Origin of the sequence: Actinoplanes sp. NPDC048967 (genome assembly GCF_040649415.1) — a bacterium.
Taxonomy (GTDB): Bacteria; Actinomycetota; Actinomycetes; order Mycobacteriales; family Micromonosporaceae; genus Actinoplanes.
Genome location: NZ_JBEZFL010000004.1, coordinates 1 through 55,205, shown reverse-complemented (window position 1 = coordinate 55,205; position 55,205 = coordinate 1). Strand labels below are relative to the sequence as shown.

The 55,205-nt window shown below is 71.7% G+C and carries 55 protein-coding genes and 12 tRNA genes (1 of these 67 running past the window's edge); 37 read left to right on the top strand and 30 right to left on the bottom strand.

Annotation, left to right across the window (positions count from 1 at the left end):
• Positions 1-405, top strand: partial view of a hypothetical protein gene (locus AB0C12_RS17905; RefSeq protein ID WP_360549182.1) — the final stretch only. Its footprint begins 591 nt before the window's first position; only the last 405 of its 996 coding nucleotides appear in the window; the start codon falls outside the window, past its left edge; it ends in the stop codon at positions 403-405.
• Here AB0C12_RS17905 and AB0C12_RS17900 read toward each other — a convergent pair.
• Positions 351-1,394: an alcohol dehydrogenase catalytic domain-containing protein gene (locus tag AB0C12_RS17900; RefSeq protein WP_360549180.1), complete on the bottom strand. Its 1,044-nt coding sequence runs from the start codon at positions 1,392-1,394 to the stop codon at positions 351-353. The two genes, AB0C12_RS17905 and AB0C12_RS17900, sit on opposite strands and share 55 nt — an antisense overlap.
• An 89-nt stretch (positions 1,395-1,483) precedes the next feature.
• Between AB0C12_RS17900 and AB0C12_RS17895 the strand changes: the two genes are divergently transcribed.
• The 14 genes from AB0C12_RS17895 to AB0C12_RS17830 all read left to right on the top strand — a co-directional run bounded on the left by AB0C12_RS17895 (position 1,484) and on the right by AB0C12_RS17830 (position 5,252).
• On the top strand, positions 1,484-2,353 hold the full coding sequence (locus AB0C12_RS17895) for an isocitrate lyase/PEP mutase family protein (RefSeq protein ID WP_360549178.1): 870 nt from the start codon (positions 1,484-1,486) through the stop codon (positions 2,351-2,353).
• 279 nt (positions 2,354-2,632) lie between these two features.
• A tRNA-Trp gene (locus tag AB0C12_RS17890) sits at positions 2,633-2,705 on the top strand.
• A 96-nt stretch (positions 2,706-2,801) separates the two neighbouring features.
• Positions 2,802-2,875 (top strand) — tRNA-Glu (locus tag AB0C12_RS17885).
• A 213-nt stretch (positions 2,876-3,088) separates the two neighbouring features.
• Positions 3,089-3,160, top strand: a tRNA-Gly gene (locus AB0C12_RS17880).
• Between the two features lie 71 nt (positions 3,161-3,231).
• A tRNA-Gln gene (locus tag AB0C12_RS17875) sits at positions 3,232-3,305 on the top strand.
• A 5-nt stretch (positions 3,306-3,310) separates the two neighbouring features.
• Positions 3,311-3,383: transfer RNA gene (locus AB0C12_RS17870), tRNA-Leu, on the top strand.
• A 10-nt stretch (positions 3,384-3,393) separates the two neighbouring features.
• Positions 3,394-3,466, top strand: a tRNA-Thr gene (locus AB0C12_RS17865).
• A gap of 9 nt (positions 3,467-3,475) precedes the next feature.
• A tRNA-Ala gene (locus tag AB0C12_RS17860) sits at positions 3,476-3,548 on the top strand.
• Between the two features lie 21 nt (positions 3,549-3,569).
• Positions 3,570-3,659 (top strand) — tRNA-Ser (locus AB0C12_RS17855).
• Positions 3,660-3,710: 51 nt separating this feature from the next.
• Positions 3,711-3,785, top strand: a tRNA-Glu gene (locus AB0C12_RS17850).
• Between the two features lie 5 nt (positions 3,786-3,790).
• Positions 3,791-3,864, top strand: a tRNA-Asn gene (locus tag AB0C12_RS17845).
• Positions 3,865-3,871: 7 nt separating this feature from the next.
• A tRNA-Val gene (locus AB0C12_RS17840) sits at positions 3,872-3,943 on the top strand.
• Between the two features lie 21 nt (positions 3,944-3,964).
• A tRNA-His gene (locus tag AB0C12_RS17835) sits at positions 3,965-4,039 on the top strand.
• Positions 4,040-4,076: 37 nt separating this feature from the next.
• Positions 4,077-5,252, top strand: coding sequence for an MFS transporter (locus AB0C12_RS17830; RefSeq protein ID WP_360549176.1), 1,176 nt, complete (start codon positions 4,077-4,079; stop codon positions 5,250-5,252).
• Here the strand turns inward: AB0C12_RS17830 and AB0C12_RS17825 are convergent.
• A complete protein-coding gene (locus AB0C12_RS17825; protein WP_360549174.1) occupies positions 5,249-5,734 on the bottom strand; it encodes a permease-like cell division protein FtsX in 486 nt (161 codons plus the stop codon). The two genes, AB0C12_RS17830 and AB0C12_RS17825, sit on opposite strands and share 4 nt — an antisense overlap.
• Positions 5,735-5,833: 99 nt before the next feature.
• Positions 5,834-8,260, bottom strand: coding sequence for an immune inhibitor A domain-containing protein (locus tag AB0C12_RS17820; protein ID WP_360550517.1), 2,427 nt, complete (start codon positions 8,258-8,260; stop codon positions 5,834-5,836).
• Positions 8,261-8,702: 442 nt separating this feature from the next.
• Here AB0C12_RS17820 and AB0C12_RS17815 point away from each other — a divergent pair, with 442 nt between their 5' ends.
• A complete protein-coding gene (locus AB0C12_RS17815) occupies positions 8,703-11,690 on the top strand; it encodes a BTAD domain-containing putative transcriptional regulator (protein WP_360549172.1) in 2,988 nt (995 codons plus the stop codon).
• Here AB0C12_RS17815 and AB0C12_RS17810 read toward each other — a convergent pair whose 3' ends face one another.
• Entirely contained in the window at positions 11,691-12,164 is a 474-nt protein-coding gene (locus AB0C12_RS17810; RefSeq protein WP_360549170.1) for a hypothetical protein, read from the bottom strand. It lies immediately after the preceding gene.
• A 131-nt stretch (positions 12,165-12,295) separates the two neighbouring features.
• Here AB0C12_RS17810 and AB0C12_RS17805 point away from each other — a divergent pair, with 131 nt between their 5' ends.
• Complete coding sequence (locus AB0C12_RS17805; protein WP_360549168.1) at positions 12,296-15,574, top strand: TIR domain-containing protein; 3,279 nt, start codon at positions 12,296-12,298, stop codon at positions 15,572-15,574.
• Here AB0C12_RS17805 and AB0C12_RS17800 read toward each other — a convergent pair.
• The 4 genes from AB0C12_RS17800 to AB0C12_RS17785 all read right to left on the bottom strand — a co-directional run bounded on the left by AB0C12_RS17800 (position 15,571) and on the right by AB0C12_RS17785 (position 18,392).
• Complete coding sequence (locus AB0C12_RS17800) at positions 15,571-16,755, bottom strand: RNA polymerase sigma factor (protein WP_360549166.1); 1,185 nt, start codon at positions 16,753-16,755, stop codon at positions 15,571-15,573. The genes AB0C12_RS17805 and AB0C12_RS17800 overlap by 4 nt on opposite strands.
• 17 nt (positions 16,756-16,772) lie before the next feature.
• Positions 16,773-17,129: a YciI family protein gene (locus AB0C12_RS17795; protein WP_360549164.1), complete on the bottom strand. Its 357-nt coding sequence runs from the start codon at positions 17,127-17,129 to the stop codon at positions 16,773-16,775.
• A 65-nt stretch (positions 17,130-17,194) separates the two neighbouring features.
• Positions 17,195-17,611, bottom strand: coding sequence for a DUF6069 family protein (locus AB0C12_RS17790; RefSeq protein ID WP_360549162.1), 417 nt, complete (start codon positions 17,609-17,611; stop codon positions 17,195-17,197).
• A 97-nt stretch (positions 17,612-17,708) separates the two neighbouring features.
• A complete protein-coding gene (locus AB0C12_RS17785; RefSeq protein WP_360549160.1) occupies positions 17,709-18,392 on the bottom strand; it encodes a DNA alkylation repair protein in 684 nt (227 codons plus the stop codon).
• A gap of 123 nt (positions 18,393-18,515) precedes the next feature.
• Between AB0C12_RS17785 and AB0C12_RS17780 the strand changes: the two genes are divergently transcribed.
• A complete protein-coding gene (locus tag AB0C12_RS17780) occupies positions 18,516-19,385 on the top strand; it encodes an AraC family transcriptional regulator (RefSeq protein WP_360549158.1) in 870 nt (289 codons plus the stop codon).
• A 3-nt stretch (positions 19,386-19,388) separates the two neighbouring features.
• Here the strand turns inward: AB0C12_RS17780 and AB0C12_RS17775 are convergent, their stop codons facing one another.
• Complete coding sequence (locus AB0C12_RS17775) at positions 19,389-20,234, bottom strand: alpha/beta hydrolase (protein WP_360549156.1); 846 nt, start codon at positions 20,232-20,234, stop codon at positions 19,389-19,391.
• Positions 20,235-20,255: 21 nt separating this feature from the next.
• Positions 20,256-20,543 carry a hypothetical protein gene (locus tag AB0C12_RS17770; protein WP_360549154.1) on the bottom strand — a complete coding sequence of 96 codons (288 nt, stop codon included), beginning with the start codon at positions 20,541-20,543 and terminating at the stop codon, positions 20,256-20,258.
• A gap of 157 nt (positions 20,544-20,700) precedes the next feature.
• On the opposite strand from AB0C12_RS17770, the gene AB0C12_RS17765 reads away from it, so the two are divergent.
• From AB0C12_RS17765 to AB0C12_RS17755, 3 genes are all read left to right on the top strand, one after another.
• Complete coding sequence (locus AB0C12_RS17765; RefSeq protein ID WP_360549152.1) at positions 20,701-22,410, top strand: alpha/beta hydrolase; 1,710 nt, start codon at positions 20,701-20,703, stop codon at positions 22,408-22,410.
• 82 nt (positions 22,411-22,492) lie between these two features.
• On the top strand, positions 22,493-23,134 hold the full coding sequence (locus AB0C12_RS17760; protein WP_360549150.1) for a DUF1152 domain-containing protein: 642 nt from the start codon (positions 22,493-22,495) through the stop codon (positions 23,132-23,134).
• Positions 23,134-23,292 carry a hypothetical protein gene (locus tag AB0C12_RS17755; protein ID WP_360549148.1) on the top strand — a complete coding sequence of 53 codons (159 nt, stop codon included), beginning with the start codon at positions 23,134-23,136 and terminating at the stop codon, positions 23,290-23,292. The genes AB0C12_RS17760 and AB0C12_RS17755 overlap by 1 nt, the downstream gene beginning before the upstream one ends.
• A 9-nt stretch (positions 23,293-23,301) precedes the next feature.
• On the opposite strand, the gene AB0C12_RS17750 is transcribed toward AB0C12_RS17755, so the two are convergent.
• From AB0C12_RS17750 to AB0C12_RS17735, 4 genes are all read right to left on the bottom strand, one after another.
• On the bottom strand, positions 23,302-26,067 hold the full coding sequence (locus AB0C12_RS17750; protein ID WP_360549146.1) for an AAA family ATPase: 2,766 nt from the start codon (positions 26,065-26,067) through the stop codon (positions 23,302-23,304).
• Positions 26,034-26,228 carry a hypothetical protein gene (locus AB0C12_RS17745; protein ID WP_360549144.1) on the bottom strand — a complete coding sequence of 65 codons (195 nt, stop codon included), beginning with the start codon at positions 26,226-26,228 and terminating at the stop codon, positions 26,034-26,036. The genes AB0C12_RS17750 and AB0C12_RS17745 overlap by 34 nt, the downstream gene beginning before the upstream one ends.
• A gap of 141 nt (positions 26,229-26,369) precedes the next feature.
• Positions 26,370-26,984: an NAD(P)H-binding protein gene (locus AB0C12_RS17740; protein WP_360549142.1), complete on the bottom strand. Its 615-nt coding sequence runs from the start codon at positions 26,982-26,984 to the stop codon at positions 26,370-26,372.
• 28 nt (positions 26,985-27,012) lie between these two features.
• Positions 27,013-27,798: an inositol monophosphatase family protein gene (locus tag AB0C12_RS17735; protein ID WP_360549141.1), complete on the bottom strand. Its 786-nt coding sequence runs from the start codon at positions 27,796-27,798 to the stop codon at positions 27,013-27,015.
• Between the two features lie 66 nt (positions 27,799-27,864).
• Here AB0C12_RS17735 and AB0C12_RS17730 point away from each other — a divergent pair, with 66 nt between their 5' ends.
• Complete coding sequence (locus AB0C12_RS17730; RefSeq protein ID WP_360549139.1) at positions 27,865-28,773, top strand: LysR family transcriptional regulator; 909 nt, start codon at positions 27,865-27,867, stop codon at positions 28,771-28,773.
• Here the strand turns inward: AB0C12_RS17730 and AB0C12_RS17725 are convergent.
• Positions 28,770-29,210, bottom strand: a complete 441-nt coding sequence (locus AB0C12_RS17725) for a VOC family protein (protein WP_360549137.1) — start codon at positions 29,208-29,210, stop codon at positions 28,770-28,772. The genes AB0C12_RS17730 and AB0C12_RS17725 overlap by 4 nt on opposite strands.
• Positions 29,211-29,303: 93 nt before the next feature.
• Positions 29,304-30,173, bottom strand: a complete 870-nt coding sequence (locus AB0C12_RS17720) for a helix-turn-helix transcriptional regulator (protein WP_360549135.1) — start codon at positions 30,171-30,173, stop codon at positions 29,304-29,306.
• 130 nt (positions 30,174-30,303) lie between these two features.
• On the opposite strand from AB0C12_RS17720, the gene AB0C12_RS17715 reads away from it, so the two are divergent.
• On the top strand, positions 30,304-31,209 hold the full coding sequence (locus tag AB0C12_RS17715; RefSeq protein WP_360549133.1) for an oxidoreductase: 906 nt from the start codon (positions 30,304-30,306) through the stop codon (positions 31,207-31,209).
• Here the strand turns inward: AB0C12_RS17715 and AB0C12_RS17710 are convergent.
• From AB0C12_RS17710 to AB0C12_RS17690, 5 genes are all read right to left on the bottom strand, one after another.
• Complete coding sequence (locus tag AB0C12_RS17710) at positions 31,196-31,594, bottom strand: ester cyclase (RefSeq protein ID WP_360549131.1); 399 nt, start codon at positions 31,592-31,594, stop codon at positions 31,196-31,198. The genes AB0C12_RS17715 and AB0C12_RS17710 overlap by 14 nt on opposite strands.
• Complete coding sequence (locus AB0C12_RS17705; RefSeq protein WP_360549129.1) at positions 31,591-32,091, bottom strand: SMI1/KNR4 family protein; 501 nt, start codon at positions 32,089-32,091, stop codon at positions 31,591-31,593. Before AB0C12_RS17705 ends, AB0C12_RS17710 begins: the two co-directional genes overlap by 4 nt.
• Positions 32,092-32,162: 71 nt before the next feature.
• Positions 32,163-32,357: a ferredoxin gene (locus AB0C12_RS17700; RefSeq protein ID WP_360549127.1), complete on the bottom strand. Its 195-nt coding sequence runs from the start codon at positions 32,355-32,357 to the stop codon at positions 32,163-32,165.
• Positions 32,354-33,553, bottom strand: a complete 1,200-nt coding sequence (locus AB0C12_RS17695) for a cytochrome P450 (protein ID WP_360549125.1) — start codon at positions 33,551-33,553, stop codon at positions 32,354-32,356. Before AB0C12_RS17695 ends, AB0C12_RS17700 begins: the two co-directional genes overlap by 4 nt.
• A gap of 70 nt (positions 33,554-33,623) precedes the next feature.
• Positions 33,624-34,787 (bottom strand): DUF1996 domain-containing protein, encoded by a 1,164-nt coding sequence (locus tag AB0C12_RS17690; RefSeq protein WP_360549123.1) that lies wholly within the window; start codon positions 34,785-34,787, stop codon positions 33,624-33,626.
• A gap of 304 nt (positions 34,788-35,091) precedes the next feature.
• On the opposite strand from AB0C12_RS17690, the gene AB0C12_RS17685 reads away from it, so the two are divergent.
• Genes AB0C12_RS17685 through AB0C12_RS17670 form a run of 4 tightly spaced genes read left to right on the top strand, consistent with a single transcriptional unit; the run spans position 35,092 to position 37,165 of the window.
• On the top strand, positions 35,092-35,325 hold the full coding sequence (locus AB0C12_RS17685; RefSeq protein ID WP_360549121.1) for an RHS repeat-associated core domain-containing protein: 234 nt from the start codon (positions 35,092-35,094) through the stop codon (positions 35,323-35,325).
• Positions 35,283-36,101 carry a hypothetical protein gene (locus tag AB0C12_RS17680; RefSeq protein WP_360549119.1) on the top strand — a complete coding sequence of 273 codons (819 nt, stop codon included), beginning with the start codon at positions 35,283-35,285 and terminating at the stop codon, positions 36,099-36,101. The genes AB0C12_RS17685 and AB0C12_RS17680 overlap by 43 nt, the downstream gene beginning before the upstream one ends.
• A gap of 21 nt (positions 36,102-36,122) precedes the next feature.
• Entirely contained in the window at positions 36,123-36,419 is a 297-nt protein-coding gene (locus AB0C12_RS17675) for a hypothetical protein (RefSeq protein ID WP_360549117.1), read from the top strand.
• Positions 36,401-37,165, top strand: a complete 765-nt coding sequence (locus AB0C12_RS17670; protein WP_360549115.1) for a hypothetical protein — start codon at positions 36,401-36,403, stop codon at positions 37,163-37,165. Before AB0C12_RS17675 ends, AB0C12_RS17670 begins: the two co-directional genes overlap by 19 nt.
• 21 nt (positions 37,166-37,186) lie before the next feature.
• On the opposite strand, the gene AB0C12_RS17665 is transcribed toward AB0C12_RS17670, so the two are convergent.
• Positions 37,187-40,276, bottom strand: a complete 3,090-nt coding sequence (locus tag AB0C12_RS17665) for a M4 family metallopeptidase (protein ID WP_360549113.1) — start codon at positions 40,274-40,276, stop codon at positions 37,187-37,189.
• Between the two features lie 94 nt (positions 40,277-40,370).
• Between AB0C12_RS17665 and AB0C12_RS17660 the strand changes: the two genes are divergently transcribed.
• Positions 40,371-40,811, top strand: coding sequence for a hypothetical protein (locus AB0C12_RS17660; RefSeq protein ID WP_360549111.1), 441 nt, complete (start codon positions 40,371-40,373; stop codon positions 40,809-40,811).
• A gap of 4 nt (positions 40,812-40,815) precedes the next feature.
• Here the strand turns inward: AB0C12_RS17660 and AB0C12_RS17655 are convergent, their stop codons facing one another.
• Genes AB0C12_RS17655 through AB0C12_RS17645 form a run of 3 tightly spaced genes read right to left on the bottom strand, consistent with a single transcriptional unit; the run spans position 40,816 to position 43,912 of the window.
• The gene (locus AB0C12_RS17655) at positions 40,816-42,819 is read right to left on the bottom strand and encodes a tetratricopeptide repeat protein (protein ID WP_360549109.1); all 2,004 of its coding nucleotides are present in this window, start codon (positions 42,817-42,819) and stop codon (positions 40,816-40,818) included.
• Positions 42,820-42,851: 32 nt separating this feature from the next.
• Complete coding sequence (locus tag AB0C12_RS17650; RefSeq protein WP_360549107.1) at positions 42,852-43,277, bottom strand: RIP homotypic interaction motif-containing protein; 426 nt, start codon at positions 43,275-43,277, stop codon at positions 42,852-42,854.
• Positions 43,278-43,321: 44 nt separating this feature from the next.
• Positions 43,322-43,912, bottom strand: coding sequence for an ABATE domain-containing protein (locus tag AB0C12_RS17645; protein ID WP_360549105.1), 591 nt, complete (start codon positions 43,910-43,912; stop codon positions 43,322-43,324).
• 83 nt (positions 43,913-43,995) lie between these two features.
• Here AB0C12_RS17645 and AB0C12_RS17640 point away from each other — a divergent pair, with 83 nt between their 5' ends.
• The gene (locus tag AB0C12_RS17640) at positions 43,996-44,922 is read left to right on the top strand and encodes a pyridoxamine 5'-phosphate oxidase family protein (RefSeq protein WP_360549103.1); all 927 of its coding nucleotides are present in this window, start codon (positions 43,996-43,998) and stop codon (positions 44,920-44,922) included.
• Positions 44,919-45,380, top strand: coding sequence for a nuclear transport factor 2 family protein (locus tag AB0C12_RS17635; protein ID WP_360549101.1), 462 nt, complete (start codon positions 44,919-44,921; stop codon positions 45,378-45,380). The genes AB0C12_RS17640 and AB0C12_RS17635 overlap by 4 nt, the downstream gene beginning before the upstream one ends.
• A gap of 6 nt (positions 45,381-45,386) precedes the next feature.
• Here AB0C12_RS17635 and AB0C12_RS17630 read toward each other — a convergent pair whose 3' ends face one another.
• On the bottom strand, positions 45,387-46,283 hold the full coding sequence (locus tag AB0C12_RS17630) for a LysR family transcriptional regulator (protein ID WP_360549099.1): 897 nt from the start codon (positions 46,281-46,283) through the stop codon (positions 45,387-45,389).
• 90 nt (positions 46,284-46,373) lie between these two features.
• Between AB0C12_RS17630 and AB0C12_RS17625 the strand changes: the two genes are divergently transcribed.
• Together AB0C12_RS17625 and AB0C12_RS17620 are read left to right on the top strand one after the other, a co-directional pair.
• A complete protein-coding gene (locus AB0C12_RS17625; RefSeq protein WP_360549097.1) occupies positions 46,374-47,195 on the top strand; it encodes an SDR family NAD(P)-dependent oxidoreductase in 822 nt (273 codons plus the stop codon).
• An 81-nt stretch (positions 47,196-47,276) separates the two neighbouring features.
• Positions 47,277-48,095 (top strand): ThuA domain-containing protein, encoded by an 819-nt coding sequence (locus AB0C12_RS17620; protein WP_360549095.1) that lies wholly within the window; start codon positions 47,277-47,279, stop codon positions 48,093-48,095.
• A 22-nt stretch (positions 48,096-48,117) separates the two neighbouring features.
• On the opposite strand, the gene AB0C12_RS17615 is transcribed toward AB0C12_RS17620, so the two are convergent.
• Entirely contained in the window at positions 48,118-48,543 is a 426-nt protein-coding gene (locus tag AB0C12_RS17615) for an MmcQ/YjbR family DNA-binding protein (protein WP_360549093.1), read from the bottom strand.
• A gap of 9 nt (positions 48,544-48,552) precedes the next feature.
• The gene (locus tag AB0C12_RS17610) at positions 48,553-49,188 is read right to left on the bottom strand and encodes a helix-turn-helix domain-containing protein (protein WP_360549091.1); all 636 of its coding nucleotides are present in this window, start codon (positions 49,186-49,188) and stop codon (positions 48,553-48,555) included.
• A gap of 56 nt (positions 49,189-49,244) precedes the next feature.
• On the opposite strand from AB0C12_RS17610, the gene AB0C12_RS17605 reads away from it, so the two are divergent.
• The gene (locus AB0C12_RS17605; protein ID WP_360549089.1) at positions 49,245-49,628 is read left to right on the top strand and encodes a VOC family protein; all 384 of its coding nucleotides are present in this window, start codon (positions 49,245-49,247) and stop codon (positions 49,626-49,628) included.
• Positions 49,629-49,643: 15 nt separating this feature from the next.
• Entirely contained in the window at positions 49,644-50,471 is an 828-nt protein-coding gene (locus tag AB0C12_RS17600; protein WP_360549087.1) for an alpha/beta hydrolase, read from the top strand.
• Here the strand turns inward: AB0C12_RS17600 and AB0C12_RS17595 are convergent, their stop codons facing one another.
• Positions 50,472-50,669: a hypothetical protein gene (locus AB0C12_RS17595; RefSeq protein WP_360549085.1), complete on the bottom strand. Its 198-nt coding sequence runs from the start codon at positions 50,667-50,669 to the stop codon at positions 50,472-50,474.
• 64 nt (positions 50,670-50,733) lie between these two features.
• On the bottom strand, positions 50,734-51,354 hold the full coding sequence (locus AB0C12_RS17590) for a helix-turn-helix domain-containing protein (protein WP_360549083.1): 621 nt from the start codon (positions 51,352-51,354) through the stop codon (positions 50,734-50,736).
• A 114-nt stretch (positions 51,355-51,468) separates the two neighbouring features.
• Here AB0C12_RS17590 and AB0C12_RS17585 point away from each other — a divergent pair, with 114 nt between their 5' ends.
• From AB0C12_RS17585 to AB0C12_RS17575, 3 genes are all read left to right on the top strand, one after another.
• Positions 51,469-52,596 carry an NAD(P)/FAD-dependent oxidoreductase gene (locus AB0C12_RS17585; RefSeq protein WP_360549081.1) on the top strand — a complete coding sequence of 376 codons (1,128 nt, stop codon included), beginning with the start codon at positions 51,469-51,471 and terminating at the stop codon, positions 52,594-52,596.
• 238 nt (positions 52,597-52,834) lie between these two features.
• Positions 52,835-54,559 (top strand): cellulose binding domain-containing protein, encoded by a 1,725-nt coding sequence (locus AB0C12_RS17580; protein WP_360549080.1) that lies wholly within the window; start codon positions 52,835-52,837, stop codon positions 54,557-54,559.
• Positions 54,556-55,205 (top strand): non-reducing end alpha-L-arabinofuranosidase family hydrolase (locus tag AB0C12_RS17575; protein WP_360549078.1); only part of this gene is annotated, 650 nt, incomplete at its 3' end. The genes AB0C12_RS17580 and AB0C12_RS17575, both read left to right, overlap by 4 nt.

The window sequence follows — 55,205 nt, the reverse complement described above, 5'->3', positions numbered from 1 at the left end:
GGCACGGTGGGCGCCGAGCTCCAGCTCAACACCAAGGTGGCGTGGACCCTGAAGCTGGCCGGCGGCTCGGCCGAGCAGACCATCGACCTGCGCACGGGCGTCGTGGCGGGCATCGAGATCGTCGGCGGCACCACCCAGCTCGTCCTGCAACTGCCCGAGCCGAAGGGCACCGTAGCCATCTCGGTCAGCGGCCCGGTCGGCGAGCTGGTCGTGCGCACCGCGGCCGGCACCCCGGTCCGGCTCCGCCTGCGCGGCGGCGCCAGGACCGCCACTGTCGAGGGCAAGAAGCCCCGCAAGGTCAAGGCCGGCGGCGCGCTGACCCCGGACGGCTGGTCGGCCGCCCAGAACCGCTACGACGTGGTCGCCGCCGACCCGGTGGCCTCGGTCAGCTCGGCGGCGTTCTGACCGGCGGCGTTCGGATGGATCAGAACCTTCAATCCGGTACGGGCGGCAGCGGTGCTCAGGGCCGTGGTGACCGCACTCAGCGGGAACACGTCCGAGACGATCGGCGTCAGGTCGACGAGGCCCCGCGCGGCCAGGTCGATCGCCCGCGGGTAGACCTCGCCCATCCGGCGGGCCATGACCAGCGTCAGCCCCTTGCGGCGGGCCAGCCCGGCGCTGAACGAGGTGCGGTCGCCGTCGGGAATGCCGACCAGCACGACGCGGGCGCCGGGCTTGGCGAGCCGCAGCGCCGCGTCCACGGCCGCCTCGGACCCGGAGACCTCGAAAACCACGTCCGCTGCACCGGGCTCCTCGGCCGGCTCCGCGCCGAACGACGTGGCGACGGCCATCCGGTGCGGCAACGGCTCGGCGGCAAGGACCCGGGTAGCGCCGTGCCGGCGAGCCAGCTGCACCAGCAGCAGGCCGATCGGTCCGCAGCCGACGACCGCCACCGTCGACGCCATCCGCAGATGCGCGAGGTCCAGGGCGTGCAGCGCGACACCCAGCGGTTCGAGCAGGGCACCGTCGTCGTCGGAGAGGCTGTCCGGCAGCGGGTGCAGGCGGTCGGCCGGCCAGGTCAGGAACTGCCGCAGGCCGCCGTCGCAGGAGCCGTGCCCGGCGAAGACGACGTCGGGGCACAGATTGCCGTACCCCTCCCGGCAGGGCTCGCAGCCGCCGCACGGGATCGCCGGATCGATCGCGACCCGCCGGCCGTCGTCCGGTCCGCCCCGGATCACGCCCGCCATCTCGTGGCCGAGCACCAGCGGCCGGGCCAGCACCGCGTCGCCGATCCCGCCCTCGGTGAACCAGTGCAGGTCGGAGCCGCAGACCCCGACCGAGGTCACCTCGACGAACCGCGCGTCGGCGCTCCCCGGCGCGGGACGGTCCTCGGAGTGCAACCGGACGTCCCCGGCGCCGTGCAGTCGGGCCACACGCATGCTCAGCTCGGTCACGGATCGACGCTAACACCGTTCCGGGGATCGCGAGTTGCCGATGAACCCGTCATGATCGGCGACATGACCGACGTCGCGGTGCCCCGCTCATGACCGCCGCCGACCTGCGCGCCATGCTCGCGGCCGACCACCTCACGCACGTACCGGGCGTCTGGGATCCGGCCAGTGCCGCGCTCGCCGTCCGGGCCGGGCACCGGGCCGTGCACCTGTCCGGGCCGGCGATCGCGGCCACCATGCTGGGCCGGCCCGACCTCGGCTACACCCCGGCCACGCAGATCGCCGACCGGGCCACGACCCTGATCCAGGCCCTCGAAGGCGTGCCCCTGCTGGCCGACGCGGACATCGGCTACGACAGCCGCAACGACGCGGTGTGGACCGCGCTGTCCTACCAGCGGGCCGGCATCAGCGGGCTCGTCCTCGCCGACGGCCAGGACGCCGGCCGGTCGGCCGACCGGATCGCGGCGCTGGTCGCGCAGGTGCCCGGCATCGTGCTGGTCGCCCGGGTACGCGGCCGCGGGCTCGCCGACACGATCGAACGGTGCCGGGCGTACGCGGGCGCGGGGGCGGACGCGGTTCTGCCGGAGGACATCTCCGAAGCGGACGATCTCGGTCGATTGCGAGCTGCGCTTCCCGCCGTACCGCTGGCTGTGAACCGATCCGAGACCGCGCGTGGCCGTGGGCGCTTGACCGGCGCGGAGCTGGCCGGGTCGGGGGTGCGGCTGGTGCTGCACCCGCTCGCCGCCGTGCTGGCCGCACTGCGCGCGGCGTCGCTGACCTACCGCACGATCGCCGACGAGGGAGACGCCGGGGACGTGGATCGGATGCCGCCGGCGGCGCTGGCCACGGTGAGTGAGCGGCCGGCCGCGCGGGCCACGGTGAGTGACCGGCCGGCCGCGCGGACCACGGGGAGCGACCGGCCGGCGGCCGTCACCCCGGGCATCGACAAGATCGACACCTGAGGCCGGTTAATCGGTTGTCCGCCCGGCGGAGGCGGGCCTACCGTATGGATCACCACCGAGACGCACCGAGATGGTCAGGAGACCGAGATGTTGTGGCAGCCGTCGAACACCGCGCACCGGCTCACGCCGTGCCGCGAGGCTGCCGTCGCTCTGACCGGGTGGCTCAGCGCAGTCAGTGAAGGCAGCCACGGCAACCAGGAATCGGGCAGGCGGCGCGGCTAGCGCTCTCGGCACAGCCGCCGCCCACCCTGCCGGGTCGGGCGGCTTTTTCGTATCCCTACGGGTGTAGCTCAATCGGTAGAGCAACGGCCTCCAAAACCGTGCGTTGCGGGTTCGACTCCTGCCGCCCGTGCTCCTCCGCTCCGGCCCCGGCCGGCGGCAACGACGTTTGAGAACTCCACAGCGGATGACAGAGAACAAAGCGCCGCACCATCCGGTGCGGCGGCAACGCCCGTGAGGCTGAGGAAGGTAGACCACCGGACTCTCGATCCGGAGGACCGGGTTCGACCCCCGGACGGGCGACGGCACCATCTGTGCGGTCCTGGTGAACTCGGCGGACACGCCGGTCGTTCCGACCGGAGCAGCGGGTTCGATGCCCGTGGACCGCTCGGAGCCGGGCAGGGGAACGGCGGAAGCCGCGCGCCGGCTACCTTGGGTCGCATCCCGCGGTGGCTCGCCGGCAGGGAGTAGCTACCCGGCCAACGCGGATGTCCGCCGCCCCTCCCGGCACCCCACGCGGTTGTAGCTCAGTGGTAGAGCGCGACGTTGCCAACGTCGAGATCCCGGGTTCGAGCCCCGGCAGCCGCTCCGGAACACCCTGGGCCGCGCGCTTTCCGGCGCGGCGACCGGCCGGCGGGGCCGCGACCCCGCCGGCCCTCTGCGGGCTGGGGCAATCCGGCAGCACACCCGGCTCTGGACCGGGAGGTCGGCGGTTCGAATCCTCCGCCCGCAGCTCATGCCCTCGTAGCCCAACGGCAGAGGCCCGACGTTGAGGACGTCGCCAGTGCGCGTTCGAATCGCGCCGAGGGCACGCAAGGCAGGCCAGTGGAGCACGACAGGTCGTGCACCCGTTTCGTAATCGGGAGGTAGCGGGTTCGAGTCCCGCCGCTGGCTCGGAATCCTGGGCTCGTAGCTCATCTGGTAGAGCGCCCGTGTCGCAAGCGGGAGGTGGCCGGTTCGACTCCGGCCGGGTCCACGCAAGGAAAGTCACCGTCATGGAGAGCTGGCCGAGTCCGGTTGAAGGCAGCGGATTGCTGATCCGCCGCAGGGGCACCAGCCCCTGCCGAGGGTTCGAATCCCTCCGCCTCGACAAGGCGGAGGTCGCTGGTTCGAACCCGGCCCGGGACACGCATCTCTTGGCGCGGTGGACGAAACGGAAGAGTCGCCCGGCTTTCACCCGGGACAGGTGCGGGTTCGAATCCCGTCCGCGCTGCACGATCCGGCGTCGCCCAATCGGCAGGGCAGCGCACTGTTAATGCGTACAGGTGAAGGTTCGAGTCCTTCCGCCGGAGCCGTCCCGCCCGTATAGCTCAGCGGGAGAGCGCCGCCTTCACACGGCGGATGTCCCAGGTTCGATCCCTGGTGCGGGCACTGGCCGGACAGGCCGAAGTTGTGGCTGTAGCTCAGCTGGTCGAGAGCGCCGGGTCGTGGCCCCGGAGGTCGCCGGTTCGAATCCGGCCAGTCACCCGCGAGCTCGTCATCCGCTGGGGAGAGGAAAGTGCCGGTGACCGCTGACCTGGGCGCCGTTTACGTGCGGTGGACGTGGTGCCGGGCCGTGCTGCACCGCGGCTGGTGGCTGGTGGCCGGCGTCTACCTCGTCGTCGACGCCCGGCTCGGCGCGTCTCAGCTGGTGTTGGTCGGCGTCGCTCAGGCCGTGGTGGCGTTGGTGTTCGAGGTTCCCGCGGGGGTCGTCGCCGACACTCTCAGCCGTAAGTGGTCGCTGGTGGTCTCGCACGTGCTCATGGGGGCCGCCATGCTCGCCACCGCCCGGGTCGGCGACTTCCTGTCATTGCTGGCCACGCAGATGCTGTGGGGCCTGTCGTGGACCTTCGCCAGCGGCGCGGACGTGGCCTGGATCAGCGACGAGCTCGATGACCCGTTACGCGTCCCGGCGGTGCTGATCCGCGCCGAGCAGGCGCAGCTCACCGGGACCGTCGCCGGGCTGGCGGGCCTCGGCGGGCTGGCCTGGCTCACCGGGCGGACCACGGCGATGGTGCTCGCCGGTGCAGCCATGTCGCTCCTGGGTCTGTACGTTGCCGCCTTTCCCGAGCGGCGCTTCGTTCCGGCGCCGGCGAATCGGTGGGCAACGGCGAGATCGATCCTGGTACGCGGGTCGGCGCTGGTCCGCACCAGCCCGGTCCTGATCGCCGTGTTCGCCGCGACGTTCCTGGTCAGCGGCGTGGCCGACGCCTTCGGGCGGCTGTACCCGTTGCGGCTGGTCGCTCTCGCGCCGGCCGTTGATCCGGTTCTCTGGTTCACCGGGCTCGGCGTGCTGATGTGTCTCGCGGGGGTTGCTGCCCTGCGCATCGTGGTGGCCCGGCTGGGCGGTCCGCACATGGTCCGGCGGGGCTACGTGCTGGCCTGCGGGGTCGCGGCGGTCGGCGTCGTCGGCCTGGCGTTCGCCCCGGACGCGTTCAGTGGCAGTTTCGCCGTACTGCTGGCCGCGGGTGCGTTGCCGCTGACCCGGACCTTCGGCACCCTCCGGGTCAACGCCCGGACCGCCGGGGCGGTCCGGGCCACGGTGCATTCGCTGCTCGCCCAGGCCGAGTACGCGGGAAAGATCGTCTGCGGCCTAGTGCTCGCCCTCGTCGCCGGCCGGACCGGGATGCTCGTGGCCCTGACCGCGGGCGGTGCACTGCTGGTCGTCGCCGGGGTTCTGGTCCGGTGGGGCCGCGGTTAGGATGGCGGCGCGGTCGGCTTGGGGGAGTGCCTGTCCTTGCACTCGGCCACGGTCAGGCAGGGGAAGACGAGCTGGTCGACGCCGGACAGGCTCTTCACCGGGCGCTCGTCGTCGCGGAGCTTGCGGACCGCGGCGATGTCGGTCATCCGCACCTGGAAGCTCTCCGGCAGGTTCTCCGGTTCGATGCCGGCCACGTCGGACGGGTCGGCCGAGAACATCTGGTGCATCTTCTCGTACGCGGCCTGCTTGTCGATGAACGTCAGGCCGGTGAAGCCGGGGAGGCTCCGCAGCGCCGTCTCGACCTCCGCACGCTGCGCCGGGGTCGCCGGGTTCTTGAGGATCACCGAGAAGGACGCGTTCTCGTCCAGGATCTTCTGGATCTGCTCGTCCCGCGACGGCCCCGGGTCGTCGCCGAACAGGCCGCACCCGGCGGACCCGGTCACTGCCAGCAGGAGGACAACAACGATCTTCAGGATGCGCACGGCGAGTAATGCTAGTGCGGCGCGCAAGGATCGACGCTGGTCCGGACGCGACGGTGCCCGGGAGTGAGGCTCCCGGGCACCGTGTGACGTGTCAGCGGATCACGAGATGCGGATCTTGGCTGAGGTGCCGTTCTCCTCCAGCACGCGGATCTTCACGCCCACCGCGGGGAGCTTGACCCCGTGGTTGGGCAGTTCCTCGTAGAAGTACTTCTTGGTGTCGTCGAACAGCGGCTGCGCCGCCTGCCCCCGCAGGTACGACGGCTGGCCGTTGATGTGCAGCGTGAACGAGTCGGCCTTGCGGAGCCCGAACGGCGCGTCGTAGACCTGGATGCGCGCGCTCCACGGCAGGCCGTCGAGCCGGTACTGCGGCCGCGGGTGGGCGTCGATGTAGAGGTTGCGGCCCTGACCCGGATGCCAGTTGGTGTCGTTGTCGACCTGCGACCGGTCCCAGTAGGAGATCAGCACCCCCTGCTGGTACGAGTAGTGCTCGACCCAGTCCGGTTTCGTGTTGAGGAAGCCGAAGTTGTACGGGCCGGTCTTGAGATAGCGGTCGTAGGAGACGTACGTCCGGTGCCCGGCGATGTAGAAGTTGTCGTAGTCGCCGGTGGAGCTGGTGCCCACGGTGCTGAAGCCCTTCAGCGTCCACGGCGTGGTGCCCTCGGCGTCGTCGCTGAACAGCACCGTGCCGCCGTCGGTGACCTGGATGTTGTCGGCGAAGAAACCACCGGCCGAGAAACCGCCGTCGGTGCGGTAGTAGAGCTGCAGGTAGACGTTCTGGCCCGCGTACGCGTCCAGCGGCACGTTCACGTCCACCCACTGGTTGTCGGTGCTGCCGTCGATCGCCGGTCGCGGCGGGTTGGCCCCGTCCCGTCCGAACGGCTGCCCGTTGATCGTGCCGTCGAGGGCCGTCCACCGCTGACCGTCGAGTGACGCCCGGACGTACAGGTAGTCGAAGCCTTCCTCGATGTTGTAGCGGGCCTTGAACGACAGGGCCGGATCGGTCGCGCCGGTCAGGTCGAACTGCCGGGTCATCGAGTTGCGCAGGTCGTCGGCGTTGCCGGAGAAGTACTGCCGGGAGCCGGAGAACGGCGCGCCGAACTCGGTGGTCACCCGTTTCTTCGGCAGCACCACGACGGCCGCCTGCGCCTTGTTGCTGTTGTACTCCTGGGGCCCGAGGGTCAGGGTGCGCTTCTGCTTGGCCACCACCGTCTCGTAGTCGAGCCAGCCGAGCTGGAGCTTGTTCCACGCGCCGAGGTCGCCCGGGCGGGTGCCCAGCGGCTCGCCCTTGGCGTTGAGGCGGCTCTGCGCCATCAGCGTCCAGTACTCGTTGTTGTTGGTGCCGCCGGTCAGCACGTTGTAGTCGTCGGGCAGGCCCAGGTCGTGGCCGTACTCGTGGACGAAGACGCTGAGGCCGCCGTTCTCCGGCTGCATCGTGTAGTCGCCGATCCACAGGCCGGTGTCGGCGATCTCCGTGCCGCCCAGCAGGTTGCCGGCCGGGCCGCGGTCACCCTCGTCGTCGCCGTACGCGAACGCGCGGTGGCTCCAGATGGCGTCCTCGGCCTGGTACGGGTCACCGTCGGCCTCGTCGCCGCCGGCGTGCACGATCTGGAAGTGGTCGAGGTAGCCGTCGGGCTCGTTGAAGTTGCCGTCGGCGTCGAAGTCGTACCGGTCCCACTGGTCGAAGGTCTTGAGCTCCGCGGCGATCTGGGCCTTGGTACGCCCGCGGGCCTCCTGGTCGGCGACCCACTGGTTGGCGGCGTCCCGGACCAGGTCGTAGGAGGTGTTGCAGACGTTGCTGGAGCAGACGTTCGGGTCGTCCCCGTTGGCGTCGGTCGGGTCGTCGCCGGAGCGGCCGTACCGGGCCTCGTTGTACTTGACCTTGACCCAGTCGGTGACCGTGCCCTCCACGCTGTACCGGCCGGACGACTGCGTCTGGTAGTACGTCTTGACCGACTCGACGTTGCGACCCTCACCGAAGTACAGGTTCTGGTAGTGCTCGCGGTTGTAGTCGGCCTGCCAGACGGTCGAGTTGTCGACCGCCCGGTTCGGCGCGGGGATCTGGTTGTGCACCGGACCGTCGAAGCGCTGCGGGCCCGGCGTGGTCGGGTCGGTGTCCTTGTCCGGGAAGCGCGGGTCACGTTCGTCGCCGAACTCGGCGAGGATGACGAAGATCCGGTCGGTCTGCTCGCGGGCCAGCTCGACGTACTGGTCCCGGTTGTCCTTGGCACCGCGGCGGTTGCGCGCCTCGCCGCCGAAAGCGCCACCGCCGGCGGCCTGGCCGACCTTGACGACGGTGCTGCCGTTGCGCTTCTCCAGCTTCGCGCGGCCGGACAGGACGTCACTGACCGCCTTGTCCCGCAGCGTGCGCCGCTTCTTCTCCAGCGGGTTGACCAGCTCGTCGCTGGCCACGCCCGGATCGTTCTTCGACGGCGCTGCCGTCGTTGTATCGGCTGGCGGAGCCGCCACCGCCGCCGGACTGAGCGAGACGCCCACTCCGGACGCCAGGCTCAGGCTCAATAATCCCACCAAGGCTTTTCGCACGGACGAACCTCCGCGATCGTCATGCCGCCCCCGCCGATCAGGCAGGACGGGCCGGATCGAATGTGGACCTGTACAAGGCCTGTGAAGGAACGTAGACATCGACGAGTTCAGAAGGGAAGACCTCAGCCGGGTCGGCTGCGCGACGCCGCTCGGCAAGAGCAACAAGCGACTCGTCGGCTATACCGGTACACACACGGTCAGCTCGGCTCTTGTCGCAGGGCAGGTCGCCCGTCGCTCTTGGTCTCACCTCAACGTCCCGATTCCCCCGTACGCGCTGCGTAACCGGGCGAGGGCGACCTGTTCCCTGCAACGGATCCAATGGTCGTCGGCGGACCTTGTGCGAAGCATGGGAGACTGGTCAAGTTCCTTGTAGATTTCTTGAATCCCCTGGTGGGAAGCGTTCAGGCGAAGGGTGTGCTGAGGTCAGTTGGCGGCGGAGTTCGGGGTGCTCGGCGCCGTGGAGGCCCGGGTCGGCGGCCGGCCCGTCGAGCTCGGGCATGCTCGGCAGCGCTCTGTACTGGGCGTGCTGCTCGTCGAGGCCGGCCGGCCGGTCACGGTCGACCAGCTGATCGACCGGGTGTGGGGCGCCGACGCCCCGCAACGGGCCACCGGCGCGCTCTACAGCTATCTGTCCCGGCTGCGGCGGGCGGTCGCCGACGCCGCCGAGGTGACGATCGAGCGCCGGGCCGGCGGGTACGTGCTGACCGTCGACCCGCAGGCGGTGGATCTGCACCTTTTCCGCCGGCTGGTCACCCAGGCCCGGGCGGCCGAATCCGACCGTTCGGCCACCGAGCTGATCGAGCAGGCCCTCGGACTGTGGCGCGGTGAGCCGTTCGCCGGCCTGGACACCCCGTGGCTGAACGCGATGCGGCGGCTGCTGCTCGGCGAACGGTTCGCCGCCGAGCTCGACCGCAACGACGTGCTGCTCCGGCTGGGCCGGCACGGTGAGCTGTTGCCCGCGCTGGCGGCCGCCGTCGCCGAGCATCCGCTGGACGAACGGCTCGCCGAGCAGTCGATGCTGGCTCTGTACAGGTGTGGCCGCCAGGCGGCCGCCGACGAGCAGTACCGGCTGATCCGGCGCCGCCTCGCCGACGAGCTCGGCAGCGATCCCGGCGCCGGGCTGCGCCGGCTGCACGAGCGCATTCTCGCCGCCGACCCGACCCTGGCCGCCCCGGTCGCCGACACTCCGGCCGCGGCGGTTCAGGTGACCGCGCCCGCGACGGTGCCGGCCCAGCTGCCCGCGGACGTGCGCGCCTTCACCGGCCGTACCGGCGAACTGGCCGCGCTGGACCGCCTGCTGGCGCCGCCCGAGGGCGACGAGCCGCCGCTGACGGTCGCGCTGCTCTCCGGCACGGCCGGGGTGGGGAAGTCCGCCCTGGCCGTACGGTGGGCGCACCGCGTGCGGGAGGCCTTCCCCGACGGCCAGCTGTACGTGAACCTGCGCGGCTACGACGCCGACCAGCCCGTGGCGGTCGCCGACGCGCTGGCCGGTTTCCTGACCGCGCTGGGCGTACGGGGTCCGGAGATGCCGCTGGGCACCGACGAGCGCGCCGGCCGCTACCGGTCGGAGCTGACCGGCCGCCGGATGCTGGTGCTGCTCGACAACGCCTCGTCGGTGGAGCAGATCCGGCCGCTGCTGCCCGGCACCGGCTCGTGCCTGGTGCTGATCACCAGCCGGGACTCGCTGCCGGGCATGGTGGCGGTCCACGGCGCCGAGCGGGTCAACCTGGATCTGCTCCCCCTGGCCGACGCGGTGGGCCTGCTGCGCCGGCTGATCGGTGCCCGGGTGGACCGGGAGCCGTCCGTCGCCGCCGACCTGGCCGCGGCCTGCGCCCGGTTGCCGCTGGCGCTGCGGATCGCCGCCGAGCTGGCCGCGGCGCGCAGTGACGTCACGCTGGCCGAGCTGGTCGCCGAGCTGGGCGACCATCAACTGCGGCTGGACCTGCTGGACGCGGGCGGCGATCCGCGCGCCGCGGTCCGCGCCGTGTTCTCGTGGTCGTATCAGAATCTGCCCGCCGACGCGGCCCGGGTGTTCCGGCTGCTGGGCCTGCATCCGGGCGACACCGTGCACGTCGCGGCGGTGGCCGCGCTGACCGGCACAGACCAGGGGGAGGCCCGGCGGCTGCTCGGCGTGCTGGTCCGGGCCAGCCTGGTCTACATCGGGCGGGGCGGGCGGTACGGCATGCACGACCTGCTGCGGGCGTACGCCGCGGAACTGGCGACCGGGCACGACCCCGCACCGGACCGGAAGGCCGCCCTGACCCGGGTCTTCGACCACTACCTGGCCGGTGCCGTCGCGGCGATGAACGCGCTCCACCCGGACGACCCCGCCACCGCCGGTGACCCGGACGCGGCCCGGAGCTGGATCGAGGCGGAACGGCCCAACCTGGCCGCCGCCTGCACGTACGGCGCCGCACACGGCTGGTATCGGCACGCTGTCACCATCGCGGCGACCATGTTCCGCTATCTCGACGCCGGCGGCCCGGTCGCCGAGGCGGTCACCGTGACCGCGGCAGCCGTGTCCGCGGCCCGGGCTCTCGGCGACCGCGAGGCCCAGGCCCGGGCGCTGTCCGATCTGGGCCGGTTGCACCGGCGGCAGGGCCGGCTCGACGAGGCGGCCGAGACCTACCGGCAGGCCCTGCTGCTCTACGCCGACCTGGGTGAACGCGCCGCCGAAGCGGTGGCGCTGCGCAACCTGGGCAGCGTCCACTGGCGGCTGGGCGACTACCGGCGGGCCGCGGAGCACTATCGGCGGGCCTGGACGCACTACCGCGAGCTGGGCGACGAGGCCGGGCAGGCCGACGCCTCGGTGCGGCTGGGCCTGGTCGACGCCCGGCTCGGCGACGAGACCCAGGCGACCGGACGCCTCCGGTCGGGGTTGGAGCTCTTCGCGCGGCTGGGCGACCGGTTCAGCGAGGCGTACGTGCTCTCCCTGCTCGCGCGGCTCACCCAGCAGCCCGCCGACCTCGAACGGGCCGGCATCCACCTGGAGCAGAGCCTCGCCGCGGTCCGGCAGGCCGGCGACCGCACCGCGGAGGCGTACGTCCGCACCGACCTCGCCGCTGTGTACGCCCGGGTCGGGCGGCTCACCGAGGCGGCCGGCCAGCTCCGGCAGGCGCTGCTGCTGCACCGCCGGATCGGGGACCGGGCCAGCGAGGCCGAAGCGCTCAACGACCTCGGCCAGGTGCTGCGGGCCGCCGGCGACGATCAGGAAGGGCGGCATCAGCACGACCAGGCGCTGCTGCTGGCGCGGGAGATCGGCGACCGGTTCGAGCAGGCCCGCGCGCACGACGGCCTCGCCGCCGGTGATGTCACCGGCGGGCCGCACCGCGAGCTCGCCCGCCGTCTCTTCGCCGAGCTGGCCGTGCCCGCCGCGCCGCGCCTCGAAGTGCCGACGGTGACTCCCGGCAGGTAGTCAGACCCGGAGCACACCGTCGACCCACAGCACCGTGACCGGGCACCCGCGGGTCCGGGCATAGGTGACGATGTCCGCCGTGCCGCCGAGGCCGCGGGCCGGCCGGCCGTCCCACACCGCGAAGAGATGGTCGCAGCGATCCACCAGGGCCTGACCGGCGGCGAGATACGCCTGCTCGCTGGGCTCCGGGAAGGGCATCGTGGTGACCGTCGCCGCCGCCCGCCTGAGCTCGGTGAACCGGGCCCGGCTGCCGGCCCCGCTCAGCGAGCGGGCATAGCCCTCGCAGGGCAGGATCACCTCGAGGGTGCCGCCGGCCGCCAGCACGTGTGCGGCGAACAGCTGGTCGGCGCCGTCGGCGAGGTTCGACAACCCGTACAGCTGGGCGCCGGCCGGGAGGACCCGACGCCAGTGGTCCTCCGCGCAGTCGACGATCTCCGGCGGGAGAATCTGATGACCGGTGACACCGAACCGCACCCCGACCCCCGTACGAAGGCTCGTCGACCTGTAGAAGCACCATGACGATACGGTCTCCCGCCTTTTCCCGGGGGACGCCGGCATGGACAATCTGTCGTCGCTGGACGTGCCGACTGCCGGGGGATCGTGTCATGACCTTCAATGGGTTCATTTCGTACAGCCATGCCGCGGACGGGCGTCTGGCGCCCGCCGTGCAGCGTGGTCTGCACCGGTTGGCCAAGCCCTGGCACCGTCGGCGCGCCCTGTGGATCTTCCGGGACCAGACCGGACTGTCGGTGACCCCGGCGCTGTGGTCGTCCATCCAGACCGCGCTGGACGGCTCGGAGTACTTCGTGCTGCTCGCCTCGCCGGAGGCCGCCGGATCACCGTGGGTGAACCGGGAGATCGAGCACTGGATGGCCACCAAGACGGCGGACCGGATCCTGCCCGTGGTGACCGACGGCGAATGGGAGTGGGACGCCGAACGGCACGACTTCACCGAGGAATCCACGGCGGTGCCCGCGGCACTTCGTGGCGTGTTCGACGAGGAACCGTTGTTCCTCGACCTGCGCTGGGCGCGCGGCAGCGAGCACCTCAGCCTCCAGCATTCCCGCTTCCGCGACGCGATCGCCCAGCTGGCCGCCCCGATGCACGGGGTGAGCAAGGACGAGCTGGAGGGCGAGGACGTCCGGCAGCACCGCCGGGCCCGGCGGCTGCGCTCGGGTGCGGTGGCCACACTGGTGCTGCTGACGATGCTGGCCGCGATGACCGGCATGTCGGCGGTGCGCAACGCGGAACGGGCGCGGGCCGCGGCGGCCGAGGCGCTGCGCCAGCAGCAGGTGGCCGAAGTGCAGCGCGGCAGTGCCGAGCGGTCCGCGCAGGAGGCGCTGCGGCAGCAGGAGCTGGCCCGGCAGCAGCAGGATCTGGCCCAGCAGCAGCGGACCCGGGCGACCGACGCGACAGCCGCGGCGGACGAGGCCGAACGTGTGGCCGACAAGCAGCAGAAGCTCGCGGACGCGGCGGCGGCGGAGGCACGCCGGCAGCAGCGGCTCGCCGACCGGGCGGCGACCCGGACGCGCGAGCAGCAGCGCCTCGCGAAGGAGGCGGCCGCGCGCGCGCAACGGATGGAGAAGGAGGCGCAGCGGCTCACGAGGATCGCGGACGAGCAGCGGCGGCTCGCCCGGGAGGCGGCTGCGGAGGCCGACCGGCAGCAGGCCAAGGCCGACGAGCAGCAGCGGATCGCGGTCAGCCGGCGACTCATGACCCGGGCCAAGGCGTCGATCGTCGACGACCCGAAGACGGCCCTGATGCTCGGCGCGGCCGCCCATGAACTGCGGCCCGACGCCGAGAACCACAAGGAGCTGGCCGGGGTCGTCACGGCGACGAACTACGCCGGCTCGTTCCGGAACACGACCTGGACCGCGTACGCGAAGGACGGCGTCCTGGCCGCGCTCGGCAGCGACGGCCTGGTGACGCTCTGGGATGTGACCGACCGGCGGAAGCCGTCGGTGCTCGCCGTGCTGGGCGAGCGGGCCGCGAAAGACGGATCCGTCCTGTTCAGCCCGGACGGCAGGACGCTGGCCGTGGTGGGCGCGCAGGACAAGGCGGTGCTGTGGGACGTGGCCGTCCGGTCGCGTCCGGTCCGGCTCGCCACGCTGCCCAACGAAGGCCGGGTCCGGTCGCTGGCCTACAGCGCGGACGGCAAGACCTTCGTCACCGGGGACCGGTCCGGCATCACCACCCTGTGGAACACCAGTGACCGGGCCGCGCCCGTCCGGATCACCGAGCTGGACGGCTTCGTGCCGTACCCGGTGGAGGACCTCGCGTTCAGCCCGGACGGGCGCACCCTGATCGTGGACAAGGGGCGGTTCGTCCCGGTCTACGACATGACCGATCCCCTCGACCCGGTCAACCTGCGCGGCGTGGTCGGCTTCGGCGGGTCCCCGATGGTGTTCAGCCCGGACTCGTCGAAGCTGATCGTCGGGGACTACGACGGCACGGTGGCCTTCTACGACATCCAGGCCCGCCGGGACGAGAAGCGCGGCTTGCTCAGGACCATGGACGACGACGGTCCGCAGCCCCCGGTCATGCCGCCCGACGAGCCGGACTGGGGAGCGTACGACCGGATCACCAGCCTCGGCGGGACGATCAGCGCGATCACCCTCAGCCCGGACGGGCGGATGATGGCCGCCGGTGACGAGGACGGGACGGTCACGGTGTGGGACGGCCGTACGGCGGTTTCCACCATGCAGGCCACCGCCGGGATCCGGACGCTGGCCTTCGGCCCGGGCGCCACGACGCTCGTCACCGCCGACACCTCGGGGAACGCGACCATGTGGAACGTGACGCCCCGGTCCGCGCCGGACCGGCTGGCCGCGCTCGCCGTCGCGGGCGGCTCGAACCGGGCCACCGTCTTCGGGCCGGACGGCCGTACCCTGCTCGCCGCCGGCTCCGACGGCCGGGCGAGGACGTGGAAGGTGACCGACCCGGCCCGTCCCGTCCCGGGTACCGACCTCACCGTCCACAGCGGAGCGGTGCGATCGGTCGCGTTCAGCGCGGACGGCCGCACGGTGGCGGCGGTCGGATCGAACGACGGCCGGCTGACGGTCTCCGAGGTGTCCCGGCCGGACCGATCGGTGACACTCACCGTGCTGCCGAAGTACGTGCTGGGAACGAACGCGATGGCGTTCAGCCCCGACGGACGTACCCTCGCCGTCGTCGCGGACAACACCGCGATGATGCTGTGGGACCTGACCGACCGGAAGCGGCCGGTCCTGCGGGCCACCCTGGGCGGCAACAGCTTCGGTACGGCGCTGACGTTCAGCCCCGACGGGCGGACGCTGGCCGCCGGCGGCGAGGACCGCACGCTGACGTTGTGGAGTGTGGCCGACCGCAGCCGCCCCGTCCGGATCGCCGGGCTCAACGGGCACAGTGATTTCGTGGAGTCGCTGGCGTTCACCGCGGACGGGCGGACCCTGGCGAGCGCCGGCTTCGACTCCCGGACGATCCTGTGGGACCTCACCGTCCCGGGCCAAGCGCACCGGCTCGCCATCCTCGGCGGTCACGCCCGGGGGGTCGAGTCGGTGGCCTTCAGCCCGGACGGGCGCACCATGGCGACCGGGGGCCGCGACAACACGGTGAACCTGTGGGACACCGCCAGGCCGGCCGAGCCGATCCGGGTCGCCACGATCCCGTCCGGCCTCGCGGGTGAGGCCCGCGAGGTGACGTTCCGGCGCGACGGGCAGACGTTGGCGGTCACCGGGCAGTCCCGCGACGCCGTGACCGTCACTTTGTGGAGCTACGCGAAGCTGAACAGCCTGCGTGACGACCCGGCGGGCTATGCCTGTGCGATAGCCGGCCGCGGGCTCAGCAGGAGCGAGTGGGCCCGGCACGTTCCTGAGCTGGCCTATCGCCGTACCTGTGCACCCTAAGGGTCGAGGCCGGCCCGGCGGTCCTGGAGGAAGGCCCGCTCGGTCTCGTTGCCGGCCAGCGCGATGGCCTCGTCGTAGGCGGCCGCGGCCTCCCGCACCCGGCCGAGCCGGACCAGCAGGTCGGCGCGGGTCGCCGGCAGCAAGTGGTAGCCGGGCAGTTGGAGGTGCTCCAGCGCGGCCAGCGCCAGTCCCGGCCCGTGCACCTCGGCGACCGCGACCGCCCGGTTCAGCGCGACCACGGGGGTCGGCGCCAGCGCCTGCAGCTGGTCGTAGAGCGCCAGGACCTGCTGCCAGTCGGTGGCCGGGCCGTCGGTGTGCACGGCGTTGATCGCCGCCTGGATCTGGTACGGACCCGGCCGGTTGCGCCGCAGGCACCGGCGCACCAGGTCATGTCCCTCGGCGATCAGCACCCGGTTCCACAGTGACCGGTCCTGGTCCGGCAGGAGCACCAGCTCACCGGCCGGGCCGGTACGGGCCGGCCGGCGCGCCTCGGTGAGCAGCAGCAGGGCGAGCAGGCCGGCGACCTCGGGCTCGTCCGGCATCAACGCGGCCAGCTCGCGCGCCAGCCGGATCGCCTCGGCGCACAGGTCGGTCCTGATCAGCGACCCGCTGGTGGCCGCGTACCCCTCGTTGAACATCAGGTAGAGCACGGTCAGCACCGGCGGCAGCCGGTCCGGGAGCTCCTCGGCGCCGGGCACCCGGTACGGGATGCCGGTGTCGCGGATCTTCTTCTTGGCGCGCACGATGCGCTGGGCGATGGTCGCCTCCGGCATCAGGTACGCCCGGGCGATCTCCGGCACCTCCAGCCCGCCGAGCAGGCGCAGGGTCAGGGCGGTCCGCGCGTCGGGGGCGAGCGCCGGGTGGCAGCAGGTGAAGATGAGTCGGAGCTGGTCGTCGTGCACCGGTCCCACCTCCTGGGGTTCGTCCGGTTGGTGCAGCAGCAGCGCCTGGGCGTGCCGGGCCTCGCGGGTGGATTCGCGGCGGAGCCGGTCGATGGCCCGGTTGCGGGCGGTGGTCACGATCCAGGCGCCCGGGTTCGGCGGCAGGGTGTCCCACTTCTCCAGGGCCACCGCGAACGCGTCCTGGACGGCCTCCTCGGCGAGGCTGATGTCGCCGAGGAGCCGCACGAGCGTCGCCACGCAGCGGCCGTACTCCGCCCGGTAGACGCCGTCGATGTCCATGCCGGCGGGCCGCCCGTTCAGCTCTCGGGCTCGTCTTCGAACGGCCGCACCTCGACCGGGCCCATGCAGGCCGCGGAACACTTGGCGGCCCAGCTCAGCGCCTCGTCGAGGTCCTGGCAGCGCAACACCCAGAACCCGCCGAGCTGCTCCTTCGTCTCGGCGAACGGGCCGTCGGTCATGGTGGTGCCGCTGCTCTCGGCCCGCACGACGGTCGCGCTGTCGGCCGGCAGAAGACCCCCGCCGAAGACCCACGCGCCGGCGGCCTGCAACTCTTTGTTGACCTTGTCGACCTGGGAGTAGGCCTGCTGCATCTCCTCCGCCGACGGGGTCGGCGCGCCCTCGACCATGTGTACGGCGAGCATGTACTGCTTCATGATTCTTTCCTCCGGTTGATGAACAGCTGGAATGGTGACAGAAACTCGGTGTGCGTGTCGCCGGATCAGGCCGGCAGACGCCGCGCGACGACGGGGATGACGATCGCGGCGGCGACCAGATGGGTGAGCATGAGCAGCGCCCTGGTGCCGGGCGCGGCGTCCACGATCACGTCCGGGATCAGCGAGAGAACGGTCAGCACGACGGTCGTACGGACGAAGGCCCGCCGCGGGTGCCGGGCCGTACGCGCCAGTACCGCGGCCAGGATCACGCCGACCAGCGAGAACACGCTCGTCAGCACGCCGAAACCGGAGACCGGGATCGGCGCGCCGCCCACGTCGAGGCTGACCCCGGCCGCGTGACCGGTGGCAGCGACGATCATGGTGGCGGCACTCGCGGCCGTGGTGGCGGCGACCCCGAACCCGAGCAGGGCGGCGAGGCCGGAGCCGGCGGTACGGGTCGTCGTGGTGGCGGTGGTGGTCATGATGCCCTCCGGGCGGTCCGCGGGGCCGGCTCCGTGCCGGCCTCTCACCAGGGCTACGAAAAGGGCCCGCCCCGATCGACGACTCCGCCGAAGATTCTCAGAACTTTTTCTGAGGGGCCGATTCTGCCCGGCGCACCATCTCGGTGATCCAGATCGGCGCGAACGGCGACGTGCAGTTCGGCGGCGTCGGGTAGTCCTTGAGCACCTGGAGCCGCTCGCCGATGTCGATCGCGCGGGCGCGGTGCTCCGGGTGCTCGATCCCGATCTGGGCCAGGCAGTGATTCATCGCCCACTGCAGGCGGTCGGGGGCGTCCTTCATCCCGGCCTCGATGATGTCGAGCAGCCCGTCGAGATCCAGGCCGGCCGGCCTCGCCACCCGTTCGGTGGTCAGCGCCCAGCCGGCGCTCGCGACCACCGGGTCGGGATCGGCGAACCAGGCCAGCCGCAGCTCCTCGGCGTGCGGGCTCTTCTTGACCACGTAGTTGACCAGCCAGTCGTGCACCTTGGGCGTACGCGCCCGGCGCACCATCACGTCCAGCTCGTCCCGCCCGAACTCCTTCGGCCGGCAGATCAGCAGCGCCAGCAGCTTCGCCGCGGTGTCGTCCGTCGCCCACAGCTGCCGCGCGAGGTCCTGCTGGACCTTGAGCCGCTTGGCCACCGCGCGCAGCTTGGTGAGGTTCACCCCGTGATCGTCACCGTGACGCTCGTTGACCGCGCGGACCTTCGGGTCCTCGAGCGCGGCCAGCTCGGCCAGCACCCCGTCCACCGTCGTGTCAGCCACCTCGGCCTCGCCTCCTCACCCGGGGTGTCAGCCTACGAGGTGCGGCGGATGATCGGATCGGACGCCGATGATCGGGCGCGGCCGGCCCGTCGCGGGCCAGGATCGATCTCGAAGGGAGGCCTCGTGATAGCGGTCCTCAACCGGCTGGTCGACCTGGTCGAGCAGCACCTGACCGGGGAACTCGACGTCACCGTGACGGCCCGGCAGCTCGGCACGACCGAATACCACCTGCGCCGGGTGTTCTCGTCGCTGGCCGGCATGCCGTTGTCGGAGTACGTGCGCCGGCGCCGCATGACGGTCGCCGCCGCCGAGGTCGTCCGGGGCGAGGACGATCTGTTGACCATCGCCGTCCGGCACGGCTACGGCTCCACCGAGGCGTTCGGCCGGGCGTTCCGGGCGGTCCACGGCGCCGGCCCGGGTGACGTCCGGCGTCACGGCGGTCCCCTTCGCACACAACCACAGCTCAGGTTCCGCCTGACCGTCGAAGGGAACATCCCCATGGACACCCGCATCGTCGAACGGCCCGCGTTCCGGCTCGCCGGGCACGCCGCCCGGGTCCCGCTGCTGCACCGGGGCGTCAACCCGCACATCCAGCAGCACATCGCCGGGCTGCCGCCGGAGGAGCACGGCCGGCTCAAGGCTCTCGGCAACACCGAGCCGGACGGCCTGCTGCAGGTCACCGACGACATCGACCCGGACAGTGCCGAGGGCAACGAGCTCACCTACCTGCACGGGGTAGCCGTCTCCGAAGACACCGCGGTGCCTGAGGATCTCGACGCCATCGGCGTACCGGCGGGCCGGTGGGCGGTCTTCCGCACCGCGGGTCCGCATCCGCGGGCTCTGCAGGAGACCTGGGCCGCGACCGCGACCGAATGGTTCCCGTCGAACCCGTGGCGGCTCCGGCCGGGGCCGTCGATCGTCGCTGTCCTCGAGCGCGCGGACGACTTCAGCACCGCGACCTGCGAGCTGTGGCTCCCGGTCGAACCCGCCTGACCCCTACAGCGCGAGCATCGCCGCGGCGACCTCGTCGGCGGCGGCGTCGGGGATCTGCGTCGCGGCCCGGTCGAGCACGAGCAGTCGGGCGCCGGGGATCTCGCGGGCGAGGGCCTCGCCGTTGCCGAGCGGGAAGAACGGGTCGCGGCGGCCGTGCACCACGAGCGTCGGGATCGCCAGCGCGGGCAGACGTTCGCGCCAGCGCGGACCGCAGTCGAGCCTGGCGAACACCATGCCCAGCTGGTTGGCCATCTGCACGGCGGGCCGCGGGCCGGGCGTACGGTCGAAGATCCGCTCGGCCGTCGCGCGGGCCGCGGCCGGGTCGTCGCCGAGGATCTCCGCGCGGGCGGCGGCGCTGCGCGCCACGGCGGCGCGGTCGGACCAGTCGGGCAGCGGGAGCGCGAAGGCCCGGCTCATCGTCGCCGCGTCGTGGTCGGGCAGGTCGTCGTCGACCGGGCCCGGTGCCACCGGCCGCGTGCCGGCCAGGGTGAGCGCCGAGAAGGCGTCCGGGTGGTCCAGCGCGGCCACCTGGGCGACCATCCCGCCGACGCCGATGCCGGCCAGCTGCGCCGGCCGGTCGTCCAGCCCGCGGGCGAGCGCGGCGGCATCGGCGGCAAGATCGCGCAACGTGTACGCCGGCGCGTCCGGATCAACGGTCGACGACGCACCGGAGTCACGCAGGTCGTAGCGCACCACGTGACGTCCGCCGCGAGCGAGGGCCGAGCACAGCAAGTCGGGCCAGGAGAGCATGGTCGTGCCGCCGGCGAGCAGCACCAGGGGTGCCGCCGCGTCACCGAAGTGTTCAGTCCCGAGCGTGACGCCGCCGGGCGTACGGAACGTGGAATGCATGTCCAGCTCCCCGCCGGCCGATCAGAACGGAGGCGCGTCCTCGCCCATCAGGGCCAGCGTGACGCCGCCTTTTCCGGTCTTGAGGCTCTGCACCACGACCTTGCCGGTGCGGCCGTCCGGCAGCTCCAGCGTGAATGTCTTGCCGACCGCGTTCTTGGGCCCGTAGCCGGCGTCGTTCGCGGGCCGGAAGTCGCCCGCCCACGGTGGGATGCCGCCTCGGCGACTGGGCTCGGCGAAGAGCGCGGCGGTGCCGGGCGTCCTGGTGCCGTCGGCGGAGACAAGCGTTGAGGAACTGCGAAAGGTAGCCATATGTGCTCAGGCTATCGCGCGCAGGCCCCCGGATGGGGAACGCCACCGTCGCTAATGCCGTGGAGCACCAGATGATCACTCAGCGTGGCATCGACGCTTTACTATGCCGGGGGTCGCGGCACCGCCGCCGCGAGCCACCGTCAGAAGGGTCGTCCGTATGCCATCGAAGACGCACCGACTACTGACCGCAGCGCTGGCCGGCATCGTGCTGGCCGGCGTCGCCGCCGCGCCGGGCTCGGCCGCCCCGGCCGCCGCCGAGCGCACCAGCAAGGCGGAGAGCCGGCGGGTCGACGCCGTGCCCACGCCCAAGCTCGGCTGGTACAAGTGTTACGACATCGCCGAGTGTGCCACCGCTCGGCTGCCGCTCGACTACGACCAGCCCAAGGGTGCCACCACCGAGATCGCCGTGCTGCGGATCAAGGCCAAGGACCAGAAGCGCAAGATCGGCAGCCTGTTCCTCAACCCCGGCGGTCCGGGCGGCTCGGCGACCGACTTCGTGCAGTTCGCGCCGTACTTCCTCAGCGATTCGCTGCTCCAGCGCTTCGACATCGTGGGCGTCGACCCCCGCGGCATCGGGGCCAGCGCGAACCTCCGCTGCTTCAAGTCGGTCAAGGACCAGACCGCGGTCCTCGATCTGCTCAACGTGCCGTTCCCGGTCACGAAGACCGAGGAGCAGCGGTACGTGCAGGGGTCGAAGCGGCTGGGCAAGGCCTGCTCCACCACCGGCCGGCCGCTGTCCGGCGCGATGTCCACCGCCGAGGTGGCCCGCGACATGGACGTCATGCGCCGCGCGGTGGGTGACCGCAAACTCAACTACCTGGGCTTCAGCTACGGCAGCGCCCTCGGTCAGTACTACGCGAACATGTTCCCCGACCGGTTCCGCGCACTGGCCGTGGACGGTGTGCTCAACCCGACCGCCTGGGTCGGCAACACCCGGCAGATCCTCGACGAGCGGCTGCGCTCGTCCGACGGCGCGTACCGGGCCCTGATCGAGATCCTGAAGCGCTGCGACCGGGCCGGTGAGAAGTTCTGCGTCTTCGCCGACGGCGACCCGGTCAAGAACTTCGCGACGATCGCCCGGCAACTGCGTGCGAAGCCGCTGGAACTGCCGGACGGTGACGGCGGCACGGTCACCGTCACGTACGCGGTCTTCGTCAGCGCCATCCTGGGCTCGCTCTACGGGGTCGACGCCGGCCAGGTGGTCACCGAGATCGCCGCCGAGGTCTGGGCGGCGCTGAACGAGGGTTCGACCGCCGCGCTGACCGAACGGGCCCGGGCGGCGAGGGCCACCAAGCGGGGGTACGACTTCCCGTACCAGAACGGCTTCGAGGCGAGCAGCGCCGTCATCTGCACCGACGGCCGGCACCCGGCGAACGCCGAGCTCTGGCCGGCCGCCACCGCCCGCCGCGACCAGCGGGCACCGTACTTCGGCCGGGCCTGGGGCTGGATCGACAGCCAGTGCGCCCACCGGACGTGGACGGTCCAGGACGAGGACGCCTACCGCGGGCCGTTCACCAAGCGGACCGCCGCCCCGGTGCTGGTCGTCGGCAACTTCTGGGACCCGGCGACGAACTATCAGGGAGCCGTCTCGTCGAGCCGGCTGCTGCCGAACTCGCGGCTGCTGTCGAGCAACAACTGGGGGCACACCGCGTACGGCTCGGGCGTGTGCGCCACCACCGCGATCGACAACTATCTGCTGACCGCAACGCCGCCCGCCAAGGGCACGGTCTGCACGGACTCGGTGCAGCCGTTCACCGAGCCGTTGCCGCCGCCGGGTGAGGCGACCACCCTGTCCGCGCCGACCGGCAAGCAGCGCCCGCCGGTCGCCACGCTGCTCCCGGAGTCGCCGCTGACACCGGCGAAGTGACCGCCCGTGGGCGGGGTGGCTGCGGTTGCCCCGCCCACGCGGACGGTTTGGGATTCCCCGGCGGTGGCCGGATCATGGGCCCGTGATCGGATCCGGCACCTTCTCGTTGACCACACCGCCGTTGTTCGCCGCGCTGGCTCCGGCCCGCAACGTCCTGATCGCCGGGGCCGGCGGCGGGTTCGACGTGTACGCCGGCCTGCCCCTGGCCCTGGCCCTGTGGCGCGGCGGCGTCCAGGTGCACCTGGCCAACCTGTCCTTCTCCGAGCTGGTCCTGCTCGACCGGGAGAGCTGGGCGGCGGAGAACGTCGCCGTGGTGACGCCGGACTCGGCCAGCACGGACTGGTACTTCCCCGAGCGCGCCCTGGCCCGGTGGCTGGCGGATCAGGACCTGCCCTCGACGGTGTACGCGTTCCCGCCGCTCGGGGTCGAACGCCTGCGGGACGGCTACCGGCACCTGATCGACCAGCTGGACATCGACGCGGTGGTGCTGGTCGACGGGGGCACAGACATCCTGTTGCGCGGCGACGAGAGCAACCTCGGCACACCGGTGGAGGACATCACCAGCCTCGCCGCGGTGGCCGGCCTGGACGTGGCCGTGAAGCCGCCACCCCCGAACGGCCGACGATCGTGCACGGCCAGATCGCCGCGGCCACCCGGGGCGACTTCGGCGACGTCCAGTTCACCCGGCGCACCAGCGGCAGCACCCTGTTCGTCAATCCGTTGATGGCCATGTACTTCACCGTCGACCTCGACAAGCTCGCCGCCCGCTGCCTGTACCTCGATCGCCTCGAGAACACCTGGGGCCGGCGTCAGGTGACCGGCCGGATCGAGAAGTTCCGGGCCGGGATCTCACCCCGCATCCCGCGTGTGTATCCGCACTGACCACTGTGGTCAGTGCCGCCCGACCAGGTCGCCCACCTCCGTACGCGACGAGACGCCCAGCTTGCGCAGGATGTTCGACACGTGCACGGCGGCGGTCTTCGGTGAGATGTAGAGGCGCCGGGCCAGCTCCGTGTTGGTCAGCCCGTCGCTGATCAGCACGGCCACCTCGCGCTCGCGGGGTGTCAGGGCGGCCGGGCCGGTCACTGCCGGTGGCGCGTCGACCGGAGCCAGGCCGAGCCGGGCGCGTACCCGGGTGAGCTGGTCCACCCGCCAGCCCCGCCACCCGGCCAGCAGGGATGCGGCCGCCTCGGCCTGCGCGGTGGCCTCCGCACGCCGGTCCTCCGCGAGCAGACAGCGGGCGGCGCCGACGCGGACGGTGCCGCGGATGGCCGGCCCCAGGATGTGCGCGTCGGTGATGGAGAGATACCCGTCGAGCGCTTCGGCGTGCCGGCCGCGCGCCTCGGCGAGCTGGGCGTCGACGAGGGTCCGGTAGGCGTCCCACACGTCCTCGTCGAGCAGCGCGGCGGCCATCCGGTCGAGGTGGTGTTGCGGCAGGCCGATCTCCAGGGCGGCGGAGATCAGGTCGTGGGCCTGTTCCCCGCTGTGCCAGTTCTCCTCGATCATGGTGGTGACGAGCTCGTCGAGGGCGGCCTCGGCGCGGGGCAGGTCGGCGCGGCGGCAGGCGAGGTTGAACGCGAGGCCGGGAATCGTCGTCGGCGGGTTGTCGGTCAGGGCCGCCAGGTCGGTGATGAGCTCCTCGACCCGGTCCAGCCGGCCGGCCTCCAGGTAGAGCCCGGCCAGGAAGACCCCGTGGTAGTCGGCCCAGCGGCCCCGGCGCCGGTAGCCACGGTCCTGCTCGCGTCCGCTCTCCAGCGCCGCGATGGCGGCCTCGAGGTCGCCGGCCCGGATCGCCAGCCGGGCCCGGCCCTGGAAGTACGTGGCCACGGCGAGCGACTCGAAGCCGGCCCGCTCGGCGTCGAGCCGCATCCGTTCCAGGGTCTCGGCGTGCTCGGCCGGTGAGGTGGGCGGCTCGCCGTGCACCAGGTTGTTGAGGGCGCGGGCGGCCAGCACCCACTCGCCCGCCTTCTCGGCCTCGTCGACGAGACCGGACAGGATCTCCCGCCCCTCGGCGGCGGTCTGCGGCCGTTCGGTGAGGGTCGAGCCCTTCTCCAGCAGCGCGGCCAGGCGCACGGCCGGCAGATCGAACTCGTGGGCCAGGGCCAGGGCGCTGTCCGACCAGTGCAGCGCGGCGTCGGCGTCGTCACGCAGGTACGCCGACTGCGCGATCGCGGTCATCGCCCGGGCCTGGTCGGCGCCGGGCGGCAGCTGCGCGATCAGCGTCTCGATGTCCTGCGTCAGGGTGCGCATCTCGTCGGGCTCGCGCGACTCCCAGGCGATGCGGACCAGCAGGTACAGCGACTCGGCCCGGTCGGTCGAGGTGCCGGCCAGATCCCGCCAGCGCCGGCCGTAGCGCAGCGCGTCGTCCAGCAGTCCGGCCAGCCAGGCGGCCCGGGCCGCGGCGGCGAGCAGCTCGGTGTCGTCGGGCACCTCGTCCAGACCCATCTCGGCCAGCTGCAGGGCCTGGTAGGCCGAGCCGATCGAGAGGTAGAGGGCGGCACCCCGGCGGGCCGCGGCGATCATGTCGTCGTACCGGCCGGCGCCGCGGGCGTGGTGCGCCACCATGGCCGGGTCGGCCCCGCCGTCGTTCGCGATCAGGCCGGCGTCGCCCTTGCGCAGCAGCACGTCGAGCGCCGCCTCGTGCAGCCGGCGGCGCTGCCGGCCGAGCATCTGATCGGCGATCGCCTCGCGCACCAGCGCGTGCCGGAACGCGAACTCGTCCTCGCCCGACTCGACCAGGACGCCGCTGGTGACCAGGTCGCGCAGCGCGGCGATGAGCTCGTCCTCGCCGGTGCCGGTCACGTCGGCCAGCAGGTCGAACGAGATGCGGTGCCCCAGCACGGTGGCCGCCTCGACGATGCGGTGGCTGAGCGGGTCGAGGTCGTCGACCTGGCGGCGCAGCACGTCGGCCAGGCTCCACGGCAACGGCTGCTCGACCAGCGCCTCCACGTCGTACCCGGGCAGCGCGCGCAGCAGCTCCTCCAGGAAGAAGGGATTGCCGCCGGTGCGGTGGTGCAGCGCCGTCGCGGCGCGCAGCGGCGCCGGCGAGCCGGTGGCCGCCGCCAGCATCGCCGCGGTCTGCGCCGGGGTCAGACGATCCAGCCGTACGTGGGTGACGGCATGCCGGCGCTCCGTGCGGGCCAGCAGTCCCGCCACCGGCTGGCGGCGGGTCACCTCGTCCGGCCGGTACGTCCCGATGAGCAGCCGTGGCCCGCGCTGGTCGGCGATCCGCTCGAACAGCGCCGCGCTCTCCGAGTCGGCCCAGTGCAGATCCTCGAAGACGATGACGGCGGGGGAGTCGCCGATCAGGTCGGCCAGGATCGCCAGCCCGATGTGCAGGCGCTCGACCGGGCTGCGCCGCGGGTCCGCGAGGGCGGCCAGTTGTTCCTCGTCGATGTCCGGGTGGCCGTCGATCGCGTCGAGCAGCACCTCGTACGGCCGGGACAGCGAGCCGGGCTCCGCCTGGCCGACCAGCACCACGGTCTCCGCCGGCACCCCGGCCAGCAGCTCGTGCACCAGCCGGGTCTTGCCGATGCCGGGCTCGCCGGCGATGAGCGCGACCGCCGGCTCATGCGCCGAAGCGAGCCGCGCCAGGCGGCGCAGCTCGCTCTCCCGCCCGATCATCACCGGGCTGGCACCGCCGCGGATGGTTCGCACGACGCCAGGGTACCGGTGGGGCGGCCGCGGGCGACCGCGGCTTTGCGGGCCCGGCGGGCCCGGCGGGCGCTGCTCAGCAGCCGCCCCTGCTCCGCCTCGGCGACCAGCTCACGGTGCCGGTCGTGGGCCAGGTCCAACAGGATGTCGGGGTGCGTCATCATGGCTTTCTCCTTGTCGACCGGTGATGGATCAATCCTCGGCTGACGGGGGAGCTGGCACATCGGACGCGATCACCTATCTTGGCGGCCGCCCTGGTTCAGACCGGGCACGCGAGCCGCCTAGGCATACCTAGGCACCTGCGCTCAGGTGCTGCTGATCGTGACGATCTGTCCGGGGAACTGTCCCCGTACCGCCTCCTCGACCATGGCCGCCGCGACCGTCGCGCGGCTCACCCGGCCGGGGAAGAACCGTCTCGGGGTCCGGTCCAGGGTCAGGGTGCGCCGGCCGGGGGCGACCGGACCGTCGGTCAGCATGCCGGCGTGGAAGACGGTCCCGCCCGCGGCGATGATCGTTGCGTCGGCCGCCACCTTGTCGGGAACCTCGTCGCGCAGGAAGAGGCTGAGCAGGGTGCGGGTGAGCGGGCCGGCGACGTCGGCCGACGGGCCCGTGCCCACCGCCCCGAGCCAGACGACCCGGGGGACGCCGGAGACGGCGACGGCTTTGGCGCCGGCGGTGAGAACGCCGGGCGGATTGCCTTTGACCACACCGAGCCCGGACAGCAGTACGTCGGATCCGGCGACGGCCCGGGCGATGGACTCAGGATCGTGCACGTCGGCGGCGACCGTGGTCAGCCCGGGCCGGGCGGGTACGCGTCCGGGCTGCCGGGCGATGGCGGTCACCGGCAACCCCTGGTCGAGCGCGGCGGTGACCAGCAGAGTCCCGGTGGCGCCGGTGGCGCCGAGTACGGCGATGCGCATGGCAGTCATCCTCGATCACTGTGGAGGGTCAGAGCGTGCGTTGCAGGACGTCGAGGGCGGCGGCGTGCACCCCGGGCGCGGCGGCCACGTAACCGGTGCTGGTGAGCTCCCACGGCTTGCCGTCGAAGTCGGTGACGACGCCGCCGGCCTCCCGGACCAGCAGCAGCGGGCCGATGTGCGAGCGCACGTTCTCGAACTGCCAGTGCACGTCCAGCCGTCCGGCCGCCACCTGGGCGAGCTCGCGCCCGACCGGCACCGACGAGCGGACGTACAGGGCGTGCTCCAGCATGGCGGTCATCGAGGTGCCGACGCTGCGGGCCACCGCGGCCGAGTGGCTGGGCCGCGCCTGGCCGGTGCCGGTCAGGGCGAGAGCCAGGTCGGTCTTCGCGGAGACCGTCATCCGGGTGCCGTCGAGGTACGCCCCGCCCCCGTCGACCGCGGTGAACATCTCGTCGGACCAGGGCGCGTGGAGCACCACGAAGTCCGGGCGGCCGTTGCGGACCAGCGTGACGCCGATGTTCCAGTCGGTCATGCCGTGGACCAGGTTGAGGTTGCCGCCGACCGGGTCGACGACCCAGCGGTCGCCGCCGGCCATCGGGCCGGTGGCGTGCTCGTCCTCCTCCCAGCCGGAGCCGGGCAGAGCGGCGAGCAGGGCGGGCCGCAGCAGGTCGGCCACGGCGGCGTCGTGCCGCCGCAGGCTCGCGAACAGCTCGTCCTCGGTGGCGACGCGGTTGCCGGGTGCGTAGAAGCCCCGCAGGCGGGCGCCGGCTTCCCGGACCAGATCGGTGGTGGTGGAGATCAGGTCATCGGTCATGAACTGAGTCTTGGCCCCACGCTCAGATAAGTACAGTGCACTCTGTTTAAGCTAACGTTTACCGGCATGCAACTGGATCTGAACCTGTTGACGACGCTGGACGCCCTGCTGGTCGAGGGCAGCGTGCGCGGAGCGGCCGAGCGGCTGCACCTGTCGTCGCCCGCGGTCAGCCGCTCGCTCGGCCGGATCCGGAAGCTGACCGGCGACGACATCCTGGTGCGGACCGGCCGCACCATGACGCCCACCCCGTACGCCCTGGCGGTCCGCGAGCAGGTCAGCGGGCTGGTCCGGCAGGCCGGCGCGGTGCTGGCGCCGAGCCGCGACCTGGACCTGGCGACGCTGGAACGCACGTTCACGCTGCAGTGCCACGACGCCCTGACCACGGCGATCGCCGCGCCGCTGCTGGCCGCGATCGCCGAACGGGCGCCGGGCGTCCGGGTGCGGTTCCTGACCGAGACGGCCGTGGACACCGACGACCTGCGGCACGGCCGGGTAGACCTGGAGCTCGGCGCGACGACCCCGAACCTGCCGGAGATCCGGACCGAGACCGTCGGTCACGACCGGCTCGTCGTGATGCTGCGCGGTGATCACCCGTACGCCGGAAGTCTGGATCTCGAGGCGTACGCGGCTCAGCCACACCTGCTCGTGTCCCGCCGCGGCCGGCTGAGCGACCCGGTGGACGAGCTGCTCGCAGCGCACGGCCTGCACCGCCGGGTACTGGCCGCGGTCGCCACCACCGCGACCGCTCTGCACGTGGCCGGCCACAGCGACGCCGTTGTGACCGTGCCGGAGGTGATGTGCCGCCCGCTGATCGCGGCTTTCGGGCTGGCCGTCACGCCGCCGCCGGAACCGCTACGGCTGCCGCCGGTGCCGATCGTGGGCAACTGGCATCAGCGTTACGACACCGACCCTGGCCACGCCTGGCTTCGTGAGCAGACCTGGGACGTGCTGAGGGCGGCCCTCGGCGGCCGCTAACCGAGCTCTTCGGCCAACCCGACGAGGATGCCCTCCGGGCCGCGGACGTAGCAGAGCCGGTAGACGTCCTCGTACCGGACCACCTCGCCGACGAGCTCGGCGCCGTGAACGAGCAGGCGGGCGACCACCTCGTCGATGTCGTCGACGGCGAACATGATGCGGCGGATGCCCAGCGTGTTCACCGGGGCGACGCGCGGCCCGGCGCCGATCGCCTCCGGGGTGTGGAACCTGGCCAGCTCGACGCCGGCGCGGCCGTCCGGGGTCCGCAGCATCGCGATGTCCTGCTTGACGTCGGCGATCCCGATGACCTGCTCCACCCAGCGACCCTCGACCGGCCCCCGGCCCTGCAGCTCCAGGCCGAGCTCGACGAAGAACGCGATGACCGCGTCGAGGTCCTCGACCACGATGAGGACGTTGTCCATCCGCTGGATCGTCATGCTGATCTCCTCGGTCCCGGACGGCCAGGATGACCGTCTCCGCACCGGGGACGCGGCCGCCACGCCGTTCTCGACATCCTCGCGAACTGTTTCTCAGCCGGAGTGCGTGGCGCGGGTCGCGTGCAGGGACGCCAGGAGCTGCAGCCGGTCCGCGTCGGCGCTGCCCGGTTCCGCGGTCCAGATGAGCATGACCGGTCCGGGGTTGCCGGGCAGCGGGTAGGTGTCCCAGTCCAGGACGATGTCGCCGACCTCGGGGACCGGGAAGGTCTTGGTGCCGCTGACCGACTCGCGGACGTCGTGCCGGGCCCACAGCCGCCGGAACTCGGCGCTGCGGATGCTCAGCTCCCCGACGATCGCGGTGGCCCGGGGATGGGTGGGGTCGGTGGCCACAGCGGCGCGCATCATGCCGATGTAGTCCAGCGCCTGACGCTCCCAGTCCGGGCAGCTCCGCTCGCCGGTCCGGGTGTCGTCGAACATCAGCAGCAGCATGTTGAGCCGGTCGGCCGGGTAGCCGTGCGGGTCGCCGAGCAGCGCCTCCGCCATCGTGTTCCAGGCGAGCAGGTCGAGGTGGCGGCCGAGCACGACCGCCGGGGTGTCCATCACCCGCAGCAGCCGCCGCGTGCTGTTCGGCACCCGTTCCGGGCCGTGCTCCGGCCGGGCGGGCATCGGCCGGCGAGCGGCGTGGGCCAGGGTGAACAGGTGGCGGCGTTCCTCGTCGTCCAGCGCCAGCGCGCCCGCCAGAGCCGCCAGGACCTCGTCGGACGGGCGTACCTCCCGGCCCTGTTCCATCCGCTGGTAGTAGTCGGTGCTCAGCCCGGCGAGCAGGGCCAGCTCCTCGCGGCGCAGCCCGGTGACCTTGCGCCGGCCGCCCGGCTCCAGGCCGACGTCGTGCGGGCGCAACCGGCTGCGCCGGGCGTGCAGGAAGTCGCCGAGCTCACGAGCGTACGGATGTGGGCTGCTCATGCCGCAAGTGTGCCGCGGCCCGGACCACCGTGGGTAGGTCCGGCAGACCTAGGCAGGCGGGAACGACGGAACCGGCCGGGATCGCTCCTAGCGTCAGCGGTCCACGCACCGAAACCGTCAGGAGCAGCAGATGACCGGATGGACCGCCGACCGCATCCCCGACCAGCACGGCCGGACCGCGGTCGTGACCGGCGCGAACTCGGGCCTGGGCCTGGTCACCGCCACCGAGCTGGCCCGCCACGGCGCGCACGTCGTGCTGGCCGTCCGCAACACCGCCGCCGGCGCGGCGGCCGCCCGCCGGATCGGCGGCGGCGTCGAGGTGCGCGAGCTGGACCTGGCCTCACTCGATTCGGTACGGGGGTTCGCCACGAAGCTGGCCGCCGACCACCCGGTGATCGATCTGCTGGTCAACAACGCCGGCGTGGTGCTGCTCGGCCCGCGCCGAACCTCGGCCGACGGCTTCGAACTGCAGCTCGCCACCAACATGCTGGGCCATTTCGCGCTGACCGGCCTGCTGCTCGGCAACCTGGCGGCGGCCCGGGCGGCGCGAGTGGTCAGCCTCAGCTCGATCACCCACCGGACCGCGCGCCTCGACTTCGACGACCTGATGGCCGAGCGGGGCTACCGGGCCTCCGCCGTCTACGGCCGGTCCAAGCTCGCCACCACGATCTTCGGCGTCGAGCTGGACCGCCGCCTGCGCGCCGCCGGCTCGCCGGTCATCAGCGTGCTGGCCCACCCGGGTCTCACCCGCACCAACCTGACCCCGCGGGCCTGGGAGCACCGGGGCCGGCTCGGGCGGGTCATCGCCCGCGTGGGCCTGGTGGCGACCCAGCCGGTGGAGCAGGGCGCGCTGCCGCAGCTGCGCGCCGCCACCGACCCGGAGGTGCGGGGCGGGCAGTTCTTCGGCCCGGCCGGGCTCTGGGAGACGCGGGGCCGGGTCGCCGAGGCCCGCTTCAGCCGGGAGGCCACCGATCCGGCCGCCGGCGGGCGTCTCTGGGCGGCGGCCGAGGAACTGACGGACGTCAGCTATCTCTGAGCTGAGCCTCGACGGCCGGCTTGTCGATCACGGACCAGACGTCGGTGATCCTCGTTCCGGTGCATCGGTAGATGACGTTCTCGGTGAACCGGATCCGCCGCCCGCGGACCGGCAGACCGAGGAAGTCCCCGCTCGGGGTGCAGTCGAAGCGCAGCCTCGCGGCGATGTGCGGCGGCTCGCACACCAGCAGCTCGATGTCGTACCGCAGGTCCGGGATGTCCCGGGCCTCCGCCTCCCGCTGCTCGCGGTACGTGGCCAGCCCGATCGTCCGCCCGTTGTAGCGCACCTCGTCGTCGACGAAATCGCCGAGCTCGGACCAGCTCCGCGCGTTGAGGCAGTCGAGGTACGCCTGATAGCGGGCGCGCAGCTCGGCGACGCTGCTCACGACTGACCCGCGATGACGAGCTTGTGCATGTCGAGGTCGTCGCTGAGCCACCGCTCGAACCACTGGCTCAGAGTCAGGCCGAGCGGGTGCAGGGTGTGCTGGTCCAGGAAGAGCATCCGCCCCTCGGGGGCGCGGCAGTCGAGCAGCGCCCACATCGCGCCCCCGAAGTCGCAGAACGAGACCACGCCGGGTGTCCAGGCCGGGAAGTCGTCGGGGATCTCCTCGTCCCGCCACTGGACGTAGTCCGCCAGCATGCCGTCCTCACTGGCGTAACCGTCCTCGACGCCTTCCACGCCGTCGAACGGGCCGAAGCCGCCGTTGGCCACCTCCCGGTAGAGGCGGCGCAGCAGCGGCGGCAACGGAAAACCGATGGCCTGCTCGGCCTCGGCCAGAGCCTCCGCCGAGGCCGGCTCCTGCGGGTACGGCTCCGGCAGGTCGGCGCCCCGGCCGGCGTCGACCCGGGCGCTGATGGCGGCGACAATCTCGTCATCGGTCATCGGACGATGATCGACGGCGCCGCGACTCCCCGCCACCCCGTCGCGATCCCGGGACCGGCCGTCGCGCCGGCTCAGGGCAGCAGCTGGATGACCGCGGCGGGGCAGCGGCCGACCGCCTGCTCCACCGCCGGCCGTTCCGACTCCGGCGGCTGCTCGTCGAGCAGCACCACGACCGCCTCCTCCGGGTCCTGGTCGAAGACGGCCGGCGCGGTGAGCACGCACATTCCCGCGCCGATGCACAGGTCGCGGTCGACGGTGACTCTCACGACCAGATCACCGGCAGCTCGGCGGGACCGCGGACCACCGAGTCCCGCTTCCACACGATCTCCTCGGGTGGCACCGCGATCCGCAACTCCGGCACCCGGCGGGCCAGCGCCCCGAGCACCGTGGTCAGCTCTATCCGGGCGATCTGCTGACCCACGCAGGCGTGCGCGCCGTGCCCGAAGCCGAGATGGGCGCCGGGCTTGCGGGCCACGTCGAACGTGTCGGCGTCCGGGTGCAGCGCGGTGTCCCGGTTGCCCGACTGCACCGCCACCACCACGTAGTCGCCCGCCTTGATCGGCTGCCCGTTCACCACGGTGTCCTCGGTGGCCTGCCGCAGCAGCCCGATGCCGGCGCCCAGGTAGCGCACGAGCTCCTCGGCCGCCGAGGCGGCCAGTTCGGGCTCGGCGCAGAGTTTCGCCCACTGTCCCGGGGTGTTCAGCAGGCAGACCAGACCGTACGTGATCATCGACGCGGTCGTGTCGAAGCCGGCGATGAGCAACGCGCCGTTCATCTGCGTCAGTTCCTCGTCGGTGAGCGGGCGCTCGCTGTCGGCGCTGTGCTCGATCATCCGGCTCAGCACGTCGTCGCCGGGCCGGGCCCGGCGGGTGGCGACCAGCTCATACAGGTACGCCCACAGCGGCTCGATCGCCCGCCGCAGCTCGTCCGGCGTGGTGGAGGTCCGGAACAGTGCCGTGGCCGCGTCGTGCAGCAGATGACGCTGCTCGGGTGGCACCCCGATCAGCTCGGCGATCACCGCGGTGGTGATCGCGGTGGAGAACCGGCTGTGCAACGGATAGGGCTGCGGGGAGGCCAGCATGCGGGTGATCGCCTCGTCGGTGATCTGCTCGACCAGGGGCCGCAGCTCGGCCAGCCGGCGGGGGTGCGACACCTGCGGGGCGAAGTTGCGCCGGATCCGGATGTGCTCCGGGCCGTCCAGCTGGCTGAAGCCGGTGACCGGCGACTCCGGCCCGCCGAACGCGTCCAGCACGTGGGCGGCCTGACCGGGCCGGGTCGAGAAGCGGCGGCCGTCGCCGAGCACCTCCCGGACACCCGCGTAGTCCGAGACCAGCCAGGCGTCCAGGCCGGTCGGGCAGGTCACCCGGACGACCTGCGGGGCGGCGCGCAGCCGGGCGTACTCCGGCGGCGGGTCGAACGGCAGCTGGCTCTCGTCCGGCAGTGGCAACGCAGGTAGCGACATCCCCGAACCTCCACAATGTGTAGTCGGGGAAACACCTTACGCGACTTCGACGAAGGTCAATATCCCTCAGTCAGTAGGAGAACGGGTCGTAGCCGTCGTTGTCGCAGGTCCGGCGCTGGGCGATGCAGTTCCGGACCCGCTGGTTCAGCTCACCGACGTTCCACATGACGAACGCGTCGCCGTGCATCGACGAGGCGCTGCGGCCCTGCGGATCGGAGGAGAGGTAGTAGCCGGCCTTCGAGCCCTTGGCCCCGTACGCGATGTCGAAGGTCAAGGCCGGAATCCGGACCGGATGGCCGGCCGGGCAGCCCGCATCGGTCCCGAACGCCACATGTTCCTTGTGGTGCGGGCTGTCCAGGTTCTTGCCGTCCCAGCAGTCCGGGAACTGCAGCATGAAATGCAGGCTCGCCGGCTCACCGCAGATCGGCCAGTTGCCGTTGTCGCTGCGGGCGACGCCGTTGATGTCACCCGGTCCGTAGAAGGCGCAGTAGAACTGACCCTGCGCGCCCCGCGGCGTCGGCTGCTTCTTCTTGGCGTCCCCGGCGACCATCCGCAGCCCGTTCGGCATCGGCATGATCCCGTCCGAGTTCTTCCGGAGCGAGCGGTAGTACACCCGGAATCCGGTGGTCTCGACCGGCTCACGGGTCGCGGCCTCGTAGAGCGTCGGCACCCAGTAGGCGGAATGGTCCACGGCCGGCTTGCACGTGGTGGCGGTGAACTTCATCAGATCGCCGGCCACGGTGTTCGCATCCACGGCCTTGTTGCCGACGAAGGAGTGCATGTGCGAGGCGCCGGGCAGCCCGGGGAAGACGATCGGGTCGTCGGCCTTGCGGTGGCTGTAGCGGCAGTCGGCCCGGAACTCCGGCAGGTTGCCGGCGTTGCCCGGCGGGTCGGCCCTGGTGGCCTTGTACCCGGCGACCTGCGCGTTCCAGGCTGCCTGGTCGACCGGGATCCAGCCGGCTCTCGGCGCCTGCCGGGTGGCGGTGGCCGACGGCCTTTCAGCGGTCGGCGTCTTAGTGATCGGCGTCTTAGTGATCGGCGTCGTCTTCGGTGGCGTCGTGCCCGGGGCTGTTGTCGGCGCGCGGCTCTGATCCACGGCCTGCGGCTGCTGGCGGGCGGAGGCCTGGTTGAGACTCACCGACACGACGACCGCGGTGATGAGGGCGACGGTCACGCCGGCGCCGGCCACCGCCAGCCCCCGCCCGCGCCGGACATGGCGACCGGACTCAGGCACGGGAAAAGGGAAACGCGGCACAGGTCACTCCCCACAAGCGAACACGACAAGCCGGCCGAACCGAGCGACCGCCGGAATGGTAGGCCGGTGGGAAGCGCACCTGACAGGCCCTTAAGCCGGAACAAAGAATGTCTGTCCGACAGGACAGAATCCGCCGCGTGACCCCGAAAAAGTGTTAGCGACTCGATGCCAGGCTCGGCGCCCAGGTCAGGGAGCCCGTCCGCCTTCGGCGGATCGGGGCTCAGTACACTCCCGCAAACCAGAGCCGCACTCGCGTTGATCGGTCAACGCGTACACCCAGCAGATGGCCGTCCGCCGGCAGAATCCGTACGGCGAAGCCCGCGGCAGCAACCCGACGTGGCCGAACAACAAGGGCTTCGTGGGCGGCGACATCGACCCGACCGGCCTGACCCACCTCGGCGCCCGGGAGTACGACCCGGCGCTGGGCCGCTTCATCTCGGTGGACCCGCTCCAGGATATGGCCAATCCGCAGCAGTGGAACGCCTACGTCTACGCCAACAACAGCCGATCACGCTGAACGACCCGAGCGGCACGGATCCGTGCCCGGGAGGTGGTGGCGGCTGCGGCTTCGACGACACGCCGGACCACGTCAAGGACCCCGGGGCGTGCACCACCGCGAACGCTTGCGAGCACCACCAGGATACCGACGGCAGCGGCACCGGCGGTATCGGCAAGGACAGTGGCGGCGGCAGCGACGGTAAGGGCATCGGCGGCAATGGTGGGGGGCGTGGAGACGGCGACGGTACCGTGCGGGTCGGACGGCGGATGAGGCAGCCGGAATACACCCAGATGCTCAACACTGGCATGGTGCAAGAGGGATCCGGCGGCTTTACCTACGTCGTCTATCCTGCTTCCAAAGAGGGCTTCACGCCGAACCGGCCCGGATCGATATATGTGGAATTCGGATCAAGCAGGGCAAGGTTCCTGGATTGCCGAGGCGAAGAACGTGAAATTGGTGGGCGGATGCTGAGGAACGAGGCTCTCCTTTCGGTCGTCATGAAAGCGGCGATCGAAGCGGAGGCTTACGCTCTCCCTCCAGGGGCTTCTGGCAGTCTCTCCCGACCTCCTGAGGATAGGCGCGACTACTCGGTCACCTGGCAGGTCGCCTGTGAGGGCAGGAATGGTCAACTCACGGTCTGGGATGACGGCAACGCGGAAGTCGACCTCATCGACATGGAAAGCATGGAGGACGAGGCCGAGCACCTGCAACTGGACAGTTCAGATGATGTTGCCGTTGCTGTTGCCAAGGTCGTCGAGTGGATGAAACGGAGCCCTGTTCTCGAACAGCCTTAGGCCCCGTCGGGGGCGCCGCCGGTGGCGATCGGAATTTCTACCGGTATGTGGCGCGCCATGACGATAATGCGGGACCCGGCGAAGGAGGTGGCCGCCGCTCCGGCGGCCAGCCTCTGTCTTCCGGCGCCATCCCGCCGGACCGGACGGCTCGCTGCCCTGGACGTGCTGCGGCTAGCGGCGGCGCTGATGGTGGCGCTGTTCCACTACACCGGGCTGAACCTGGAGCACTCTTGGGGTACCGACGCCGAGGCGGTTGTCTTTCCGCATCTCATCCACTTCACGTCGTGGGGCTGGCTCGGGTGGAACTGTTCTTCATGATCAGCGGGTTCGTCATCTCGATGAGCTGCTGGGGCCGCACCGTCGGCAAGTTCGTCCGGTCGAGAGTGCTCAGGCTGTTCCCGGCCTATTGGCCCGCTGTGCTGATCAGCGCCGCCGTGGTGATGCTGTGGCCGACCGCGCGGGAACCGATTTCCCTCAATCAGATGGTGGTCAACCTGACCATGCTCAACGAGTCGCTCGGCGTGCCCTCGGCCGACCTCTCGTACTGGACGCCACTGCTCACCACCGTGTTCCAGCCGACCTACGCGCCGTCTTTCGTGGCCGGTATCGCCTTCTACCTGATCCACCGCTTCGGTGCCGACATGCGACTCTGCGGCCTGGTCGGCCTTTCCTGGGCGCTGACAATGCACATGCTGGCGGCGCGGGTCGCCTACGAGAGCAAGACGCTGCACAGGCCGTTGTCGCTCGCCGTCGGCATGGTGATCGTCACGCTGTTCTTCGTCGCGCTCGCCGCCGTTGCGCCCGGCTGGACATCGCGGGTGCAATGGCGTTGGCTCACCGTCGCGGGCGCGCTCACGTATCCGTTCTACCTGCTGCACCAGCACATCGGCTTGACCGTCATGAACGCCATGCAGGAGGTGCGGCCGCGCCTGCTGACACTGGCTTGCGTGATCCTGATGATGTTGGTCGCGGCCTGGCTGCTGCACCGCCTGATCGAGCGGCCGCTGAGCCGGGTGCTCAAGCGCAAGCTGGACCAGAACGCGAACGCGGTGCGGGCCGGGTGACCCCGCCCGCACCGCGCCGTATCACTTGACCTTGAGGGTTACTCCGCTGCTGGTCGCGCCCGCGTTGTAGGTGCCGCCGGCCACCGAGACCCGGAGGGTCCAGGTGCCGCGCTTGAAGGACCGGGTGAACGAGTACGACCCGCTTGAGGTCGTCTTCGCCGTCGTGACGGTCACCCACTTGGAGCCCGACTTGCGTTGCAGGGTCACCTTGACGCCCGCGCGGCCCGGTTTGGCCGTACCCGTGAGCTTGATCTTCTTGTTGGCCTTGGGTTTGGTGGTACTGGCCTTGATCGTGGCGGTGTAGCGGACCGTCGCCGCCGGGGTGGCCGAGGTTGCCGGCCAGGCGCCCGGCGATCCCGCGTACCGGATGCGGTAGGTCGTGGTGATCGACGGCTTGACGGTCGCCCGCCAGGCGCCCTTGGCGTCGGTCTTCACCGTGGTGATCCGGGTCCAGGCCGTCTTGCCGGCCGGGCGTTGTTCCAGCGTCGCCGACGTGCCGGCGATCGCCGTGCTGCCGCGGAGGATCTTGCCGGTGAGCGTGGCCGACTTGCCGTAGGCGAACGCGCTGGGCGTCACCGTCAGCGGGAGGGCGGCCGGGCTCAGCGTGATCGTCTTCTCCACGCCGTCGCCGATCGCGCTGGTCGCCCGCACCCCGATCGTGTACGTCTTGCGGACGTCCAGGCCGGTCAGTTCCAGCGACCGGGCGGCGGCCGGAAGCGTCGTCTCCTGGCCGGGGGAGAGCCGCACGATGTAGCCGGTGGGGACCATCACACCGGTGCTGTAATTCGGCCTGACCCACTCCACCAGCGCGGTGCCGTTGCCGGCGGCGACCGACACGCTGACCGGGGCGCCCGGTGGCTGCGCGGGCAGCACCTGCCACGGCACCGAAGCCGTCACCTGGTCACCGTCGGCGTCGGTGGCGGTCACCACGGTGGTGCCGGAGCCGGCGGTGGTGGGTATCCCGCCGATGGCGGCGACCAGCGTGCCGGAAGCCGGCCGCCGCACATCGAGGGTCAGGCCCGCCGGCAGGCCCGTGGCGGTCACCCGGAACGAGTCGGCGGCATCGACCATGTGGTCCGGTGCGTCGGTGAAGGTCACGCTGAAGTTGCCGAAGGCGCCGTAACCCAGCCGCATCGTCTGGGCCGGTGGCACCGACCGGGCGACCGGCGGGCCCTTGACCACCCACCACATCAGTTCCCGGCCGGAGTTGCCGTCCGGGTCGGTCGCGATGATGTCGCCGGGATACTCGCCCTTGACCGTGGGCGTGCCCGTGATCAGCCCGTCGGCGTCGATCGACACACCGGGCGGCAGGTTGGCGGCGCTGAAGGTCACCGGCTGTCCCTGCGGATCGCGGGCGCTGACCTGGATGCGTACGGAGTCCCCGACGTGCGGGGTGGGCGTGCTGTCCTCGAAGTGCGCCAGCTGCGGGGTGCCGTACGCCGGGTCGGAGCCGTCCACCCCGGCGGCCAGCCAGGCGGCGTCAACAGTGCGCCGCTCGACGCTGTCCGGGCCGTACACGTCCGCGGCCGCGCGGATGGTCGCGTCCCGCGCGCCGGAGAAGTTGGTGTTCGAGACCATGTAGACGGTCAGGGCGCGGTACCAGATCTGCGCGGCGCGGTCGTTGCCGATGCCGGTGACCGGCGCGGCGCCGCCACACGGTGGGCTGTCTCCCCAGCGCGTCGCGCCGCTGCCCGCGGCCAGCGTGTAGAAGAACTTGTTGCCGATGCCCGACGAGTAGTGCGGGTCGAGACTCTTGGCCGTCGGAACCCAGCAGGACAGCGACTTGCCGTCGCGGCTCGGCTCGTCCATCTGGCGCAGCGCCGGGGCGCGGGTCCCGGTCAGCTCGCCGATCAGATAGTCGGGCGGATCGACCGGGTTGTTCGCCGCGAACTCGACCAGCGTGCCGAAGATGTCGCTGCTGGACTCGTTCAGCCCGCCCGACTCGCCGGAACTCACCAGGCCGGCCGTGCGGTAGTTCAGGCCGTGTGCCACCTCGTGCCCGACCACGTCGAGGGCCGTGAACGGCTTGCCGGTGGGCGCGCCGTCACCGAAGTACACGCACTGGCAGGAACTGCTCCACGCCGCGTTGGCCTCGTCGACGTCGTGGTGGACGTACGCGGTCAGGCCCTTGCCGTCGTTGCGCACTCCCGAGCGGCCGAACGACTCCCGCAGGTAGTCCCAGGTCTGAGCCATGCCGTAGTGCACGTCGACAGCGGTGGTGGCGCGGTCGGCGCGGGTGCCGTCGCCCCACACGTTGTCCGCGTCGGTGAACTCGGCGAACTTCTTCGGCTCGAACACGAAGTCCTCGTTCAGGCCGTCGCGGACGGTGTTGCCGCCCCGGTCGGGGTCGACCAGCGTGTACTCGCCGCCGGCCGGCCGGCTGGTGCTCAGCGGGACGTCGCCCACCAGCATCCCGTGCCCGGTGCCCGCCTCGGCGGTGAGCACATTGTCGTACGCGCGGCGGACCGTCCCGGTGGTCGCGTCGACGATCACCAGCCGGGTGCCGACGGTCACCTCCCAGGAGCGCACCGGCTTGCCGGCGAAGGCGTCGATCACCTGTCGCGCGTTGCCGGCGCTCTGCTGCCCGGCGAACCGTTCGGCGGCCGCGACGGCCTGCTCGCGGTCGACCTCGGCGGTTGCCGGGACGTCGATGACCTGCTGCTGGGCCACGGTGGCGTCCGTGAACCGGCCGGTCGCGGCCGAGTGGACCACGAAGTCGCCGCCGAGCACGGCGAGGCCCCGGTGGGTGCGCTGGAACCGGACGTGCCGGGTGCCGGCCGCGTCCACCGTGGTGTCGACCACCCGGTACTGCTCGCCCGGGGCGGACCGGATGGCCGTGCCGTTGCGGCGGATCGCCGTACGCGCGTCCCGGACCGCCCGGGCGCGGGTGACCGCGGGCCCGGTGGCCGGCGCGGCGGAGGTCTTCGGCTTCGCGGTCGCCGCCGGCTCACCGGCGGCGGGCAGCTCGGTGGCGGACGGCCGGGGCGCGGCGGCCTCGTTCCAGCTCGGCGGGGGATCGGCGGGGACCTCGCGGGCGATCGCAACGCCGGCCCCGGTGAGCACCAGTACGGCGGCGAGCGCGATCGGGACACGGCGATGCCGGACTGCCATGCTCATTTTCCCCCGTCGATCTTCGATGAGGAGGGGACGATACCGGACCGACGCTGGATGAGCAGCCCCGCCGGAAAGGGGCTAGTTTGCTGGGATGAGTTCCCTTGATGACGTGGGCGAACGTGACGGCTGGCGGTGCTGGGTCTGTGACGAGCCGGTCGACGCCGGCATGTCGGTGAACGACCCGCGCGGTCCGAGCGTCGACAGCCGTACCGCCGACCGTAAGGCCAAGGTCACCGAGCGGCTCGCCCACCGCGCCTGCAACACCCGCAAGGGCGCGGTCAAGGTGGTCATCGCCTGGCCGGACCGGCTGCACGTCGTCGAGCCGGCGCCGCTGGTCGCGGTCGCGGACCGCCTCGAGCGCAAGGGCGGCCGGGAGCTGGTCGCCCGGTGCCCGAGCCGCAAGGACGCCCAGGAGGCGGCGGACTGGCTGGTCGACCGGTTCTCCCGGCTGGTGCCCGGGCTGCCGGTGACCGCGAGCGTCGACCCGGGCGGCGGTCAGTTCCTGGTGGCCCTGGCCGCGGGCCGCCGCTGACCGATCAAGCTTCTCGACCCCGCAGCAGCGCGGCGATCTCCGTGCTCTGTGGATGGTCGTGGCCCAGGACGCGCCGGCGGTCGCGGAGGACCTGTTCCCACAGCTCGATCGCCTCGGCCCGGCGGCCGGCCGTGCGGTAGGCGTACGCGAGGTCGCTGCGGCTGGACAGGGTGTCCGGGTGGTCGTCGCCGAGCACCCGCCGCCGGTCGGTGAGGACCTGCTCGAACAGGTCGATCGCCTCGGCCACCCGCCCGGCCGCGTGATACGCGTAGGCGAGGTCGTAGCGGTTGGCGAGCGTGTCGGGGTGGTCGTCGCCGAGCACGCGCCGGGAGTCGGCGACGACCTGCTCGAACAGGGCGACGGCCTCGGCCACCCGCCCGGCGGCCTGGTAGGCGCCGGCCAGGTTGTTGCGGCTGATCAGGGTGTCCGGATGGTCGTCGCCGAGCACCCGGCGACGGCTCGCGCGGGCCTGCTCGAACAGGTCGATCGCCTCGGCCAGGCGGCCGGCCGCCCGGTACGCGAAGGCCAGATCGTTGCGGCTGGTCAGCGTGCCGGGGTGGTCGTCGCCGAGGACGCGTTGCCGGTCGGTGCGGGCCCGCTCGAACAGCTCGATCGCCTCGGCCACCCGGCCCGCCGCCTGGTAGGCGCCGGCGAGGTTGTGGCGGCTGGTCAGCGTGTCCGGGTGGTCGTCGCCGAGCACGCGTTGCCGGCCGGCGAGGACCTGCTCGAACAGCTCGACCGCGGCGGAGACCTGGCCCTGGGACTGCCGGTAGACCGCTGCCTGGTCGTTGACCTCCAGCAGCTCGGTGTTGCCGTGGGCCGGGCCGGCGTGCCGGGTGAGCGCGTCGATGTGCGGCAGCAGCTGGTTCCAGCGGGGCCAGCCGGCGACATTCGTCAGCGGAGCATCCGGTATCGCCGCCCGCACGATCGAGACGGCGGCGGCCGCGTCCTGTTCCTGCCGGACGACGGCCTGCACCAGCCGGTGCACGCTCACCTCGCCGGCCCGGCGGTTGATCAGACTGAAGGACACCAGGACCGCGAGCGCGTCGCTGGTCGCGACCGGATCAGCATGCGGCGGGGCCAGCACCTCCACGGGTACGGCGTCAGGGCCGAGCCAGGCCAGCACCCGCAGCACCCGCACAGCCAGCGGCGACCGCCGGGCAACCGCGTCCATGCCGGCCCGCCAGATCGTGGCCACTGTCCGCCGCGCCGAGTCCCCCTCGCCCGGGTCGGCCGCGACCAGCGCGAACCGGTCGGTCAGCAACCGGACGTAGTCGTCGAAACCGAGACCCTCGTGCTGGCTGACGTACCCCGCGGCCTGCTCCAACGCCAGCGGCAGATCACCCAGCGCCGCGGCCAGCCGGCCGGCGCCGTCGTGGTCGTCCAGCCCGGTCAGCCGCTGCAACAGCTGCACACTCGCCGACCGGTCCAGCACGCCGAGCCGTAACGGCGCCAACCCGAGCCGGGCCCACCGGGCCGTCCCGAGATCGCGCCGGGTGGTCAGCACCACCCGGCCCCGCCCGGCCACCTGGGCCAGCAGCTCCTCGATGTCAGCGACGTCCTCGACGTTGTCCAGCACCAGCAACCACTCGCGATGGGTCTGCAGCCAGCCCAGCGCCCAGGAACGCGCGTCCGCCAGTGTCGCCACCGGATGCAACCGGCTCGTCAACGCGGCCAGACCGAGCTGCACGTTCGCCGCGGTGTCCGCGGTGATCCACCACACCAGCGAGTGCCGGGCCCGGAACGCCCGCGCGTAGTGCGCGGCCAGCTCGGACTTCCCGACGCCGCCCAGGCCGACCACCGCCGCCTGACCCGAACCGCGGACCAGCACGTCGTCCAGCGCGGCGACGTCACGCCCCTCGAACACCGCTGACACCGGCGGCAGATTGTCCAGCCCCGGGGGAGCGTCCACGGTGTCCGGCGTGGGTGCCGCCGTACCGCCCAGCGAGATGACGTTGTGCACGTTGCCGGTGCCGACCTGCACGTTGGCCGAGCCGGTGACCGTCACGCCGCCGGCGGGCGGAGGCCCGGCCGGGCCGGTCACCGCGCCGGCGGCGGCTGGTGGACGGTCAGGACGTTGTGGTCGCCGACCTGCACCCCGGTCGAGTTCGTCACGGTGACGGTGAAGGTGTCCCCGCGTACGGGGGAGGCCGCGACGATGGCCGCGATCTCCTCAGCCAGCTCGGCATCCTCCGACAGCGCGCGTTTCACCTGGGCGTACACCGCCGCGGCGAACGCCTCGTCGTCCGGATTCTCACCGAGGTCGGTCACCGCGGCACCGACCTGCGCCGCGCGGGGCGACTTCAGCAGCCGGCCCAGCAGCCGCCGCCCGGCCCCCACGGTCGCCTCAGCCGCGGCGTCGGTGCCCTGCTCGGTGGCCTTGGTGACCACCGCGCTGCCGTACGCCCCGGCCGCCGCCGAGAGCAGCGGCACGACGGTGCCCGCGAGCTCGCCGACTTCGATCATGGCCCCGCCTTCCTCACCGGATGCAACGACATATACCAGACCGGTCACAGTGGATCTCGGGTTGGACGCGCGGATCGGACCGTCCGGTAGTGGCGGGCCGCGCGGACGCGATTGCCGCAGGCGACCGAGCACCACTCGCGGCGTGGGTGCGTCTTCGCGAAGTACAGCACGCATCCGGGCGCGTGGCAGGCCCGCAGCAGCGAACCGCGGCTCAGTAGCTGCTGGGCCTCGGCGGCCACCTCGGCCAAGGCGGTGGTCACCGGCGAGGCCGCGGATCCGGTGGCCAGTTCGAGGCTCGCCTCGCGCTCCACCAACTGGGGGACCGGGAGCTCCCGGACGACGGCGTTCACGAACTCGAGCGCCTGCTGGACGTCCGGCCGGGCCGAGGTCGCCGCGGGACGGTCGTCGCCGGTCACGAAGGCGGCCAGCCGGCGGACGGAATCGCGCAGCGTCCGCGCCCGCCGGAACTCGTCCCGCGTCGCCGTCACCCCATGGCGAGCCACCCCGATCGCGTCCAGCCACTGGTCCACATCCGGTGGTCCCGCGAGATCGTCGTGCCCGCCGTCGGTGTCGGCCCAGATCGTCGCCATCAGGCGGACCGGAACCGGCTCGTCGGGAAGCATCCAGGTGCGCACCCCGGAAATCTATCACGGATGAAACGGCTTGCATCCGTTAGAACAACGGAGTACAACTGGCCTTCTGGTGGAAGGGGCTCAGGATGACTGGCTTTCACGGCGGCGAGCTCGCCGTGCAGCGTCAGGCCGGCGTACGGCAGGACGCCGCCCGCCTCTCACGCATGCTGGAACCGGCGGACCTGTCCGGCGGCATCGCCGGCTTCCTCGCCGCACGCACCCTGCTGGTCATCACCGGCCGGGACGCGACCGGCCGGCTCTGGACCTCGCCGCTGACCGGCCCGGCCGGGTTCCTCGAGGTCCGCTCCGACACCGAGCTGGCCGTCCACGCCGGGGTCCCGGCCGGTGACCCCCTGCACGGCCTCACCGCCGGGCAGCACCTCGGCACGACCAGCATGGACTTCGCCCTGCGACGCCGGGTACGGCTCAACGGCACCCTCACGGTCGCCACCGACGAGCTGCTGATCGTCGACGTCGAGCAGGCGTACGGCAACTGCCCGCAGTTCATCCAGCAGCGGCTGCTCACCCCGGCCACCTCCAGTCACGAGACGCCGGAAGAGGTGCGCCGCGGTGCCGCGTTCCAGCCGGCCGACGTTGAGGTGATCCGCTCCGCCGACACCTTCTTCCTCGGCACCGCCCACCCGCAGCGAGGGGCCGACGCGTCCCACCGTGGCGGGCCGCCCGGCTTCGTCCGCGTCGACGAGCAAGGCCTGTGGTGGCCGGACTATCCCGGCAACAACATGTTCAACAGCCTGGGCAACCTGGCCGTCAGCCCGGCGGCCGCGCTGCTGTTCACCGACTTCACCACCGGCGCCACCCTGCAGCTGTCCGGAACGGCCCGGATCGAATGGGGTGCGGCCGGACGACCCGGCGACGACGGGCACAGCGGCCGCATCGTCCGCTTCGAGCTCGACCGGCTCGTCGCCGCGCGCCGGCCGGCGCTGCGCGAGTCCGCCCACCGCCCGTACCCGCACAACCCCGCGCTGACCGACCGAGAGGACCGATCCCGATGACCGAGGCCCGACCGCCGTTCCCGCCGTACGACCTGGCGACCGCTCGGCAGAAGGTCCAGGCCGCCGAGGACGCCTGGAACACCCGCGACCCGGCCAGGGTCGCCGCGGCCTACACGCCCGACTCGCAGTGGCGTAACCGCGACGCGCACTTCACCGGCCGTCCGGCGATCATCGAATTCCTGACCGCCAAATGGGAACGCGAGCAGGACTACGCACTCCGCAAGTCGCTGTGGGCCTTCCACGAGAACCGCATCGCGGTGCGCTTCCAGTACGAATGGCACGACGCGGCGGGCCAGTGGTGGCGCAGCTACGGCAACGAGTTGTGGGAATTCGCCCCGAACGGCCTGATGAGCCGGCGCGAGGCCTCCATCAACGACCACGCCATCAACGCATCGGAACGCCGCATCACCGGCCCCCGCCCGGATTCCGAACGCGGCCTCGACATCCCGATCTGGTGAGTGCGGTCAACCGCCGATGAGGTGAGTCCGCGCGGATCGGCGGAACTGGGCGACCAGGGGATTGATGTCCGCGTGGCGGGTCGCGACGACGACGTGGCACGGTTCGATTCCCTCGACTGTGACGGTGACGAGGTCGTCCCGGGCGGTCACCCGGGGGTCGTTCGCGGCAATCAGGGCGACCGCCTCCCCGTCCGCGACCGCTTCGAGTTTGTCCTCGATGGTGTCGGCGGGCATTGCCGCCAGCGGTGCGCCGCCCTGGTCCGGGCGAGGCTCGAGTCGCCAGAATCCCGTCCAGGTCGCGGGTGCCCCGGCGCAGGCCACCATCGGCTCGTCGGCGAAGTCGGCCAGGGCGACGACTTCCTTTCCGGCCAGGCGATGGGACGCCGGCAGGACCAGCACGCGGGGCTCCTCGTAGAGCACGGTGAGGTCGAGGTCGTCGACCGGGATCGGAAGGGGCGTGCGGGCCACCAGCGCGTCGACCCGGCCGTCGGGCAGCGCGCGGGTGTCGTGCCAGTCCAGGTGGCGGGTGCGTACGTGCGCGTCCGGATGGCGGCGGCGCAGGTCGCGGACCGCGGCGGTGATGCTGAGGTCTTCGACGTAGCCGATGGTGATCGTGCGTGGTGGCGCGGCGCCGCGCGCCGCGCGAACGGCCTGGCCGGCGTGCTGCAGCAGGGTCTGGGCCCGGGGGAGGAAGGCCTCGCCCGCGGCGGTGAGCCTGCTGCCCTGGGTGGTGCGCTCCAGCAGCCGTACACCGAGTGCGTCCTCGAGCCGCTGGAGCTGGCGGCTCAGTGACGGCTGGGCGACGTGCAGTGCCTCCGCGGCGCGGGCGAAGGTGCCGTGCTCGGCCAGCGCCGTGAAGTAGCGGACCAGCCGCAGGTCCAGGTCCGGTACGCCGTCGGCCATGTCAGCAGCGTACTCGTTATGTCGTTTCGGCATGACGAGGTGTGGAACGGGTCTTGGACGGCGCCGCCCGGCCCGCGGGAGGTTGGTTCCATGACCGTTGACTACCGCGCCCAGACCGTTCTCCTCACCGGGGCCAGCTCCGGGATCGGGGCCGCTTTCGCCACGGCTCTGGCGGCGCGTGGCTCGAACCTCGTACTCGTCGCGCGCCGGGCCGAGCGGCTGGCCGCAATGGCGGACGAGTTGCACCGTGCTCACGGCGTACGGGTGGATGCCGTTCCGTTTGATCTCGCGCACCCGGCCGCCGGCAGCGAGCTCCGCCAGGCTGTCGCCGACCGAGGGGTTGCCGTCACCAGCCTGATCAACAACGCGGCCTTCGGCACCTTCGCCCGGTTCGCCGACGCCGATCCCGGCCGCCTCGCCGCCGAGATCGCCGTCGACGTGGCAGCACCGGTCCAGCTCACCGCCGCGTTCATGCCGCAGCTGCTGAGCGCCGCCAACGGGTTCATCATCAATCTCGCCGGGGTCTCCGCCTATTTCCCGTCGCCGCGGATGGCCGTCTACAGCGCCGGTAAGGCGTTCGTGCTGAGCTTCACCGAGTCCCTCTGGACGGAGCTGCGCGGCACCGGCCTCACCGCGTTCGCCGTCTCACCCGGCGCCACCGCCACGGACTTCACCACCGGAATGGGCGCGGGCGCCGGCGTGCTGACCTCGGGCCGGACGCGGACGCCCGGCGAGGTCGTCGCCACCGCGCTGGCCCATCTCGAGCGCCGCGACCCGGGCCCGAGCGTGATCGACGGACGGTCCAATCAGCTCGGTGTGATCATGAGCCGGCTCGCGAGCCGGCGGTGGAGCGCCCGGCTGATGGACCGCGCCTTCGACCCGGACCGCCGGGCCGAGACCACCGCGGCCTGACGGCAACGCCTTCCCCGGGTGCGGTCCGAGTCATACCCTTCGATAGGAGCCCGGTACGCGCGCAAACGCTGAGGAGGGGTCATGAAAGTCGTGGTCAGGTTCGTGATGGCGGCCATGCTGGCGGTAGGACTCGCGGGGGCGGCCGGGTCGCCGGCCGCGGCGTCCTCCGGGCATCAGAGGTTCAAAGCGCTCGTCTTCTCCAAAACCGCGGCGTTCCGGCACGACTCGATCCCGGCCGGGGTCGCCGCGATCCAGCGGCTCGGCGCCCGGCACCACTTCAAGGTGGACGCGACCGAGGACGCCGCGGCGTTCACCGACCGCAACCTCGCCCGGTACGACGTCGTGGTGTTCCTGAGCACCACCGGCGACGTCCTCGACGAGGCGCAGCAGGGCGCGTTCGAACGTTACATCCGCCGCGGTGGGGGCTTCGCGGGAATCCACGCCGCCTCCGACACCGAGTACGACTGGGCCTGGTACGGCGGCCTGGTCGGTGCCTACTTCCGCGACCACCCGGGCGCGGTCAACCCGCAGTTCCAGGTGGCCACGGTGAAGGTCCTCGGCCATGACACCGCGGCCACCCGCCCGCTGCCGCGCCGCTGGCAACGCGAGGAGGAGTGGTACAACTTCCGCACCAACCCGCGGGACACCGTCCGCGTCCTCGCCGAAGTGGACGAACGGACCTACGACCCGCGCGGCTACAGCGTGCCGGGCGGCTCGCCGGGGATGGGCCGGCACCACCCGATCTCCTGGTGCCAGCCGTACGACGGCGGCCGCGCCTTCTACACCGCGCTGGGGCACAAGGCCGAGTACTACAACGAGCCGCTGCTGCTCGACCATCTGCTCGGCGGGATCCGGATGGCCGCCGGCGTGGCCCGGTTCCCCTGCGGCCGGGAGGACTGACCGGCGTCCGCAGCCGCTCCGGTCACAGCCCGGAGCGGCTGCGCAGCCACGTCTCCCGGCGACGCTGGGAGGCCCGGGACAGCCAGGCGTCCTGGATGACCTCGGCCAGCTCCGTACGGCTGATCCCGCCGAGCCGGCTCGCCCGGATCAGCACCGACGGGTGGCCGTTGAAGTGCGGAGTCGTGAAGAAGGGCGTCGTCTCGTCCTGGACCAGCGCCTGCTTGTCCGCGTCCGACTCCACCCAGAAGACGATCACGTCGGAATAGCGTTCGCCGGTCTCCGGGTCGACCGCGTCGGGGCGCGGGTTGCGGAAGAAGACGAACGACTTGCCGCCCACCTGATAGACCGGGTTGTCCGCCTCCGGGTCGTAAACGGTGACGTGCGGCATCGCGAGGGCCAGCTCGTGGACGTCGTCGACGCACGCGGGACGATCTGCCGGTTCAGGCACCGCCCCAGTCTAGGGCGCGAGCAGGGCGGCCGTGAGCACCGCGGCCGTTCGCTCCTGCCACTGGTCAGGGGTCCACCCGCAGACATCGGTGAACTGCAGATACGTCTCGACGTTGCTGAGGACGAAGGCGATGTCGCGGGCCTGCTCGACGTCCAGCCCGGGCCGCAGGGCGCTCCGTTCGGCGAGCAGCTCCACGAGAAAGCCGTGCGCCGCCCGCGTCTGCGCCTGGTTGGTGTCCCACTGGGCGGCCACCTCGGGGTCCGTACCGGTCGCTCCGCGCAGGACCCGCATGAGCGGGACGATCCGGTCGAGGATGGTGCGGCCGGTGGCCAGCCACAACTCGATGATCCGCACGGGATCGGTCTCCTGCCGGATCTGGAGCACCCACGGCCGGTCCATCAGCGGTACGGGGTCGTCGTCGCCCACCGCGGCGACGTCCAGCGCCTCCTTGAGCAGCGTGCGCTTGTTGCCGAAGTGGAAGTACACGGTCTGGACCGCGACTTCCGCCTGCTCGGCCACCTGATCGAGCAGCGTCGCGCCGTAGCCGTGCGCCGCGAACTGCGCCGCGGCGGCCGCGATGATGCGCCGGCGCGTCGCCCGGGCTTGCTCGGCCCGGCTGACACGGGGCTTGACAGATCTCGTCACACGCTAGAGCCTACTCTAGTGAATTACTAGAGCCGACTCTAACGAGTGGGGATGAGATGCCCGACCTGTCCGGCTTCCACCACGTCAAGCTCCCCGTTTCCGACCTGATCCGCAGTCGCGAGTGGTACACGTCGGTGCTCGGCCTGCGGGTCGAGATCGAATTCGTCGAGGACGGCAGCCCGCGAGGCCTGGCCCTGGCCGACGCGAGCGGCCGGTTGCGCTTGGCGCTGCGGCTCGATCCCGTACGGGCGGAGGCGCTGGCCGGCTTCGACCCGGTCGCGCTCCAGGTGCCCGAACGCGCGGACATCGAGGAGTGGCGGCACCGGCTGGACGACCTGGGTCAGCCGCACAGCGGCATCGTCACCGGCCACAAAGGTGGCTCCGTGCTGGTCGGCCTGCACGACCCGGACGGCCTCGAGATCCGGCTCTACGCCGACTGACCTGGAGAAACAACCATGATCAACCTTTCCGCCGACCTCACCCCGGCGCTCATCGACGGCGCCGAGGTGGCCTACACCGACTCCGGCGGCGACGGTGAACCGCTGCTGCTGATCCACGGCGGCGGACTCGCCGACTGGCTCACGCCCCTGGCCGCGACCCCCGAGCTGGCGGACCACCGGGTGATCCGGATGGTCCGCGCGGGCTACACCGGCGGCCCGCTGCCGGCCGGTCTGACGGTGGCTGACCACGCCCGCCACGCCGCCACCCTGCTCCGGCAGCTGGATGCCGCGCCGGCTCACATCGTCGCCCACTCGTCAGGCTCGACCATCGCCCTCCAGCTGGCCGTGGATGATCCGGCTGCCGTCCGTACGGTCGCTCTTTGCGAACCTCCGCTCATCGACGCCCTGGCCGATCCGGCCGACATGGAGGCTCTGCACGCCGCCTTCGGCCCGGTGCTGGGCGCGGCGATGGCCGCGACCGCCCGGGGCGACCACGCCACCGCCTTCGACGCCTTCATGGCGATGGTGTGCGGGCCGGACTACCGGGCGGTGATGAACGACGTGCTCGGGGCCGGCGTCGTCGAGGCGGCGGCGGACCACTGCGGTGCCTTCTTCGCCGGCGAACTTCCGGCGGTCGGCGCGTGGAGGTTCGATCCGGCGGTGACCCGGCCGGTCCTGCTCATTCAGGGCGCCGACAGTCCACCGCCGGTGCACCGGCTGGTCGCCCAGCTCGCCGGCCTGCTCCCGGAAGCAGCGATCGCCACCGTCGATCACGCCAACCATCTGATGCCGCTGAGCGCGCCGGCCGAACTCGGCGCCGTGGTCGCGCGGTTCGCGCGGTGACTATCCGGCCCGGCGGTCCCGGCGCGGGCGCTTGAGCACGAGAACCCCGCCCGCGACCAGCACGAGGCCGAGGACGATCCCGATGAGATCGGCCCGGACCACGCTGGACACGGTCATCAGCACGCCGACGACAACCGCTGCCACGGCGATGAACTGCAGGATGTAGCCGGCGACCGACTTGGCCGTGATATCCACCATGGACGGTTCGCTACCCGGCCTGCCGATGCGCGAAACGGCAGGCGCCGCCGTACTCCGGATGATGTCAACGGGGTGCACGCGCCGAGACGCCGTACTCGATCGCATCGAAGGCCTGGTTCAGCCGCTGCCGGTGGGCCGCCGCGACGTCGGCGAGCTCGTCGCCGGCGAGCCGGCGCCGGACGGTCGCGACCGCGACGATCCGGTACGCCGCGACGACCAGCGCGGCGAGCAGCGCCCCGTCGCCGGAGAAACGCTTGTCGGCGGCCAGTTCCTCGGCCAGCGCCGCCTCGATCTCGTGCTCGAACACCCGCAGCCGGGCGATCAGCGTCGGCGCTTCCACGACGATCCGCAGGAACGGTTCGATGCCCTCGTCCAGGGCTGACAACCCGTGCCGTTCGTCGGCCAGGGCGAGCAGTGTCTGCCGGATCGCCTCGACCGCGCTGACCTCGTCCGCCCGATCACGCACCGCCGCCCGGGCGATCTCGACCACGTCGGGGAGCCGGTCGAGCAGCAGGTCCTCCTTGCGGTCGAAGTGCTTGAAGACGGTCACCTTGGACACGCCCGCCGCGGCGGCGACCTCGACGATCGTGACGTCGTCGAAGCCCCGGTCGAGGAACAGCCCGGTGGCGACGTCAGCGATGTGGGCGCGGGTCCTCGACCCACCACGGTCTCCCCGATTGGGCATGGACACAACTCCCTCAGTGGTATTAGCTTTACCCGGTAAGTTTACTCGGTAAGCAAACCGAGTCGCCTCAAGTAAGACGGTAGCGGTTTGCACCCCCACCCTTCAGGAGCCCCCGTGTCCACTCCCGTAACGATCATCGGCGCCGGCCTCGGCGGCCTCATGCTGGCGCGCGTCCTGCACGTGCGCGGCATCCCCGCGACCGTCTACGAGGGGGAGGCCGCGCCAACCGCGCGCACCCAGGGCGGCCTGCTCGACATCCACGACTACAACGGCCAACTGGCGCTGCGCGAGGCCGGCCTGATCGACCAGTTTCGCGGCCTGGTTCTCGAGGGCCGCCAGGCCGGCCGGTTCCTCGGCCGGGACGGGACCGTCCTGGCCGAGCAGGGCGACGACGGCACGGGCGGACGCCCCGAAATCCTCCGCGGTGACCTGCGCCGGCTGCTGCTCGACTCCCTCCCGGCCGGCAGCGTCAAGTGGGGCCACCGGGTCAGCGGCGTCGCTGCCCTCAGTTCGGGACGGCACACGGTGACCTTCGCCGACGGCGCGACGGTTGTGACCAGTCTGCTGGTCGGCGCGGACGGTGCCTGGTCACGCGTCCGGCCTCTGCTGTCCGGCGCCACGCCCGAATACACCGGCATGTCGGCCGTCGAGACCCACCTCTTCGACAGTGAAGCCCGGCACCCCGCCACGGCGAAGGCAGTCGGCCGAGGCGCGATGTACGCCCTCGCACCGGGCCAGGGCCTGCTGGCGCACCGGGAAAGGGGCGGCACCCTGCACAGCTACGTGTTCGTCACCGAGCCGCAGTCGTGGTTCGCCGCCATCGACTTCACCGACGCCGCCGGGGCCGCTGCTCGGATCGCGCAGAAGTTCGACGGTTGGGCCCCGGAGCTCACCGCCTTGATCACCGACAGCGACACCCCGCCGGTCCTGCGGCCGCTCTACACGTTGCCGATCGGGCACCGGTGGGATCGGGTGCCGGGGGTGACTCTGCTCGGCGACGCCGCCCATTTGACGGCCCCGAACGGCGAAGGCGCCAACCTGGCCCTGTACGACGGCTCGGAACTGGCCAAGGCCATTGCCGCCCGCCCGGACGACATCGAAGCCGCGCTCATCGAATACGAACAGGCGATGTTCGCCCGCAGCGCCGAGGCGGCTCGCGAAGGCGCCCGAACTCACGAACTGCTCTTCGGCGCGGATGCGCCTTACTCCCTGCTCGGCTTGGCGGCCACTCAGTCAATGTGAGAACAGTTTGCCCCGCTCATCTGAACGCCATTCCTGAAGACGGTATTGACCGGCGATATCTCGCACCCGGCCGCGTCCGGAAAGTAAATGCGGTTCTCCACCCGGAAAGTGTTATGCCGGTGCCGGATCGGGAGTCGCATCGGCGCCGCCGATGCACACCTTGACACTTATCGATATCCATATCAGGCTGGGAGCGCTCCCAATCATGTCGTCGGTATTTCCGTTCAAGGAGTTGTGCATGAGGAAAGTCAGGCCGGCCAACACCGTGCTGGTATCGGCCGGTGCCGCCCTCGTGGCGGCCGCGGCCGTGGCTGTGGCGCTGCCGGCCGGCGCCGCGGCCGCCGGTTGCTCGGTGAGCTACGTGGTCTCGTCGCAGTGGCAGGGCGGCTTCGGCGCCAACGTCACCATCACCAATCTCGGTGACGCGCTCTCCAACTGGACGCTGACCTGGTCCTACAGCGCCGGGCAGACCGTCACCCAGGCCTGGAACACGACGCTGACCCAGAGCGGCGCCGCGGTCACCGCCAAGAACGTCAGCTACAACGGGTCCGTCCCCACCAACGGCACGGTCTCGTTCGGCTTCAACGGCGCGTCGACCGGCAGCAACCCCGCTCCGACGGACTTCGCGGTCAACGGCTTCGTCTGCGGCGGCGGCCCAGTGCCGACCACGGCACCCACCACCCCGCCCTCGACGCCGACCACCACCGCGCCGGCCGGCACGCCCGACATCACCGTGAACAGTGCCACCAAATACCAGACGATCGACGGGTTCGGGGCTGCCGTATCGATCTGGGGCGGCGCGTGGTCCACCGCCGAGACCCAGACGCTGGTCGGGTCGGGCGCCAACCAGCTCGGCCTGTCGATCGTGCGGACCGGCATCTCGCCGGTCTCCAGCGAATGGTCGGCGCAGGTCAACGCCTTGAAAACGGCCAAGTCGTACGGCTCGAACGTGAAGATCCTCGCCTCGCCGTGGACGGCCCCCGCCGCGTGGAAGACGAACAACAGCCGGGTCAACGGCGGCAAGCTGAAGACCGACTACTACGACGACTACGCCAACCACCTGAACAGCTACGTCCAGTACATGAAGAACCAGGGCGTGGCCATCGACGTCACCTCGGTGCAGAACGAGCCGGACTGGCACCCGGACTACGACTCGATGGACTGGAGCGGCACCGAGCTGCGCACCTTCGTCCGCGACCAGGGCGCCAAAGTGCAGAACACCAAGCTCATGGTGGCCGAGGCGGTGAACCTGAACTACGGCTACACCGATCCGACCCTGAACGACGCGAGCGCCCGGAACAACATCGGCTACATCGGCGGCCACCTGTACGGCACTGAGGACGCGGGACGGTTGAAGCCGTACTCGCTGGCCGAGCAGTACAACAAGCCGGTGTGGATGACCGAGTGGAACTTCCACGAGGCCGACGGCAACGGCTCGAACATCTGGGGCAACCCCAGCAACCAGGCGGTCTGGAACGAGACCCTCGACGACATCATGCGCACCGTGCACAAGTCGATGGAGGCCAACTGGAACGCCTACATCTGGTGGTACGGCAAGCGTTACTACTCCTTCATCGGTGACGGCGAAGCGGCCTACGGCACCACCGCCGGAGCACCACTGAAGCGCGGCTACGCGTTCTCGCAGTTCGCCAAGTACGTGCGCCCGGGCTACCAGCGGGTCGGCCTGACGAAGAGCGCCAAGGCCTCGCCGCTGGAAGTGACCGCTTATCAGGGCGGTGGCAAGACCACGCTGGTGATCCTCAACCGCTCGGCCGCCGCCGTCACCAATGCCGTGCTCCAGGCCCCGCAGAACGTCACCAAGGCCGAGTACTACCTCACCTCGCAGAACGCCAACGCGGCCGGCCAGCCGACCAGCCTGAACGGGGGACAGGTCACCGTCAGCGTTCCCGCCCGCAGCATCTCCACCGTCGTGTTGACCCATTCCTCAGGAGTGAACCAGTGACCAGATCCAGATCGATCAGTGTCGGCCTGGCGTCGGCCGGCGTCGCCCTGCTGGCGTCGGCCGCGGTTGCCGTGGCGTTGCCGGCGGGCGCCGCAGCGGCGGGCTGCTCGGTGAACTACGCCGTGTCGTCGCAGTGGCAGGGCGGCTTCGGCGCCAGCGTCGCGATCACCAACCTGGGTGACCCGGTGTCCAGCTGGACGCTGACGTGGTCGTACGGCGCCGGTCAGACCGTGACGCAGGCGTGGAACACCACCCTGACCCAGAGCGGCGCGGCGGTGACGGCCAAGAACGTCAGCTACAACGGCGCGCTCGCGACCAACGGCACGGTGTCGTTCGGCTTCAACGGCTCGTGGACGGGCAGCAACCCGGTCCCGGCCGGCTTCGCGCTCAACGGGGTGAACTGCACCGGCGGGACCGGACCGACGTCTCCGTCCACCACGCCACCGGGATCACCGTCCCCGTCCCCATCGGTCTCGCCGTCGACGCCGGGCGGTACGTGCACGCTGCCGTCGAGCTACCGCTGGTCGTCGACCGGTGCGCTGGCCAGTCCCAAGAACGGCTGGACGTCGCTGAAGGACTTCACCAACGTCGTCTACAACGGCAAGCACCTGGTCTATGCGTCCAACGTGTCCAACGGCTCGTACGG

Coding starts and splice junctions, on each gene's coding strand:
- AB0C12_RS17895 (WP_360549178.1), top strand. CDS start 1,484: ATGACCGCCGCCGACCTGCGCGCCATGCTCGCGGCCGACCACCTCACG.
- AB0C12_RS17805 (WP_360549168.1), top strand. CDS start 12,296: ATGACCTTCAATGGGTTCATTTCGTACAGCCATGCCGCGGACGGGCGT.
- AB0C12_RS17800 (WP_360549166.1), bottom strand. CDS start 16,755: ATGGACATCGACGGCGTCTACCGGGCGGAGTACGGCCGCTGCGTGGCG.
- AB0C12_RS17795 (WP_360549164.1), bottom strand. CDS start 17,129: ATGAAGCAGTACATGCTCGCCGTACACATGGTCGAGGGCGCGCCGACC.
- AB0C12_RS17790 (WP_360549162.1), bottom strand. CDS start 17,611: ATGACCACCACCGCCACCACGACGACCCGTACCGCCGGCTCCGGCCTC.
- AB0C12_RS17775 (WP_360549156.1), bottom strand. CDS start 20,234: ATGCATTCCACGTTCCGTACGCCCGGCGGCGTCACGCTCGGGACTGAA.
- AB0C12_RS17770 (WP_360549154.1), bottom strand. CDS start 20,543: ATGGCTACCTTTCGCAGTTCCTCAACGCTTGTCTCCGCCGACGGCACC.
- AB0C12_RS17765 (WP_360549152.1), top strand. CDS start 20,701: ATGCCATCGAAGACGCACCGACTACTGACCGCAGCGCTGGCCGGCATC.
- AB0C12_RS17755 (WP_360549148.1), top strand. CDS start 23,134: ATGGCCATGTACTTCACCGTCGACCTCGACAAGCTCGCCGCCCGCTGC.
- AB0C12_RS17745 (WP_360549144.1), bottom strand. CDS start 26,228: ATGATGACGCACCCCGACATCCTGTTGGACCTGGCCCACGACCGGCAC.
- AB0C12_RS17740 (WP_360549142.1), bottom strand. CDS start 26,984: ATGCGCATCGCCGTACTCGGCGCCACCGGCGCCACCGGGACTCTGCTG.
- AB0C12_RS17735 (WP_360549141.1), bottom strand. CDS start 27,798: ATGACCGATGACCTGATCTCCACCACCACCGATCTGGTCCGGGAAGCC.
- AB0C12_RS17730 (WP_360549139.1), top strand. CDS start 27,865: ATGCAACTGGATCTGAACCTGTTGACGACGCTGGACGCCCTGCTGGTC.
- AB0C12_RS17725 (WP_360549137.1), bottom strand. CDS start 29,210: ATGACGATCCAGCGGATGGACAACGTCCTCATCGTGGTCGAGGACCTC.
- AB0C12_RS17720 (WP_360549135.1), bottom strand. CDS start 30,173: ATGAGCAGCCCACATCCGTACGCTCGTGAGCTCGGCGACTTCCTGCAC.
- AB0C12_RS17715 (WP_360549133.1), top strand. CDS start 30,304: ATGACCGGATGGACCGCCGACCGCATCCCCGACCAGCACGGCCGGACC.
- AB0C12_RS17705 (WP_360549129.1), bottom strand. CDS start 32,091: ATGACCGATGACGAGATTGTCGCCGCCATCAGCGCCCGGGTCGACGCC.
- AB0C12_RS17695 (WP_360549125.1), bottom strand. CDS start 33,553: ATGTCGCTACCTGCGTTGCCACTGCCGGACGAGAGCCAGCTGCCGTTC.
- AB0C12_RS17685 (WP_360549121.1), top strand. CDS start 35,092: ATGGCCGTCCGCCGGCAGAATCCGTACGGCGAAGCCCGCGGCAGCAAC.
- AB0C12_RS17665 (WP_360549113.1), bottom strand. CDS start 40,276: ATGGCAGTCCGGCATCGCCGTGTCCCGATCGCGCTCGCCGCCGTACTG.
- AB0C12_RS17660 (WP_360549111.1), top strand. CDS start 40,371: ATGAGTTCCCTTGATGACGTGGGCGAACGTGACGGCTGGCGGTGCTGG.
- AB0C12_RS17650 (WP_360549107.1), bottom strand. CDS start 43,277: ATGATCGAAGTCGGCGAGCTCGCGGGCACCGTCGTGCCGCTGCTCTCG.
- AB0C12_RS17640 (WP_360549103.1), top strand. CDS start 43,996: ATGACTGGCTTTCACGGCGGCGAGCTCGCCGTGCAGCGTCAGGCCGGC.
- AB0C12_RS17635 (WP_360549101.1), top strand. CDS start 44,919: ATGACCGAGGCCCGACCGCCGTTCCCGCCGTACGACCTGGCGACCGCT.
- AB0C12_RS17630 (WP_360549099.1), bottom strand. CDS start 46,283: ATGGCCGACGGCGTACCGGACCTGGACCTGCGGCTGGTCCGCTACTTC.
- AB0C12_RS17625 (WP_360549097.1), top strand. CDS start 46,374: ATGACCGTTGACTACCGCGCCCAGACCGTTCTCCTCACCGGGGCCAGC.
- AB0C12_RS17620 (WP_360549095.1), top strand. CDS start 47,277: ATGAAAGTCGTGGTCAGGTTCGTGATGGCGGCCATGCTGGCGGTAGGA.
- AB0C12_RS17605 (WP_360549089.1), top strand. CDS start 49,245: ATGCCCGACCTGTCCGGCTTCCACCACGTCAAGCTCCCCGTTTCCGAC.
- AB0C12_RS17600 (WP_360549087.1), top strand. CDS start 49,644: ATGATCAACCTTTCCGCCGACCTCACCCCGGCGCTCATCGACGGCGCC.
- AB0C12_RS17595 (WP_360549085.1), bottom strand. CDS start 50,669: ATGGTGGATATCACGGCCAAGTCGGTCGCCGGCTACATCCTGCAGTTC.
- AB0C12_RS17590 (WP_360549083.1), bottom strand. CDS start 51,354: ATGCCCAATCGGGGAGACCGTGGTGGGTCGAGGACCCGCGCCCACATC.
- AB0C12_RS17580 (WP_360549080.1), top strand. CDS start 52,835: ATGAGGAAAGTCAGGCCGGCCAACACCGTGCTGGTATCGGCCGGTGCC.